Origin of the sequence: Aeromonas sp. D3, assembly GCF_027705025.1 — a bacterium.
Taxonomy (GTDB): Bacteria; Pseudomonadota; Gammaproteobacteria; order Enterobacterales; family Aeromonadaceae; genus Aeromonas; species Aeromonas salmonicida.
The window spans coordinates 1-46,355 of sequence record NZ_JAPDBE010000038.1; the positions used below are offsets into that span (position 1 = coordinate 1).

General features: G+C 60.4%; 49 protein-coding genes. 22 read left to right on the forward strand and 27 right to left on the reverse strand.

The annotated features are described in order from the left end of the window. Positions 1-196 (forward strand): hypothetical protein (locus OKC28_RS18110; RefSeq protein WP_270690732.1); only part of this gene is annotated, 196 nt, incomplete at its 5' end. Between the two features lie 65 nt (positions 197-261). After that, a complete protein-coding gene (locus tag OKC28_RS18115; RefSeq protein ID WP_243702930.1) occupies positions 262-825 on the forward strand; it encodes a gamma carbonic anhydrase family protein in 564 nt (187 codons plus the stop codon). Positions 826-909: 84 nt separating this feature from the next. Here OKC28_RS18115 and polA read toward each other — a convergent pair whose 3' ends face one another. After that, entirely contained in the window at positions 910-3,669 is a 2,760-nt protein-coding gene (polA, locus tag OKC28_RS18120) for a DNA polymerase I (RefSeq protein WP_021141008.1), read from the reverse strand. A 400-nt stretch (positions 3,670-4,069) separates the two neighbouring features. Here polA and elbB point away from each other — a divergent pair, with 400 nt between their 5' ends. After that, entirely contained in the window at positions 4,070-4,720 is a 651-nt protein-coding gene (gene elbB, locus OKC28_RS18125) for an isoprenoid biosynthesis glyoxalase ElbB (RefSeq protein WP_256686227.1), read from the forward strand. Positions 4,721-4,791: 71 nt separating this feature from the next. Here elbB and OKC28_RS18130 read toward each other — a convergent pair whose 3' ends face one another. The 4 genes from OKC28_RS18130 to fieF all read right to left on the reverse strand — a co-directional run bounded on the left by OKC28_RS18130 (position 4,792) and on the right by fieF (position 8,262). Continuing rightward, positions 4,792-5,001 carry a cell division protein ZapB gene (locus OKC28_RS18130; protein ID WP_011899225.1) on the reverse strand — a complete coding sequence of 70 codons (210 nt, stop codon included), beginning with the start codon at positions 4,999-5,001 and terminating at the stop codon, positions 4,792-4,794. Positions 5,002-5,260: 259 nt separating this feature from the next. Then, complete coding sequence (locus OKC28_RS18135; RefSeq protein ID WP_256686229.1) at positions 5,261-6,541, reverse strand: hypothetical protein; 1,281 nt, start codon at positions 6,539-6,541, stop codon at positions 5,261-5,263. 21 nt (positions 6,542-6,562) lie between these two features. Continuing rightward, entirely contained in the window at positions 6,563-7,342 is a 780-nt protein-coding gene (gene cysE, locus OKC28_RS18140; RefSeq protein WP_011899226.1) for a serine O-acetyltransferase, read from the reverse strand. An 8-nt stretch (positions 7,343-7,350) separates the two neighbouring features. Further along, complete coding sequence (gene fieF, locus OKC28_RS18145; protein ID WP_005321213.1) at positions 7,351-8,262, reverse strand: cation efflux pump FieF; 912 nt, start codon at positions 8,260-8,262, stop codon at positions 7,351-7,353. Between the two features lie 86 nt (positions 8,263-8,348). On the opposite strand from fieF, the gene OKC28_RS18150 reads away from it, so the two are divergent. The 3 genes from OKC28_RS18150 (at position 8,349) to trmL (ending at position 10,942) form a co-directional block, all read left to right on the forward strand. Further along, positions 8,349-9,044, forward strand: a complete 696-nt coding sequence (locus tag OKC28_RS18150) for a response regulator (RefSeq protein ID WP_159165095.1) — start codon at positions 8,349-8,351, stop codon at positions 9,042-9,044. Then, positions 9,041-10,396 carry an ATP-binding protein gene (locus tag OKC28_RS18155; RefSeq protein WP_212539699.1) on the forward strand — a complete coding sequence of 452 codons (1,356 nt, stop codon included), beginning with the start codon at positions 9,041-9,043 and terminating at the stop codon, positions 10,394-10,396. The genes OKC28_RS18150 and OKC28_RS18155 overlap by 4 nt, the downstream gene beginning before the upstream one ends. An 81-nt stretch (positions 10,397-10,477) precedes the next feature. Further along, positions 10,478-10,942: a tRNA (uridine(34)/cytosine(34)/5-carboxymethylaminomethyluridine(34)-2'-O)-methyltransferase TrmL gene (gene trmL / locus OKC28_RS18160; protein ID WP_005321220.1), complete on the forward strand. Its 465-nt coding sequence runs from the start codon at positions 10,478-10,480 to the stop codon at positions 10,940-10,942. Here trmL and OKC28_RS18165 read toward each other — a convergent pair. The 4 genes from OKC28_RS18165 to lexA all read right to left on the reverse strand — a co-directional run bounded on the left by OKC28_RS18165 (position 10,924) and on the right by lexA (position 14,532). Then, positions 10,924-12,309, reverse strand: a complete 1,386-nt coding sequence (locus OKC28_RS18165; protein ID WP_059113571.1) for an MATE family efflux transporter — start codon at positions 12,307-12,309, stop codon at positions 10,924-10,926. The two genes, trmL and OKC28_RS18165, sit on opposite strands and share 19 nt — an antisense overlap. 22 nt (positions 12,310-12,331) lie before the next feature. Next, positions 12,332-12,958: an SCO family protein gene (locus OKC28_RS18170; RefSeq protein ID WP_005321230.1), complete on the reverse strand. Its 627-nt coding sequence runs from the start codon at positions 12,956-12,958 to the stop codon at positions 12,332-12,334. Positions 12,959-13,167: 209 nt separating this feature from the next. Continuing rightward, positions 13,168-13,455 (reverse strand): hypothetical protein, encoded by a 288-nt coding sequence (locus OKC28_RS18175; protein ID WP_087756758.1) that lies wholly within the window; start codon positions 13,453-13,455, stop codon positions 13,168-13,170. A gap of 453 nt (positions 13,456-13,908) precedes the next feature. Further along, the gene (lexA, locus tag OKC28_RS18180) at positions 13,909-14,532 is read right to left on the reverse strand and encodes a transcriptional repressor LexA (protein ID WP_005321237.1); all 624 of its coding nucleotides are present in this window, start codon (positions 14,530-14,532) and stop codon (positions 13,909-13,911) included. A gap of 204 nt (positions 14,533-14,736) precedes the next feature. On the opposite strand from lexA, the gene plsB reads away from it, so the two are divergent. Beyond that, positions 14,737-17,160, forward strand: a complete 2,424-nt coding sequence (gene plsB, locus OKC28_RS18185; RefSeq protein ID WP_021140709.1) for a glycerol-3-phosphate 1-O-acyltransferase PlsB — start codon at positions 14,737-14,739, stop codon at positions 17,158-17,160. 58 nt (positions 17,161-17,218) lie between these two features. On the opposite strand, the gene ubiA is transcribed toward plsB, so the two are convergent. Both ubiA and OKC28_RS18195 read right to left on the reverse strand, forming a co-directional pair. Beyond that, on the reverse strand, positions 17,219-18,088 hold the full coding sequence (gene ubiA, locus OKC28_RS18190) for a 4-hydroxybenzoate octaprenyltransferase (protein ID WP_256686239.1): 870 nt from the start codon (positions 18,086-18,088) through the stop codon (positions 17,219-17,221). Then, a complete protein-coding gene (locus OKC28_RS18195; protein ID WP_034524310.1) occupies positions 18,085-18,621 on the reverse strand; it encodes a chorismate--pyruvate lyase family protein in 537 nt (178 codons plus the stop codon). Before OKC28_RS18195 ends, ubiA begins: the two co-directional genes overlap by 4 nt. Before the next feature lie 145 nt (positions 18,622-18,766). On the opposite strand from OKC28_RS18195, the gene OKC28_RS18200 reads away from it, so the two are divergent. Next, a complete protein-coding gene (locus OKC28_RS18200) occupies positions 18,767-19,201 on the forward strand; it encodes a flagellar basal body-associated protein FliL (RefSeq protein ID WP_021140707.1) in 435 nt (144 codons plus the stop codon). A 105-nt stretch (positions 19,202-19,306) separates the two neighbouring features. Beyond that, on the forward strand, positions 19,307-19,471 hold the full coding sequence (locus tag OKC28_RS18205) for a hypothetical protein (RefSeq protein WP_021140706.1): 165 nt from the start codon (positions 19,307-19,309) through the stop codon (positions 19,469-19,471). Positions 19,472-19,498: 27 nt separating this feature from the next. Here OKC28_RS18205 and OKC28_RS18210 read toward each other — a convergent pair whose 3' ends face one another. From OKC28_RS18210 to OKC28_RS18225, 4 genes are all read right to left on the reverse strand, one after another. Further along, entirely contained in the window at positions 19,499-19,831 is a 333-nt protein-coding gene (locus tag OKC28_RS18210) for a DUF2799 domain-containing protein (RefSeq protein ID WP_021140705.1), read from the reverse strand. Between the two features lie 136 nt (positions 19,832-19,967). Continuing rightward, positions 19,968-20,090 (reverse strand): hypothetical protein, encoded by a 123-nt coding sequence (locus OKC28_RS18215; RefSeq protein WP_005321250.1) that lies wholly within the window; start codon positions 20,088-20,090, stop codon positions 19,968-19,970. 74 nt (positions 20,091-20,164) lie between these two features. Continuing rightward, complete coding sequence (acuI, locus tag OKC28_RS18220; RefSeq protein ID WP_021140704.1) at positions 20,165-21,145, reverse strand: acrylyl-CoA reductase (NADPH); 981 nt, start codon at positions 21,143-21,145, stop codon at positions 20,165-20,167. A gap of 32 nt (positions 21,146-21,177) precedes the next feature. Further along, positions 21,178-22,200, reverse strand: coding sequence for a LacI family DNA-binding transcriptional regulator (locus OKC28_RS18225; protein WP_021140703.1), 1,023 nt, complete (start codon positions 22,198-22,200; stop codon positions 21,178-21,180). 252 nt (positions 22,201-22,452) lie between these two features. On the opposite strand from OKC28_RS18225, the gene OKC28_RS18230 reads away from it, so the two are divergent. Genes OKC28_RS18230 through OKC28_RS18240 form a run of 3 tightly spaced genes read left to right on the forward strand, consistent with a single transcriptional unit; the run spans position 22,453 to position 24,526 of the window. Continuing rightward, positions 22,453-22,896, forward strand: a complete 444-nt coding sequence (locus OKC28_RS18230) for a PTS sugar transporter subunit IIA (RefSeq protein WP_005321254.1) — start codon at positions 22,453-22,455, stop codon at positions 22,894-22,896. A 32-nt stretch (positions 22,897-22,928) separates the two neighbouring features. After that, positions 22,929-23,216: a PTS sugar transporter subunit IIB gene (locus OKC28_RS18235; RefSeq protein WP_021140702.1), complete on the forward strand. Its 288-nt coding sequence runs from the start codon at positions 22,929-22,931 to the stop codon at positions 23,214-23,216. Positions 23,217-23,269: 53 nt separating this feature from the next. After that, a complete protein-coding gene (locus OKC28_RS18240) occupies positions 23,270-24,526 on the forward strand; it encodes a PTS ascorbate transporter subunit IIC (RefSeq protein WP_005321259.1) in 1,257 nt (418 codons plus the stop codon). A 65-nt stretch (positions 24,527-24,591) separates the two neighbouring features. On the opposite strand, the gene waaA is transcribed toward OKC28_RS18240, so the two are convergent. Then, positions 24,592-25,857, reverse strand: coding sequence for a lipid IV(A) 3-deoxy-D-manno-octulosonic acid transferase (waaA, locus tag OKC28_RS18245; RefSeq protein ID WP_021140701.1), 1,266 nt, complete (start codon positions 25,855-25,857; stop codon positions 24,592-24,594). A gap of 1 nt (position 25,858) precedes the next feature. Beyond that, on the reverse strand, positions 25,859-26,974 hold the full coding sequence (gene waaF, locus OKC28_RS18250; protein ID WP_021140700.1) for a lipopolysaccharide heptosyltransferase II: 1,116 nt from the start codon (positions 26,972-26,974) through the stop codon (positions 25,859-25,861). A 241-nt stretch (positions 26,975-27,215) separates the two neighbouring features. On the opposite strand from waaF, the gene OKC28_RS18255 reads away from it, so the two are divergent. After that, positions 27,216-28,004 carry a glycosyltransferase family 2 protein gene (locus OKC28_RS18255; RefSeq protein ID WP_034524312.1) on the forward strand — a complete coding sequence of 263 codons (789 nt, stop codon included), beginning with the start codon at positions 27,216-27,218 and terminating at the stop codon, positions 28,002-28,004. A gap of 61 nt (positions 28,005-28,065) precedes the next feature. On the opposite strand, the gene OKC28_RS18260 is transcribed toward OKC28_RS18255, so the two are convergent. Continuing rightward, positions 28,066-29,109 (reverse strand): glycosyltransferase family 9 protein, encoded by a 1,044-nt coding sequence (locus tag OKC28_RS18260; RefSeq protein WP_021140698.1) that lies wholly within the window; start codon positions 29,107-29,109, stop codon positions 28,066-28,068. Between the two features lie 233 nt (positions 29,110-29,342). On the opposite strand from OKC28_RS18260, the gene coaD reads away from it, so the two are divergent. Further along, complete coding sequence (coaD, locus tag OKC28_RS18265; RefSeq protein ID WP_005321264.1) at positions 29,343-29,825, forward strand: pantetheine-phosphate adenylyltransferase; 483 nt, start codon at positions 29,343-29,345, stop codon at positions 29,823-29,825. A gap of 78 nt (positions 29,826-29,903) precedes the next feature. Here the strand turns inward: coaD and OKC28_RS18270 are convergent, their stop codons facing one another. The 6 genes from OKC28_RS18270 to radC all read right to left on the reverse strand — a co-directional run bounded on the left by OKC28_RS18270 (position 29,904) and on the right by radC (position 33,574). Next, positions 29,904-30,782, reverse strand: coding sequence for a VirK/YbjX family protein (locus OKC28_RS18270; RefSeq protein ID WP_021140697.1), 879 nt, complete (start codon positions 30,780-30,782; stop codon positions 29,904-29,906). Positions 30,783-30,960: 178 nt separating this feature from the next. Continuing rightward, positions 30,961-31,773, reverse strand: coding sequence for a bifunctional DNA-formamidopyrimidine glycosylase/DNA-(apurinic or apyrimidinic site) lyase (gene mutM, locus OKC28_RS18275; protein WP_021140696.1), 813 nt, complete (start codon positions 31,771-31,773; stop codon positions 30,961-30,963). A gap of 25 nt (positions 31,774-31,798) precedes the next feature. Continuing rightward, on the reverse strand, positions 31,799-32,254 hold the full coding sequence (locus OKC28_RS18280) for a hypothetical protein (RefSeq protein ID WP_021140695.1): 456 nt from the start codon (positions 32,252-32,254) through the stop codon (positions 31,799-31,801). Positions 32,255-32,347: 93 nt separating this feature from the next. Beyond that, the gene (rpmG, locus tag OKC28_RS18285) at positions 32,348-32,515 is read right to left on the reverse strand and encodes a 50S ribosomal protein L33 (protein ID WP_005307500.1); all 168 of its coding nucleotides are present in this window, start codon (positions 32,513-32,515) and stop codon (positions 32,348-32,350) included. Between the two features lie 11 nt (positions 32,516-32,526). Then, a complete protein-coding gene (gene rpmB / locus OKC28_RS18290; protein WP_005321271.1) occupies positions 32,527-32,763 on the reverse strand; it encodes a 50S ribosomal protein L28 in 237 nt (78 codons plus the stop codon). Positions 32,764-32,899: 136 nt separating this feature from the next. Beyond that, on the reverse strand, positions 32,900-33,574 hold the full coding sequence (gene radC, locus OKC28_RS18295) for a RadC family protein (protein ID WP_017411691.1): 675 nt from the start codon (positions 33,572-33,574) through the stop codon (positions 32,900-32,902). A 147-nt stretch (positions 33,575-33,721) separates the two neighbouring features. On the opposite strand from radC, the gene coaBC reads away from it, so the two are divergent. The 4 genes from coaBC to OKC28_RS18315 all read left to right on the forward strand — a co-directional run bounded on the left by coaBC (position 33,722) and on the right by OKC28_RS18315 (position 37,181). Further along, positions 33,722-34,924, forward strand: a complete 1,203-nt coding sequence (coaBC, locus tag OKC28_RS18300) for a bifunctional phosphopantothenoylcysteine decarboxylase/phosphopantothenate--cysteine ligase CoaBC (RefSeq protein ID WP_021140967.1) — start codon at positions 33,722-33,724, stop codon at positions 34,922-34,924. Positions 34,925-35,069: 145 nt separating this feature from the next. Further along, the gene (gene dut / locus OKC28_RS18305) at positions 35,070-35,528 is read left to right on the forward strand and encodes a dUTP diphosphatase (RefSeq protein WP_005321291.1); all 459 of its coding nucleotides are present in this window, start codon (positions 35,070-35,072) and stop codon (positions 35,526-35,528) included. Positions 35,529-35,597: 69 nt separating this feature from the next. Beyond that, positions 35,598-36,194 carry a nucleoid occlusion factor SlmA gene (slmA, locus tag OKC28_RS18310; RefSeq protein WP_005321293.1) on the forward strand — a complete coding sequence of 199 codons (597 nt, stop codon included), beginning with the start codon at positions 35,598-35,600 and terminating at the stop codon, positions 36,192-36,194. Between the two features lie 150 nt (positions 36,195-36,344). Next, a complete protein-coding gene (locus OKC28_RS18315) occupies positions 36,345-37,181 on the forward strand; it encodes a mechanosensitive ion channel domain-containing protein (RefSeq protein WP_021140968.1) in 837 nt (278 codons plus the stop codon). A 160-nt stretch (positions 37,182-37,341) separates the two neighbouring features. Here OKC28_RS18315 and OKC28_RS18320 read toward each other — a convergent pair whose 3' ends face one another. Then, positions 37,342-37,530 (reverse strand): hypothetical protein, encoded by a 189-nt coding sequence (locus OKC28_RS18320; RefSeq protein WP_034524411.1) that lies wholly within the window; start codon positions 37,528-37,530, stop codon positions 37,342-37,344. A 432-nt stretch (positions 37,531-37,962) separates the two neighbouring features. Between OKC28_RS18320 and pgi the strand changes: the two genes are divergently transcribed. Further along, entirely contained in the window at positions 37,963-39,612 is a 1,650-nt protein-coding gene (gene pgi / locus OKC28_RS18325; RefSeq protein WP_021140970.1) for a glucose-6-phosphate isomerase, read from the forward strand. Between the two features lie 151 nt (positions 39,613-39,763). Here the strand turns inward: pgi and ilvC are convergent, their stop codons facing one another. Beyond that, positions 39,764-41,245, reverse strand: a complete 1,482-nt coding sequence (gene ilvC, locus OKC28_RS18330; protein WP_021140971.1) for a ketol-acid reductoisomerase — start codon at positions 41,243-41,245, stop codon at positions 39,764-39,766. Between the two features lie 188 nt (positions 41,246-41,433). Here ilvC and ilvY point away from each other — a divergent pair, with 188 nt between their 5' ends. Next, complete coding sequence (ilvY, locus tag OKC28_RS18335; protein ID WP_270690758.1) at positions 41,434-42,327, forward strand: HTH-type transcriptional activator IlvY; 894 nt, start codon at positions 41,434-41,436, stop codon at positions 42,325-42,327. Here ilvY and OKC28_RS18340 read toward each other — a convergent pair. Next, positions 42,316-43,188, reverse strand: coding sequence for a substrate-binding periplasmic protein (locus tag OKC28_RS18340; RefSeq protein WP_270690761.1), 873 nt, complete (start codon positions 43,186-43,188; stop codon positions 42,316-42,318). The genes ilvY and OKC28_RS18340 overlap by 12 nt on opposite strands. Before the next feature lie 172 nt (positions 43,189-43,360). On the opposite strand from OKC28_RS18340, the gene OKC28_RS18345 reads away from it, so the two are divergent. Together OKC28_RS18345 and OKC28_RS18350 are read left to right on the forward strand one after the other, a co-directional pair. After that, complete coding sequence (locus OKC28_RS18345; RefSeq protein ID WP_021140974.1) at positions 43,361-43,552, forward strand: hypothetical protein; 192 nt, start codon at positions 43,361-43,363, stop codon at positions 43,550-43,552. A gap of 91 nt (positions 43,553-43,643) precedes the next feature. Then, a complete protein-coding gene (locus tag OKC28_RS18350) occupies positions 43,644-46,223 on the forward strand; it encodes a bifunctional acetate--CoA ligase family protein/GNAT family N-acetyltransferase (RefSeq protein WP_270690763.1) in 2,580 nt (859 codons plus the stop codon). Positions 46,224-46,355: the final 132 nt, after the last annotated feature.

The following is a 46,355-nucleotide window of genomic DNA, read 5'->3' on the forward strand; positions in this document are numbered from 1 at the left end:
CAGTGTGTTGCTGCGGGAGTGGAATTCTACTCAACCGCCTTCTCGAGTCAAGCCTTATTTTCAAAGGCTTTTCGAGGCACCGACTGACTTGTTTGCGTTGCCGCTTGCCCTGTCGATGGAGGCGCATTATAGGGAGTTGAATCTTTCTGGCAACCCCTTATCGGCAATAAAATTGCAAAAATCGGCACTTTTTTAGTTATTCATAACCAACCACAGCTTTTGTACAAACTTATCCACAGAAACGGGTTCCGGATTGCTAGAATGGCCAAAAACAAGGAGGCCAAGATGGACTTGCGACTGAGACCTTACAAAGGAAAAAGCCCACAACTGGGTAAACGAGTATATGTGGATCCCTGCGCGACTCTGGTGGGGGATATAGATCTGGCGGAAGATGCCAGCATCTGGCCCATGGTGGCGGCGCGGGGGGATGTGAACCATATCCGCATCGGTGCCCGCAGCAATATTCAAGATGGCACTGTGTTGCACCTTACCCGCAAGAGCGCCAGCAACCCTGACGGCTATCCGCTGTTGATCGGAGAAGATGTCACCGTCGGCCACAAGGCCATGCTGCACGGCTGCACCATAGGCAACCGTGTGCTGGTCGGCATGGGAGCCATCATCCTGGATGGGGTTGTGGTGGAAGATGACGTGATGATCGGGGCCGGCAGTCTGGTGCCACCAGGCAAGCGACTCGAATCCGGATTCCTCTATATGGGCAACCCCGTCAAGCAGGTCCGCCCGCTCAAACCCGCCGAAGTCGCATTTCTCAAGACCTCGGCCGACAACTATGTCCTGCTCAAGGACGAGTATCTGCAAGAGGCTTGAGCAGCCCCCACAAACAGGAAGCCCGGCATGATGCCGGGCTTCTCTTCTTATATAGCTATCTATATAGCAACAGAGTGCCGAAAGTTAATGGGCCTGATCCCAGTTGTCGCCGGTGCCCGCTTCGACCAGCAGGGGTACATGCAGTTCGGCAGCGGCCGACATCTTCTCCTTGATGATGGCAGTGTATTCCTCCAGCTTCTCTTCGCGGATCTCGAACACCAGTTCATCGTGTACCTGCATCAGCATGCGGATCGACTCATCCTCGATGCCGCGGATCCAGCCATCTACGTTGATCATGGCGCGCTTGATGATGTCGGCGGCCGTCCCCTGCATGGGGGCGTTGATCGCCGCCCGCTCGGCGCCCTTGCGCAGACCGGCGTTGCGGGACTTGATATCCGGCAGATAGAGACGACGGCCGAACAGGGTCTCGACATAGCCCTGCGCTTCCGCCTGCTGGCGGGTACGCTCCATATACTCCAGCACACCCGGGTAGCGTTCGAAGTAGAGGTCCATGTACTTCTGCGCCTCGGCGCGACCGATCCCCAGCTGTTTGGCCAGGCCAAAGGCGCTCATTCCATAAATGAGGCCGAAGTTGATCGCCTTGGCGCTGCGACGCATGTCGGTGGTAACCGCATCGAGCGCGACCCCGAACACCTCGGCGGCCGTTGCCTTGTGGATGTCCTTGCCCTCGGCAAACGCGGTCAGCAGCCCCTTGTCACCGGAGAGGTGTGCCATGATGCGCAGCTCGATCTGGGAGTAGTCCGCCGCCACCAGCTTGTAGCCGGCGCTCGGGATGAAGGCCTGCCGGATCCGGCGACCCTGTTCGTTGCGCACCGGAATGTTCTGCAGGTTGGGGTCAGAGGAGGACAAACGGCCGGTGGCAGCCACCGCCTGATGATAGGAGGTGTGCACCCGCCCGGTCTGGGGCTTGATCATCAGCGGCAGCTTGTCGGTATAGGTGGACTTGAGCTTGGCCAGAGTGCGGTGCTCCATCAAGAGACGCGGTAACTCGTAGGCCTCGGCCAGCTCGGCCAGCACCTCTTCCGCGGTGGATGGTGCACCTTTTGGGGTCTTCTTGATGATCGGCAGCCCCAGCTTGGTGAAGAGGATCTCCCCCAGCTGCTTGGGCGAGGAGAGGTTGAACTCCTGCCCGGCCAACTCGTGAGCCTGCTTCTCCAGCTCCGCCAACCGCAGCTCGATCTCCTGACTCTGCTGGTGCAGCAGCTTGGGATCGATGGTGGTGCCGAGCAACTCCATCCGCGCCAGTACCGGCAGCAGCGGCAGCTCGATCTCACTGAATACCTTGGCAAGGCCCGGCACGGCCTCCAACTGACCCCACAGGGTCTGGTGCAGACGCAGGGTGATATCCGCATCTTCTGCCGCATAGGGGGCCGCCTGCTCCAGCTCGATCTGGTTGAAGGTGAGCTGCTTGACCCCTTTGCCCGCTATATCTTCAAATGAGGTGGTCTCGACCCCGAGGTAACGCTTGGCCAGCGAATCCATATCGTGACGGCTGGCGGTGGAGTTGAGCACATAGGACTCGAGCATGGTGTCGTAGGCGATACCTTGCAGGTCGATGTCGTGGTTGAGCAGCACGTTGCGATCGTACTTGAGGTTCTGACCCACCTTGAGACGGGTCGGATCTTCCAGCAGCGGCTTGAGCTTACCCAGCACAACGGCTTCAGTCAGCTGCACCGGCGCCCCGAGATAGTCGTGGCCAAACGGTACATAGGCGGCTTTGCCCGGTTCAACCGCGAAGGAGACGCCGACGATACGCGCCTCCATATAGTCGAGACTGGTGGTTTCGGTATCGAAGGCAAACAGCGGTGCCACTTTCAGCTGCTCCAGCCAACCGCCAAACTCGGCCTCATCCAGAATGCAGCGATAGTCGGTTTCGATGGCGGCAACGGGAGCGACGGCGCCATCACCTGCCTCTTCTTCCTGCCCGGCACCCTCTTCGCCACCGGACTCCAGCTCCTTGATCAGGTTGCGCAGCTCATATTCGCGATAAACAGCCAGCAGGGACTCCTTGTCGACCGGTCCAAGCTGCAGCTCTTCCAGACTCTGTTCCAGCTCGACATCGGTCTTGATGGTCGCCAGTACATAGGAAAGGCGAACCTGCTCCTCCTGCTCACGGAACTTGTCGGCGAATGCCTTGGAGCCACGAAAGCCGAGGGCGGCCACCTTGTCGAGGTTGGCGGCGATCTGGTCTATGCTGCCAATCCCCTGCAGCAGGGCCAGCGCTGTCTTCTCGCCGACACCCGTCATGCCGGGGATGTTGTCGACCTTGTCACCCATCAGGGCCAGATAGTCGATGATGAGTTCGGGCGGCACGCCAAACTTCTCAATCACCCCTTCCCTGTCTGTCTTCACATCTTTCATGGTGTCGATCAGGGTGACATGGTCGGAGACCAGCTGCGCCATGTCCTTGTCGCCGGTACTGATCAGCACAGGCAGCTGCTTCTCGGTAGCCTGGCGAGCCAGGGTACCGATCACATCGTCAGCCTCGACGCCTTCGACCATCAAAAAGGGGAAGCCCATCGCCTTGATCATCTGATGGATGGGGGCGACCTGGCTGCGCAGATCGTCCGGCATGCTGGCACGGGTCGCCTTGTACTCGGGATAGATGTCGTCACGGAAAGTCTTGCCCTTGGCGTCGAACACCACGGCCACATGGCAGTCAGGGTATTGCTTGCGCAGGCTGCGCATCATGTTGGCCATGACACGGACGGCACCGCTCGGCAAACCGGTCGATGTGCGCAGATCGGCCTGCTGGGAGGCGAAGAAGGCGCGGTAAAGATAAGAAGAGCCGTCGACCAGAATAAGGGGATTGCTAGGGGCCATGAAATCGTCCTGCCAGAGATAAACAGCCGCTAGGATGCCACAGGGCCCCCTTCACACCAAGGGGGCTAGCGCCACCATCAACAGGCAATTGAAAAGGGGCGCCCTGTGGATAACTCTGTGTTCAAAAATGGGGCTCAGTACGGACCATAGTGACAAAGCTGTGCATAACAATATAAAAATACATATAAAACAATACGATGAGATCGTAAAAACTGATCTTGAGACGGTTGAGATGATCTCGATCAATGTGGAAAAAGATTTAAGGGAGTAGATACGGCAGGATCGAAAACGAAACAATCCTAGCACAGCGGGATGACTTGACCAGCGGATGGCGAACGATAACCATACAAAAGTACAACAATCTATCCTGGCTCACATTTTCAACAACGAGGGGTTTGCCATGAAAAAAGTGGCCGTGATTTTGAGTGGCTGTGGCGTCTTTGATGGTGCCGAAATCCATGAGGCCGTCATCAGTTTGCTGGCGCTGGCCCGCCAGGGTGCGACTACCCAGTGCTTCGCCCCGAACATGGCGCAGCTCCATGTCATCAACCACCTGACCGGTGAAGTGAGCGAGGGAGAGAGCCGCAACGTGCTGGTCGAAGCGGCCCGCATCTGCCGTGGCCAGATCAAGGATGTGGCCGAGCTGGATGCGGCCGATTACGACGCGCTGCTGGTGCCCGGCGGCTTTGGCGCTGCCAAAAATCTGTGCGACTTCGCCATCAAGGGGGCCGAATGCCAGATCCAGCCCGATGTGCTGAAAGCATGCCAGAGCTTTGCCAAAGCCAACAAACCGGCCGCCTATATCTGCATCGCGCCCGCCATGATTCCGCTGATCTACTGTGCCGGGACGCTGGCGACCATCGGCCATGACGAGGGTACCGCCAACGCCATCGAGGCGATGGGTGGCAGCCATCTCAACTGCCCGGTCAACGAGTTCGTGGTGGATCAGGAGCGCAAGGTGATCTCCACCCCCGCCTACATGCTGGCCAACAATATTGTCGAGGCGGCGGACGGCATCGAGAAGACGGTCAAACAGCTGCTGGCGCTGTAATTCCCTGACCGCCAGAAACAGACGGGCCGCTCATGGAGCGGCCCGTTTTCAATCTTGCAGCTGGCTGCCGATTAGATGGATTCGCCCATCTGCTCCATCTTGCCCAGCAGGGCACGCAGACGCTCCTGCCATGCCACGTGCTCGTTGCGCAGCAGATGGTTCTCGTCTTGCAGCTTGCTGTTTTGCTCTTTTAGTTCGTCCAGCTCCATCTTCAGCAGGGAGATGTTGTCGACGGCGGATTGTACTTTGGATTCGAGTTGCTCAAGGACTTCTAGTGACATATGCATACCTGTATGTTCAATTGCGATGCCCCACAGAGGGCGATTCAAGCGCGTAAAGCCAGCATACCCCGAGCACATCGGCACAAACAAGCCAGCGCGCTGTAAAATGCGCCTTCCATAGATGTATTGTCTAAATATGCGTCTATTTTTCTCGCATTCTGCGCCCAGGCCGATACAAGAGCCTCATAACCAGCAGGCAACGCCCTGCCAATCCAGTCACCACGGGCATGTTGCCGGGCACTTCCCCCCAGTTCTGCCTTCATCCGTGCAGCGCCACATAAGCCCCCAACAGCAAGCAGGCGACCCCGTACATCAGCAGGCCATAGAGCAGGTTCCAGCGCAGGATCATCCCCGCACTCAGGTTGTAGCGCGATGCCAATGCCAGGTTGGAGCCGGAGAGCGGGCTGGTACCAGTCGCAAGCCCCCACCCCAGCAAAAAACACATGCCGAGCAGGCTGGGATCCGGTGACAAGGGCCACAGCAGCGGCGCCAGCCCGGAGATGCTGATGAGCGGATGCACACCGACGATGGCCACCAGCAGGATCAGCAGCAACGTCAGGGATGACTCGAGCCAGCCGAAGTGGTTGAAGAATGGCAGCCCGTGCTCACCGCCAAGCTCGAGCACAGACAGAGCGCTGTTGATGCCGGCTGCCAGCAAACCGGCCCCCAGAAACAGCACCAGCTGGCCACCGATGGCAGGGAAACGCTCCACCACCTGCCGCTTGAGGGCGGTGCCTCGCCCGGCTCTGGGCATGAACAGCAGTGCCAGCAGTGGTGCCACCAGGGCGATCACAGCCAGAATGCCAAGCGCTGGCCAGATCTGCTTGATCAGCAGCACCAGCAGCGCCAAGGCCACCGGCAGCCCCAGGGTCTGCAGTCGCAGCGGATAGCCGGCAAAATCCTGTACGCCGAGTCGCTCCACCTGCCAGGCGGTCAGTCCCATGGCCAGCAGAGCCGCAATCACGCCAAACGGCATTATGCTGGAGAGCTGCAGACCCGGCGCGTACGTGAGCGCCACCGCCATGGCGACGAAGAAGGGGGACCAGAAAGCCGCCGCACAGAAGATCCGGCTCAGCACCATTACCTGGCGCCGCTCCAGGGTGCCGTTACGCTCCAGCCGATCGCCGATGATGAACAACACAGAGAGGTTGATGACGGATCCCAGCAGATTGAGGCTGGCCATGGTGCTCCACAGCCCCTTGCGACCAGACCAGGAGGCAGTTCCGGTCAGCAGGCCGGACGTTGCAAGATTGAGGGTGCTCACGGCGGCAAACATGGTGAGCATATTGATGTTGGGCAACAGCCAGTCGCCCGGATTGAGACTGGCCCCCCGCCACCAGGAGAAGATCAGCAGCAAGAGAGCTGCGCCATACAGGGCAAGAGCCTGTCGTTTGGCAGCCCCCACCAGCCAGGGCCAGGTGAGGAGCGATGCCCCCCAGGCGGCGATGGCCGCCGGCCAGGGGGAGAATCCCAGATAGAGGTGCAGCAGGTTGAGCAGCCACATCCCCAGGATCAGGTAACCTGACCAGCGCTTGGCCATCGAATCGTCTCGGTCAGGGGATCAGAGACACTGATCCATATCCAGCGAAGGCTTGTCGCACTCCGGGCGGCCCACTATCTTGGCCGGTACGCCGGCGACAGTGGTGTGCGGGGGCACAGGGTTGATCACCACGCTGCCGGCTCCTATCTTGGCACCCATCCCCACTTCGATATTGCCGAGCACCTTGGCGCCCGCCCCTATCATGACCCCTTCGCGGATCTTGGGATGGCGATCGCCACTCTCCTTGCCGGTCCCTCCCAGGGTCACGCTCTGCAGGATGGAGACATCGTCTTCAATCACAGCGGTTTCACCGACCACTATGCCGGTGGCATGGTCAAACATGATGCCCTTGCCGATCCGTGCAGCCGGGTGCACGTCGACCCCGAATACCACCGAAATCTGGTTTTGCAGGTAGAGCGCCAGCGAGCGACGACCCTGGCGCCACAGCCAGTTGGCAACCCTATACCCCTGCAGGGCATGGAAACCCTTGAGGTAGAGCAGCGGGGTGGAGAAGAGATCGACCGCCGGGTCGCGCTCCTGCACGGCGCAGATATCTGCCGCCACCATTGCCAGCAACTCGGGCTCGCTGCGCAGGGCCAGCTCGATCACCTCACGCAGGGCGATGGCGGGCATGGTGGCGCTGTCGAGCTTGTTGGCCAGCTGGAAGCTGAGAGCCGAACGCAGGTTCTTGTGATTGAGAATCGTGGAGTGAAAGAAGCTGGCCAGCATGGGCTCTTCGGTCGCCATGCATGCCGCTTCTCGCTCAATTTTTTGCCAGGTTCTGGCAACCAGATCATCCATGTTGCAGCCTACTGTTGTTCTGATGGAGTGCCTTGCTGTTCCTTGTGCACCACAGAGATGGGGTCCATATGAATGATGACATCCATGCGTTCAAATTCCTGACGCACCGCCAGTTCGGCTTCATCGGCAATCTGATGGGCCTTGACCAGAGGGAGCTGATCGTCCAGTTCCAGATGCAACTGAACGAAACGGGTCGGACCGGATTGGCGGGTACGCAGATCATGCACCCCGTGGACACCTTCGACTTCACAGCAGAGGGCCATTATTCTCGCTTGTTCTTCGGCTGGCAACTGACGATCGAGCAGCGCCTGCACAGACTCATAGCCGATATGGATGGCGCCCCACAGCAGGAACAGACCGATCAGGATGGCAAACAGGCCATCGGCCCAGAACCAGCCCCGCCCCGCCAGCACCAGCGCCAGCAAGACGCCGGCATTGAGCAGCAGGTCGGAGCGGTAGTGCATCATGTCAGCCTTGATGGCCACGCTGTTGGTCTTGCGGATGACAAAACCCTGGAAGCTGACCAGCAGCAAGGTCAGCACTATGGAGCCGCCGCTGACCCAGATACCCGCTTCGAGTCGAAGAATGGGGGCCTGATTGAGCAGGGAGGAGATGCCGTGCATCACCAGTAGCAGGGCCGACCCCGAGATGAAAGCGGACTGAATGAGACCCGCCAGCGATTCCGCCTTGCCGTGGCCGAAGCGGTGCTCATCATCGGCCGGTGCCAGCGCATAGCGAATGGCCAGCAGGTTGATGATGGAGGCACTGACATCCATGAAGGAGTCGGTGAGCGACGCCAGCAGACTTGAGGAATCGGTCATGAGCCAGGCGATCAGCTTGCCGGTGATCAGCAGGGTGGCGGTGGTGACGGCGGCCATGCTGGCCAGCGTCACCCAGCGGGAATATTGTTGATGGCTCAAAACCGGCTTTCCTCTTGCGGTTAAAAAACTATTATACCCTGACCCCTGCGTCACTTTGGCGCGAAAAATCAGCGGAATGACCCTAGATGCACAAAATACTCCTGGTCGACGACGATCTCGAGCTGACTCAGCTGCTCACCGAAATTCTGACCCTGGAAGGCTTCCAGGTGACTGTCGCCGAGGATGGCGAAGAGGGGTTGCTGCGGCTGGCCGAGCAGGACTTCAACCTGGTGCTGCTTGACGTGATGATGCCCAGGCTCAACGGCTTCGCCATGCTGGCAAAGCTGCGTGAGACCCACGACACCCCGGTGCTGATGCTGACTGCGCGGGGCGACAGCCAGGACAGGGTCAACGGGCTGGAGGCGGGCGCTGATGATTACCTTGCCAAACCCTTTGATGACAGAGAATTGCTGGCCCGGATCCGCGCCATACTGCGCCGGACCCAGAGTGCGCAACCCCAGCGTGGCGGCACTTCCGAAGAGATCCGCTTCATGGATCTGGTGCTGCAACCGGGCTTGCAGCAAGCCAGCAGCGGCGAACAGCTGCTGGAGCTCACCGCCACCGAATTCGGGCTGCTGGAGTGTCTGCTGCGCAATCCCGGCCAGATCGTCAGCAAGAGCCAGCTCTCGGAGCTGGTGCTCGGCAAGAAGCTGGAACCCTTCGATCGCGCCATCGACATGCACCTGAGCAACCTGCGCAAGAAGCTGCCGGAACGCGCCGATGGTCAGCCGCGGTTCAAAACCGTGCGGGGACGCGGCTACCTCTGGCTGGAACAGGCATGAAAACGGCTCGCTCCCTCAATGGCCTCTCCACCCAGATTTTCCTCTGGTTCTGGTTCATGCTACTGGTCGTGGTCGCCGCTGTCGTGATACTGCCGACCCTGGATCCCCGCAACATAATCCCGTTACCCGCCCACGAGATGGTGCGGATGAACAACAACCTGAAGGCCCTGCAGCGTGGTGCCGACCCCAATCAGGATTTTGATCTGGCCAAGGCCATAGAGGCTGCTGGTCTGTTGCCTGTGGACAATATCTACCTGCGCGACGAGAAGGGCCAGATGCAATCCAGCACGCGGCTCAGCAAGTTCGTCGTCCGCTTCATGGTCGACTCGGACAACCCGGCCAAACCCATGCTGGGCAGCGAGCACCAGAGGGCCATCGCAGGTCCCTTCGAGATGGAGCACCACGGTCAGACCTATCACGTCTACTTCGGCCTCAATGTCGAAAACTCCTACCTGTTCCTGTTTATCCAGATCCTGGATCACCCGATCCAGATCCTGGGGATCGCCATGCTGGTCAGCACTCCGCTCTGCCTGTTGCTGGCCTGGCGACTGACTCGTCCCATACTGCAGTTGCAGCGATCAGTCTCCCAGTTGGCGGAGGGCAACCTGGAAGTACAGATCCCCAATCTGGGGCGGCGTGACGAAATCGGCCAGCTGGCGGATCACGTCAGCCACATGGTCGACACGCTCAAGAGCATGATCCAGAAGCAGAAGCAGCTGCTGTCCGACATATCCCACGAGCTGCGCAGCCCCCTCACCCGCATCCAGCTGGCGCAGGCGCTGATCCGCCGCAAGCAGGGCGACAGCAACGAGCTGGCGCGGATAGAGTCGGAGATTGGGCGGCTGGACAAGTTGATCGGCGACCTGCTCGACCTGTCACGGGTACAGCAGCATGTGGAGGCACCGGTGGTGATGCCGTTGGCCGAACTGCTGGAGCCCATGCTGGACGACGCCATGTTCGAAGCCAACCAGAGCGGCAAGCAACTCCGGTTGCCGCCACTGCCGACCGAGTCGATCAGGATGTGGCCCGAGCTGCTGGCACGGGCGCTGGAAAATCCCCTGCGCAACGCACTCAAGTACGCTCACAAGTTCATCAAACTGGATTGGTATCGGGAAGGAAGGGAGTGGGTCATCACCATCCGTGATGACGGCCCGGGTGTGCCGGTGGCGCAACAGGAGCAGCTGTTCCTGCCCTTCTTTCGGGTGGATGATGCCCGCAACGCCAAGACCGGCGGCACCGGGTTGGGGCTGGCCATCGCCTCGGAGGCAATCCAGCGCCATGGTGGCACCATTCGCGCCAGTTGCAATCAGCCAACCGGGCTGACTATCACCATACGTCTGCCTATTGGCTGAGCCATCTCTTTTCATCCAGGCGGGCGCTGGGTATGCTGGCGCCCTTTTCAGCCCCATCTCGGCCCGCATCAGGATCCCGCCATGCTCGATATCGTGCTCTACCAACCGGAAATCCCGCCCAACACAGGCAATATCATCCGCCTCTGCGCCAACACAGGCTACCGGCTGCATCTGATAGAACCGCTGGGGTTCGAGTGGGATGACAAGCGGGTGAAGCGGGCCGGGCTCGATTATCACGAGTTTGCCGAGGTGAAACGCTGGCCGAGCTATGAGGCATTTCTGGCTGCCGTTGCTCCCGAGCGGGTGTTTGCCTGCACCACCAAGGGCAGTACCGCCCATTCTGCAGCGCAGTTCGCGCCCGGTGATGCCCTGCTGTTCGGCCCGGAGAGCCGAGGTCTGCCACTGGAGATCATAGAGAGCCTGCCGTTCGAACAGCGGCTGCGCATCCCCATGTTGCCCCAGAGCCGCAGCATGAATCTCTCCAATGCGGTGGCGGTATTCGTGTACGAGAGCTGGCGCCAGCTGGGTTATGAGGGCTCGCTCTGAGCCTGACTCACCCCATGGGGTGAATGCAACAGGCGGCCATCACGTTCCAGTTGCCAGCACAGATACCCCAGCGTCAGACCTCGGCCCGCCATCAGGGCGCCCATGGCGGCCCACAAGGCGGCAACGCCCCAGCCCTGACAGAGCCACCAGACCGGGAAGAAGCCGCAAAACGCCGCTACCAGCATGCTGTTACGCATCTCCCGGGCACGGGTAGCGCCAATGAAGACCCCATCCAGCAGGAAGCACCAGACCGCCAGTAACGGCATCAGGATCAGCCAGGGCAACTGGCGGTTTGCCTCGGCGATCACCGCCGGTATGTCGGTAATATGGGCGATGAGCTGGCTGCCGCCCGCCGCAAACAGCAGGCTGAAACCAATCGCTATGATCAGCGCCCAGCCAAGGTTCAAGACGATGGCTTCGCGCAGCGCCTGCCGATCCCGCCGGCCAATGGCGCGGCCTACCATGGCCTCCACCGCATAGGCAAAGCCATCCATCCCGTAGGAGATGAGCATCAGAAAGTTGAGCAGCACCGCATTGGCGGCCACTGCCACATCCCCCAAACGCGCCCCCTGCAAGGTCATGAAGGCAAAGCAGAGCTGCAGGCAGAGGGAGCGGATGAAGATATCCCGATTCAGGCTGAGCAATCTCAACAGCGCGGGCCACTGACGCCAACGTTGCCAGGCCCCCTGCCACACCTCGGGCGAGAGGCGGCGCAGATGGCGGCTCACCAGCCAGAGCCCGACCCCCAGGGCGCTGTAATCTGCCAGCAGAGAGGCGGCGGCCACGCCCTTCACCTGCCAGCCCAGCCCCAGAACGAACCAGGTATCCAGCGCCATGTTGATCAGGTTGGTGAAGATCAGCAACAGCATGGGGCTGCGGGCATCCTGCATGCCCAGCAACCAGCCCATGATCACCAGATTGCAGAGCGCCGCAGGCGCACTCCAGATACGTACCGACACATACTCGCTGGCATAAACCTGTACCTCGGCAGACCCGCCACTGAGTGCAATCAGCCCGGGCAGCAGGGGTAGCAGCAAGAGCAAGAGCAGCACGCCCAGCCCGACGGCGAGACCGAGCGCCCGCGCCAGGGTGTCGAGCTGGCCACCTGGACTACCGGCGCCATGAGCCTGGGCGGTCAGCCCTGTGGTGGACATGCGCAGGAAGCCGAGCAGCCAGAAGATGAGATTGATGAGGGTAGCCCCGACCGAGACGCCTCCCAAAAACCAGGCCTGACCGAGCTGGCCTATCACCCAGGTATCCACCAGCCCCAGCAATGGGGTAGTGATATTGGAGAGCACCATGGGCAATGCCAGGGCAAACACGGCCCCATGGCGCCGCCTGTCTGTCAACCAGGGCGGGATCAGCATGAAAGCAGCCACTCATCCGACATCATTCGCCCTCCAGTCGCACAATTTTGGCGAAATCGGAGACCAAGGTTTCCATGACAACATGGGGTACTCGCCCCTCGCTCATCTGGGGGCGGAACACGGCTTCCAGCTTGCCTTCCGGATTGATCAGCACTATGGAGGCGGAGTGGTCGATCAGGTAATCCTTCTCTCCCTGTTCGGCAATGGAGTAGATGAGGCCCAGGTTGCGCACAAACGGGAACAACTTCTCGTGGGGGCCGGTTGCCGCCTTGAACTCGGGATGGAAGAAAGCGGTATAGGTCTTGAGGCGAGTGATGTCATCGCGCTGCGGATCCGCCGAAATGAACACCACCTGGCTGTCCGGTGCAATCTTCTTCAGCGCCGGATAGACGGAGCGCAGATCCGCCAGCGTGGTCGGGCAGATATCCGGGCAGAAGGTATAGCCGACAAACAGAAAGGTCCAGTGCCCCACCAGACTGGCTGGAACGAAGGGCTGCCCCTCCTCGTCGGTGAAGGCAAACGGATTGATGTCCCGCCCCGCCGGGTAATAGTCGGCCTGCTCGGGCAGGGAGGGCCGGCTCCAGTGGAATGCAGCCATCATGCCCCCGACCAGCAGCAGGAACAGCAAGGGATAACGCGGTTTAACCATAACAACAGACCTTTTCACTGCGACATGCCCGCAGAGTGGGCACGAATGGATGGCCCATTGTAACCCAGCCCATCGCGCTCCGGGTTATCCCTTGCACCGGATGCCGCTTGGGTCAAAAGAGGCTCCCATCACCACTGGTCAGCCGGCCTGGGTCATAAAACAACAGCCCCACCATCAAGGTGGGGCTGTGAGACAAGGGCCAGGAAACATCAGGGTTGTTGTCTGCGGCGCTCATGGGCGCGCTTTGTCAGGGCACGCAGCGGTATGACGGGAGCCGTCCAGGGAAGATCCGTTTGTCCCGTGTCGCTATGACGGTGAAACAGACGCACCAGGCGGACTATCTTGTCTTTGGGGCAGCCAAGCCAGACAGTCCAGCAGGTGCCCTTGTGATGTACCCAGAGCGCATAGAAGCGGGTCATCCGGTTACCCTTGATGAAACGGGTGATGGAAGAAGCGGGCGATGCCAGACCCGGATCCCATGGCGAGCTTGAAGCCATACCTGTCCTCCTTGACCAACAGGTCACGCAGGTCAGCATCGACAGCCCCCTTGGGTGGCCAGATCGATGACTGCCGCGTGTCGACTGCGCAGGTGTGCCTTTATCCTCCAGACGGCAGATGCCGCCGGTGCAATGCTGGCCACCCTCCCTTCTATCCCGCGAACGCCTCCATCAACTGGGCTGGTAGCGCCCTTGCTATCCGGCGCGCCGCCTGAGGCTGTTGTTATGCATCCCTGCTGACCTTGGTTCCTGCCACCTGCCAAGTGGGAGAGGATCGTCTTGTCGAGCATTCGGGGGCAGATCAAACAAGTGACTGCCTTAGCCAAGGATATATCTGAAATGAGCCGGATGCGGACGGGTGCGACAGACAAACATCACGGGTATCAGGATCTGATTGAAATCATGGGGAAAGGGGTACAGAAGCGAGACGGCCTCCCGAGGGAGGCCGTGCTGTTACATCCAGTCGGCGTTGCGGATCACGCCGACGGCCAGTCCCTCTATGGTGAGCTGCTGGCAGGAGAGATCAACCGCGATGGGTTCAAGCTCTTCATTTTCAGGCAGCAGCCACACCTGGCTGCCCTTGCGCTGGAAGCGCTTGACGGTGACATCTTCGTCGAGACGTGCCACCACCACCTGGCCGTTGCGCACTTCCTGGGTTTTGTGGACGGCCAGCAGGTCGCCATCCAGGATGCCGATGTTCTTCATGCTCATGCCTTGCACCCGCAGCAGGAAGTCTGCCCGCGGATGGAACAGGGCGGGATCCACCTGATAGTGGCTCTCGATATGCTCCTGAGCCAGTATGGGTTCACCGGCAGCGACCTTGCCGATCAGAGGCAGGCCGGTCTCTTCCAGCACAGCCTCCTCTTCAATCAGCAGGCGGATGCCACGAGAGGTCCCCGGCATGATCTCGATGACCCCTTTTTTGGCCAGGGCCTTCAGATGTTCTTCGGCCGCATTGGCCGACTTGAAACCAAGCTTCTGGGCAATCTCGGCACGAGTCGGCGGCATGCCGGTCTCGCTCATATTCACCTTGATCAGTTCCAGCACTTCGGCCTGGCGTGGGGTAAGGGGTTTCATAACATTGGCACCTGTTTTTTTATACAGCACACTGGCAGTATATACAGTGCAGTGGCCAAGGCAAGGCGCGGCTGACATTTGTCGCGGCCAACCCCTTATTTGCCATGGTTTTACGGCTGCGCAGCCGACTCATCGTACCTCTCGGCGACAAGCCGCCGGTGATTTGTTATGCTCACGCCGCATTTTTTTGGAGAGCAGACGCACATGTCCCTTGGACAGAAGATTTCCAGAGCCATCTTGCAATGGCCGGTCAGTGGCTTGGTCAATCACAAGAGCCTGCCGGAAAATCCCATCACAGAGCTCAAGCTGGATCCGGCCAGACCCATAGTCTATGCCCTGAAAACCAGCTCGATCACCGACCTGATGACACTGCAACAGTGCTGCGAGGATCTCGGCCTGCCCGGTCCCTTCACCCCGCTGGAGCTGAACGGCCAGTTGCTGCCGCGCTATGTCTGTCTGGACCGCCCGCCTCCCCTGTTCGGCAAGCGCAGCAAACCGCTGCCTTTCTTGCAGGAGTTCCACCAGCTGCTGGATCTGCACAAGCAGGATCCAGCACTGGATATCCAGGTGGTGCCCGTCACCCTGTTCTGGGGTCGCGCCCCCGGCCGGGAAGGGGAAGAGGCCTCCGGCTGGAACATCATCAGCAGCCTGGCACCGAACCGCCTCAAGAAGGCGCTGATCGTGATCCTCAAGGGCCGCGAGAACCTGGTGCGCTTCTCTCCGCCGCTCTCCCTGCGTCAAATGGCGGACAAGCACGGCACCGACGAGGCTATCGCCCACAAGCTGGCGCGGGTGGCCCGCACCCACTTCAGCCGCCAGCAGCTGGCAGCCACCGGCCCCAAGCTGCCGAACCGCAACCTGCTGTTCAGGCAGTTGCTGGACTCCAGCGTGATCCAGCAGGCCATAGAAGAGGAGGCGCAGCGCGAGGGCATCAGCCTGGAGAAAGCGCAAAAGCGCGCCCACGGTTACATGGACGAGATCGCCTCCGATTTCTCCTACCGGCTGATCCGCCTCAGTGAAAGCTTCCTCGGCTGGCTGTGGAACAAGCTCTATCGCGGCCTCTCGGTCAACGGCGCCGAGAAGGTACGCCAGCTGGCGCAAGAAGGGCACGAGATCGTCTATATGCCCTGCCATCGCAGCCACATGGACTACCTGCTGCTCTCCTACGTCATCTACCACCAGGGGATGGTGCCACCCCACATAGCGGCGGGCATCAACCTCAACTTCTGGCCGGCGGGCCCCATCTTCCGTCATGGCGGCGCATTCTTCATCCGCCGCACCTTCAAGGGCAACCCGCTCTACAGCACTGTATTTCGCGAATACCTCAACCTGCTGTTTGCCAAGGGCTATTCGGTGGAGTTCTTTACCGAGGGTGGGCGCTCCCGCACCGGTCGTCTGCTGCCACCCAAAACCGGCATGCTGGCAATGACACTGCAGGCCATGATGCGAGGGCTGGACAGACCCGTGACCCTGGTGCCCGTCTATCTGGGCTACGAGCATGTGATGGAGGTGAACACCTATCACAACGAGCTCAAGGGCAGCCGCAAGGAGAAAGAGAGCTTCCTGCAGGTGCTCGGCATACTGCGCAAGCTGCGCAACTATGGCCGCGGCTTCGTCAACTTCGGCGAACCCCTGACCCTCAACAGCTACCTCAATGAACATGTGCCCGAGTGGAAGGACCACATAGGTCAGGAGGAGCGCCCCGAGTGGATGGCACCCACAGTCACCCGGCTGGCCGAGCTGCTGATGACCCGCATCAACGCTGCCGCCGCCGTCAATGGCCTGACCCTGAGCGCGCTGGCACTGCTGGCCGCCGAACGCCACGCCCTGACTCGCGATGAACTGCAGGCACAGCTCAACACCTATCTGGACCTGCTCAAGCAGGTGCCCTACAGCCCCCAGAGCACAATCCCGGCTGAGGATGCCAAAACACTGCTGGATCAGGCGATGGAGCTCAACAAGTTCGAGGTGAGCGAGGACAAGCTGGGCCAGATCATCAGCCTGGACCGCTATCAGGCGATCCTGCTGACCTACTACCGCAACAACATACTGCATCTGTTTGCCTTGCCATCCCTGGTGGCCGCGCTGATCGAACGTTGTGAGGGGATATCCCGCGGCGAGATCGTCGCCCGCTGCATCGACATCTATCCACTGCTCAAGACGGAGCTGTTCCTCCACTACGAAGAGGATGAGCTGCCGGAGCTGGTCGATGCCCTGCTGGCCGAACTGCAACGCCAGCAACTGGTCGAGGCACGGGATGGTGGCTTCTGGGTCAATCCTGGCAACCAGATGCGCCTGCTGCTGCTGGCCGAGAGCATCCAGGAGACGCTGCAACGCTACGCCATAGTGTTGACCCGGGTGCTGGCCCAGCCCTATGTCGAGGCGGAGCAGCTGGAGGCGGACGGCCTGATGATGGCGGAGCGCCTCGGCACCCTGCACGGCATCAATGCCCCCGAGTTTTTCGACCAGAAGCTGTTCAGCACCCTGATCCACACCCTGCGCAAGGAGGGCTACCTCTCTTCCGAGTGCAAACCGGACCTGGGCCGCTTCCAGGCGCTGGCCGACAACATAGTGCCGCTGCTGAGCAACAAGATCCGCCGCACCATACAGGCGGGCAACCGGCTCTGACAGAGACCGGAAACAAAGAAGGCCGCATGATGCGGCCTTCTTTTTATCCTGACATTCGTCACGGCAACAGGTAGTTGAGCACCAGGCCGATGAATACCAGCGCCCCCGCATAGTTGTTGTTGAGAAACGCCTGGAAGCAGGCCTCCCGCTGCCTCTCCCGGATCAGCCGCTGCTGGTAGACAAACAGGGCCGCAGCCCCCAACAGCCCCCAGTAATACCAAGCCCCCAGCCCCATCAACTGGCCTACCGCCAGCAGGATCAGCAGGGTGGCCAGCTGCAACACGCCGATGATCCGCTTGTCGTGGCGACCAAACAGAATCGCGCTCGATTTCAAGCCGAGTTTGAGGTCATCATCCCTGTCCACCATGGCGTACTGGGTGTCGTAGGCGATGGTCCACAGCAGATTGGCGAGGAATACCAGCCAGGCCACCAGCGGCAAGGTGTTGGCCTGAGCCGCATAGGCCATGGGGATAGACCAGGAGAAGGCCATGCCGAGCACCAGTTGCGGGATCGGAATATAGCGCTTCATGAAGGGGTAGCAGACCGCCAGCAGCAAGGCCGCGAACGACAGTGCTATGGTGAGGGAGTTCATGGTCAGCACCAGCGCGAACGAGATGAGCGCCAGCACGGCGAACAGCGCCAGCACCTCCCGCGGCTTGACCTTGCCCATGGGCAGCGGCCGACCGGCGGTACGTTTCACATGGCCATCGAAGTTGCGGTCCGCATAGTCGTTGATGACACAACCGGCCGAGCGCATCAGAAACACGCCCACCACAAACACCAGCAGGGTCCAGAGATCCGGCAGGCCGCCGGCCGCCAGCCAGAGCGCCCACAGGGTCGGCCACAGCAGCAGCAGGGTCCCGATAGGCTTGTCGATGCGGGCCAGCTGCACATAGGCCAGTCCCCGCTCCTTGGTTAACAGATTCACTCCAGCTCCTTGTTGCGTGACAGAGAGGGCAAGAAGAGTTCATGGACCAACAGTGGCCATTGCCCCAGAAACAGACGGGAACGACGTCCCCAGACGGTGGCGGCCGGGCACCAGGGATTGCTCGCAATCTCGAAACAGGCCAGTTGCAGGTGATCGCGGCGGGCAGGCTCGTCACCGAAAATACGCTCGCCCAGAGGCTGCTCACCCAGCTCGCCCAGCCCGCTCTCTTGCAGAGCGGCTTCGGCAAACAGGGTCCAGCCCAGCACAGCCGGCCCCCGATCACCGTGCAGTATCACCTCGCGGCACAAACCCATGGGTTGCTCGGCGGCCACCAGCTGCTGTTCATCGGCGCAGAGGGTGACACTGTGATTGCCCAGCAGCTGCACCGAGAAGTGGCGATTGTGGTGACGCAGACGCCGGGTCATGGAATCGGCCTCCAGCAACCAGGGCCGCAATGCCTCGGGCAGCTCGCACTCTGCGGGAGCCCGCCACGGCACTAGCTGGATAAGGGGAACAGTCAACTCGGACTTCACGGCTTCACCATCCGGAGATTTACGTTATCAGGTTAAAATCCGGTTTATTATCCGTAAATCATTCGAGAATTGTAAGAACATCCGTGCTTGACGGCCCCGATGGCAACATCAAAAATGGGGTACCTGCCGCCGATGAGCCATCTATATGAAGATCTTCAAAATTCTGCTGCTGTTGTTACTGAGCTGTGGCTCCCTGCATGTGCAGGCCTCGTCCGAAGAGGAGCCGTCCGCAGAGGGCGCCGACGCCGCTGCCAAGCCCGGCTTTTCCTACCATGCTCTCGATCCCGACATCATCACCAATTACCTGAGCGACGGCAAAACCCTCGGCTATATCCGGATCACGGTCGAGCTGATGGCCGAGAATGAGAGCGACCTCAAACTGCTGGAACAGCACGACCCCCTGATCCGCGACGCCATCATACGTCTGATGGGCAGCAAGACCGCCGAGCAGGTCAAATCGCTGGTGAACCGCGAGGAGCTGCGCAAGGAGTGCCAGACCCAGGTCAACGAGCTGCTGGTAAAAGAAACCGGCAAGAAGGCGGTGCGCGAGCTCATCTTCACCAAGTTCCTCTACCAGTAACAGATACAAGCCTTAAGCGAGGGCCACGCCAAGGTGGCCCTGTCGCTGTTTTCGAAATGAAAATTGATTACACTAGGCCCCCACCGAGTTGTCGAGGTAGTCGTTATGGGCAACAAAACCCTGTGTGAATGGCGCCGCAGCGAGATCCCCGCCGATCTCAAGACACTGCGCAAAATCGTGCGCAAACCCAAATTTGTCTGTGGCAAGTGTGCTCGCAGCGCCAATGACAAAAGCTATCTGTGTCAGCCGCTGCGGTTGAAAGAGGAGTAAGACTGCACATCCCCACCACGTGACCGGCTATTGATCGGTCCAGCCCTGGCGCCCCTGCTCGAACAATCTGCGCGCCTGCCCGTCATTGGGGCAAACCCCACGGTATTCACTGCCGGAACGCCCGGCCAGATAGAGGTGTTCAGGCCGGCAATACCAGGCCAGTCCCTTCTGGCGCCCCTGCTTCCACAGCTCGACATCCACCTTCTTGCCACACAGGTCCTGATGAAACGCGACCCGTTCCGTGGTGAAGCCCAGCTTGCCATCTGCCTCCCCCACCTCGCTCCATACCTTCTCGCACGGATCATCGTTGGAGGCACAGCCTCCCAGCAGGGCAGCAAACAGTATGATGGTGAGTCTCATAGTCATCCTTGAGTGTCGTTTGGGCAGTTCATTCTAGTCAGCCTGATGGCGGCGACCAAGGGATCATCCCCATTCCTGTGAGCCACACAAAAAATCAGGCGGGCCCCAAGGCCCGCCTGTTCTCTCAATGCGTGGATTACTGATCATCGAGAGGGTCATCATCCAGCCAGCTCTCGTCTTCCCATTCATCCAGCTCTTCTTCCCAGGATTCCGGTTCCCATTCATCATCGAGATCGTAATCCGGCTTGTGTCCACCCATGCTCATTCTCCTTGGATAGTGCACCCGCCCTCAAAGTCTATCCAGAAAAATGAGGCTCGCCAGTCAAGGCAGGATCAAAGTTTGACCAGGGTGCGACCCGCGATCCGGCCTTGCGTGATGGCTTCGGCAGCCGCCACCACCTGCTCCAGTGCTATCTCGGTCACCGCCTGTTCGAAGAAGCGGGCGGGCAGATCCCGCGCCAGTCGCTGCCACGCCAACTGGCGGCGCGCCAACGGACACATCACAGAGTCGATCCCTTGCAACCGCACGTTGCGCAGGATGAAAGGCATGACAGTGGCCTTCAGATCGAAGCCGCCCGCCAGCCCGCAGGCGGCCACGGCGCCGCCATAGTTCATCTGGGCCAGCAGCTTGGCCAGCACCTGACTGCCGACGGTATCGACCGCCCCGGCCCACAGCTGCTTCTCCAGCGGCTTGGCAGGCTCCAGCAGCTCGCCACGCGGCACTATGCGGCTGGCGCCCAGCGCAGTCAGCATGGCCCCCTGCTCTTCGGGGCGACCGGTCAGCGCCGCCACCTGATAGCCGAGCGCGGCCAGCAGAGCAACCGAGGTGGAACCCACACCGCCCGCCGCGCCGGTGACCAGCACCTCGCCGCTGTCGGGGGTGATGCCTGCCTCCTCCAGCGCCAGTACGCAGAGCATGGCGGTGAGACCGGCGGTGCCGATGCACATGGCCTGGCGCTCATCCAACCCGGCGGGCAGCGGCACCAGCCAGTCGGCCTTGACCCTTGCCTGCTCGGCCATGCCGCCCCAGTGTCCTTCCCCCACGCCCCAACCGGTCAGCACGACTTTGTCGCCGACCTGATAGCGGCTATCGGCCGATTCCAGCACTGTACCGGCAAAATCGATGCCGGGCACCAGCGGCCACTGACGCACTATCTTGCCCTTGCCTGTGATGGCCAGCCCATCCTTGTAGTTGAGAGAGCTGTAGCTCACCGCCACCCGCACCTCGCCTGCCGGCAACTGGCTCTCGGCCAGCCGGGTCAGGGTCGCAGCAGTCTTGCCGTCTTGATTTTCCAGTAACAGAGCCTTGAACATGGTTGCCTCTTTGATGAAGTGTGAAATGGGGATCAACTGCTTTGACGCTTCTGCAGTTGAAAATCCAGGGTCAGGGCCGTGCCCATGACAGGTTCGCCAGCCAGCTGGCGCAAGATAAGCTCGGCCGCCTCCTGCCCCATTTTGCGATAGGGGATCCGGACCGACGTGAGCGCCGGATAGCAGGCGCGCGCCACATCCAGATCGTCGAATCCGGCGATGGCGAGCTTGCCAGGCACGCTCAGGTGACGACGCTGGCACTCGAACAGCACCCCCGCCGCCAGCTCGTCATTGACGCACACCAGTGCATCCAGCTCGGGCCAGCGCAACAAAAACTCCCCCAGCATGGCGGCCCCTGTGCTGAAACTCGGCAGCTCAGAGGTGTTGATAATGGCATCGGGGGAGAGGTAGTTGTCCAGCAGTGCCTTCTGCCAGCCCTGCATGCGCTGTTGCAGCATCCACTGTTCCTGGCGGGCACAAAGAAAGCCGATGTTGCGATAGCCGCGCTCGATGAGATGACGGGTCAGCTGATAACCGGCATCGAAGTTGGAGACCCCCACGTTCATGTCGACAGGGTTGCGCGCCATGGCGCCCACCTCCACTACCGGCAGGCGGGATGCTTTCAGGCGGGCACGGATGGTCTCGCCGGGATCGCCACCAAACAGCACAACAGCGGCCGGGTTGTGCTGCAAAAAGCTGGTCAGCAGGCTCTCTTCCTGCTGCTTCAGGTGCTGGGCATCCCCCAGCATTATCTGGTAGCCCTCATCGAGCAGGGTCTGCTGCAGCCCGGCGATCACGTCGCCGCAACCGCGCTCGGTCAGGCTGGGCACTATCACCACTATGGTCTGGGACGTAGCGGAGGCGAGCGCACCCGCCGCCCGGTTTGGAATGTAGCCGAGTTCATCCACGGCGGCATCGATGCGCTCGCGCATCTTGTCTGACACCAGCTCGGGGGTGCGCAGGGCACGGGACACCGTCATGGCACCCACTCCGGCCAGCTGGGCCACATCGTTGAGGGTCACCCGACCCGTGCTACGGCGCTTCTTCGCTTCTGACATCCCTTCCCTTCCTCGACATACGGGTGCTCACTTTAAGGCAAAAGTGCGGCACTGACTATTTGCTCAAACCGGATTTTACCCCCTTTGAGCGAGTGACGGGGCAAGATGAATCCCACTCATGGCATAAATGATAGCGCTATCACAATTTCATGTTAGCGCTATCTGGTAGCGCTAACTTTCGAGATCAGGCTCACAGTTATCGCGGGGCAAGATCGCTAGATTGGCGCCATCTCATCCAGCCGGATCATTGCCATGCTGACTCAACTGCTGACCGAAGAGGTCATTTCCATCGAAACGGGAGCCCGCGACTGGCGTCATGCCATCGAGCTCGCCACCGCTCCCCTGCTGGCCAACGGCACCATAGAGCCCTCCTATGTGGCGGCGCTGTTTCGCTCCCACGAAGAGCTCGGCCCTTACTACGTGCTGGGCCCGGGCCTGGCCATGCCCCACGCCCGCCCGGAAGATGGCGTCAACCGTCTCGGCCTGGGACTGACAGTGCTGAAAACCGGAGTCAATTTCGGCTCCGAGGGCAATGACCCGATCCGGCTGCTCGTCACCCTGGCCGCCAGCGACAGCAATTCCCACGTGGAGACCATCGCCCAGCTGGCCGAGCTGTTCATGAACGAAGAGGACGTGGCGGCCATCATGGCGGCCGACACCAAAGACGACATATTGCGCATTCTGGCGCGTTACTGAGCGGCGCCCTGCGCCCGACAAAGGAAGAGACGATGAAAATTCTGGTTGTATGCGGACACGGCCTGGGCACCAGCCTGATGATGGAGATGAGCATCAAGAGCATCCTCAAGGAGCTGGCAGTCACTGCCGAGGTGGATCACAGGGATCTCGCCTCCGCCGGCAGTGAAACCGCCGAGATGTTCGTGGCTACCCGCGACATCGCCGAGCAGCTCATCAGCATGGGGGGCAACGGTCGGCTGGTGTCCCTGGACAACATGGTCGACAAGGCCGCCATGAAAGAGAAACTCTCCATCGCCCTGCGCGAACTGGGCGCTCTCTGACCACCTGACTTCGCGGCCTGCGGGCCGCCTCTTCCATCTGATTGGAGCTGACCATGGAATTTTTCAATTTTCTGATGTTTGACGTGCTGTCCGAACCGGCCGTGCTGGTCGGCCTGATCGCGCTCATCGGCCTGATTGCCCAGAAGAAACCCGTGACCGAGTGCATCAAGGGCACGGTCAAGACCATCATGGGCTTCGTCATCCTGGGGGCCGGTGCCACCCTGGTGGTGAACTCGCTGGGCGATTTTGCCACCATCTTCCAGCACGCCTTCGGCATCAAGGGCGTGGTTCCCAACAATGAAGCCATCGTCTCCATCGCCCAGCAGTCGTTTGGCAAGGAGATGGCGATGATCATGTTTTTCGCCATGCTGGTGAATATACTGATCGCCCGCCTCACCCCGTGGAAATTTATCTTCCTGACCGGTCACCACACCCTCTTCATGTCCATGATGGTGGCGGCGATCCTCTCCGCTGGCGGCATGAGCGGCATTCCGCTGATCGCGGTCGGCAGCCTGGTGGTTGGCGTGACCATGGTGCTGTTCCCGGCCCTCGCTCACCCCTACATGAAGCAGATCACCGGCTCCGACGAGGTGGCACTCGGCCACTTCTCCACCATCTCCTATGTGCTGGCCGGCTGGATCGGCGCCAAGTTCGGCAACAAGGCCCACAGCAGTGAAGAGGTGCAGGTGCCCAAGAGCCTGCTGTTTCTGCGCGATACCCCTGTGGCCATCTCCTTCACCATGGGCATCATCTTCCTTATCACCTCCGCCTTTGCCGGGCCCGAGTTCGTCACCAGCGTTGCCAAGGGCAAGCACTGGTTCATGTTCTCCCTGATGCAGTCCATCACCTTCGCCGCCGGTGTCTACGTCATCCTGCAGGGTGTGCGCATGGTCATCGCCGAAATCGTGCCGGCCTTCAAGGGGATCTCCGACAAGCTGGTGCCCAACGCCAAGCCGGCGCTCGACTGTCCCATCGTCTTCCCCTACGCCCCCAATGCGGTGCTGATCGGCTTCCTGTCGAGCTTTGCCGCCGGTCTGGTGGGCATGGTGCTGCTCTACCTGCTGGGGCTCACCGTCATCATACCGGGCGTGGTACCGCACTTCTTCGTCGGCGCGGCGGCCGGGGTATTCGGCAACGCCACCGGTGGTCGCCGCGGGGCCCTGCTCGGCGCCTTCGCCAACGGCCTGCTGATCACCTTCCTGCCGGTGTTTCTGCTGCCTGTGCTGGGGGATCTTGGCTTTGCCAACACCACCTTCAGCGATGCCGACTTCGGCGTGGTGGGCATACTGCTCGGCCTGATAATGCGTTGACCGACGCCTGTACGGAAAACAAAAACGGAGCGCCTGGCGCTCCGTTTTTTATGGCCACTCTGGGCTCAGTCGCTTTCCAGACTGGCAAGACAGTGAGAGAGGGTGCGCGCCAGCGCGCCCTGATTGCGCAACACAACGGCACGGGCCTGTTCGCCCATCTGGCGACGCTCGCCCTCGTCGGCCAGCAGCTCGCTCACCTTCTCCCCCAGCGCGGCGGCATCGACCACCAGCGCCGCGCCACCCTGAGCCACCAGCTGGCGGGTGATGTCGCTGAAGTTGAAGTAGGCAGGGCCGGTCAGGCAAGGCTTGCCCAGCGCCGCCGGTTCCAGCAGGTTGTGACCGCCGACCTTCACCAGACTGCCGCCAACGAAGGCCACATCGGCCGCCGCCAGCATCAGCGGCAACTCGCCCATGGTATCGCCGAGATAGACCTTGTCCGTCTCGCGGATCGGGGCCCCGCCGGTGCGCCGCACACAGCCGTAAGGGGCGCACAGCTCGGCCACCCGAACGAAGCGCTCCGGATGGCGCGGCACCAGGATCAGCAAGGCCTGGGGGTGGCGTTGCAGCACCAGGTCAAACGCCGCCAATACCTGTTCATCCTCACCCTGATGGGTACTGGCGGCAATCCAGACCGGCCTGCTCTGCCCCAGCTGCTGACGCAGGGCCTGCCCCCAGGCCTGCACTTCGTCACCCAGCTGGATATCGAACTTGATGGAACCGGTCACCGCCAGCCGCTCACGACCGATGCCGAGCCGTACAAAGCGCTCGGCATCGTCCTGATGCTGGCAAAGCAGATGGGTCAGCGGCCGACTGAGGGTATCGAACGCCCCCTGAAAACGGGCATAGCGCTGGCAGGAGCGTTCGGATAGACGGGCATTGATGATGGTCACCGGCAGATGGCGCGCCTCGCAGGCCGCCAGCCAGTTCGGCCACAGCTCTGTCTCCATCACCCAGAGGGCGCGAGGCTTGATGCGCTTGAGGAAGGCGGCCACCGCCCAGGGGTAGTCGAGCGGCGCGTAGCGATGCACCACCAGATCGCCGAGTCTGGCCGCCTGCTCGGCGCCGGTGCGGGTGGTGGTGGTGAGCAGGATCGGCAAATCCGGCCGCTCGGCCTTGAGTGCACGGATGAAGGGACTGATGGCCAGGGTTTCACCCACGCTGACCGCATGGATCCAGAGCGGCGCCTCCTGCCCGCTGGCCGGCGTCCGTCCCAGATGCTCGGCCCAGCGCGCACCAAAGCCAGGCTTGCCCTTCTTCGGCTTGTAGAGTGCCAACAGCGCCAGCGGCAAGCCCAGATGGATCAGCAGGTTGTAGAGCAGCCGATAGCCCATGTTATGTCGGCTCCGATCGCTTGCTCGCATCGGAGACAAACCGTGGCGGCTCGCCCACTTGCAACGCGATCGGTTGATCTGGTGACTCGGCGCACTCCAGCCGTCGGCCTGCCTCTATGACCTGTTCCGGCATCAGCTCGATCAGGCACTTGAGGTGGCCGAACTTGCAAGTGCGCTTGAAACAGGGGCGGCACTCTATGTCGGTGTGCACTATCTCGACCCTGTCCGCCAGCGGCGGCGTGTAGAGCGGCGAGGTAGAGCCATAGACGCCGATCAACGGCCGGTTGAGGGCGGCGGCTATGTGCATCAGGCCGGAGTCATTGGAGATGACCCGCCCGGCCAGCGCCATCAGATCGATCGCCTCATACAGGTTGGTCTTGCCCGCCAGCACGTGGCAGTTGGGGCGCGACAGCGGATTGATCCGCTCGCGAATGGTGTTGGCCACAGGCACATCCTTGCCGGAGCCGAAGATCCACACCTGCCAGCCCTCATCCAGATACTTCTGCGCCACCACGGCGTAGTGCCCTTCCGGCCAGCGCTTGGACGGGCCGAACTCGGCACCCGGACAGAGCACCAGCACGGGACGAACGCGATCCAGACCGAGTCGCTCCAGCGCCTTGCCCTGATTGATGAGATCCACATTGAGCGAGGGGTGGGGAATGGCGGGAATATCGACCCGGCTCTTCATCTGCGCCTTGGGATAGGCCAGCGCCAGATAGGCTTCCACCATCAGCGGGAAGGCGGACTTGTTGCTGCGCATGTCGTTGAGCAGGCCGAAGCGGTGCTCCCCCTTCCAGCCGGTGCGCACCGGGATCCTGGCGAACCAAGGGATCAGCGCCGACTTCATGGAATTGGGCTGGATGATCGCCTGATCGTACTTCTCGGCCGCCAGCTGTTTGCCAAGCCGACGGCGGGCCCCCAGCTTGAAGTCACCGTGGCCGAGCGGCATGGGGACAGCCTTGTCCACTTCGGGCATCCGCTCCAGCAGGGCACCGCACCAGGCTGGCGCCATCACATGCAACTCGCTGTCAGGGTGATTGGTCTTGATCGCCTTGTAGAGGCTCTGGGACATCACCATGTCGCCGACCCAGGAGGGGCCGATCACCAATATTTTCATCTCACGCGTCTCTTGGGGCCAAGCCCTGCGGTTAATCATTGCTGGGCGAGATTATGCCCCAAGAATGGCCCGAGAAATAACAGAAGATCCCTGTATCACCCGCGCTCATGCCAAAAAAGAACCCTTTTGAAACTGACTTGCTACGGGCGCCGGAACCATGCTCCGCCAGCCGTTTTAGGCTAGAATGGGCGCCAATTCGAGCATGCCCCGCCAGCCGGGCGCCAACAAGAGCCTTCAACCCGTGAAAAAACCGACTCTGGCGGCCGTCCTGATCGTCAAGAACGAAGCCGACAACCTGAAAGCCTGCCTCGCCTCCCTTGACGGTCTGGTGGACGAGATCGTCATTCTGGACTCCGGCAGCCAGGACGAGACCCCCGCCATCGCCGCCGAATTCGGCGCCCGTTTCTTCGTCAATACGGTGTGGCCCGGTTTCGGCCGCCAGCGCCGCCTCGCCCAGTCCCATGTCCAGTCAGAGTGGGTACTGTGGCTAGATGCGGACGAGCGGCTCACCCCTGAGCTGAAAGAGGCCATCGCGACCGTCATGGCTAATCCGGCCAGCGACACCATCTACTCCATCCCCCGCCTCTCCTGGGTGTTTGGTCGTTTCATCCGCCACAGCGGCTGGTATCCGGATCGGGTGCTGCGCCTCTATCCCAAGGCGCTCACCCGTTACAACGAGGTGCTGGTACACGAGAAGGTGGAAGTGCGGGCCAATATGCAGATAGTCAACCTGCATGGCGACCTGCTCCACTTCACCTACCGGGATCTGGAGCACTATCTGGTGAAGTCCGCCGGCTATGCCAGGGCCTGGGCCGATCAGCGCACCGCCCGTGGCAAGAAGGGCTCCCTCGGCCAGGGACTGGTCCATGCCATGGGCTGTTTCCTCAAGATGTACCTGCTCAAAGCCGGCTTCCTCGATGGCAAGCAGGGACTCTTGCTCGCGATCCTCTCGGCCCACTCCACTTTCGCGAAGTACGCAGACCTCTGGATCCGCCAGCAGCCGCAAGCACCGGACCAGACCGGCAGCTAATTGCTCAGCCGCTCAAGCCAGCATGACGAAACAGGGCCCGAAAGGGCCCTGTTTGCATCTGTCAGCTCTCTGTTCGCCAGAAGGACGGTGCCCAGCGAGCTATCGCCGCCGCCATTGCCTTGGGATCGAGCTGGCTCATGTCTTCCGGATGATCGCTGTCTTCCGGCGGGCTGAACGCCAGGTGACGCCCCTCGCTATTGAGCGGACGCCAGCGCAGCGGGGTGGCCGAGCGGTGCGCCGGGAAGAAACCTATGGTAGGCACGTCCAGCGCCGCCGCTATGTGCAGCGGCCCGGTACTGCCCGCCACAAACAGGGCCGCGTTGGCCATCACCTGACAGAACTTGGGCAGCCCCTCGTCGGAGCGATAGATCCAGCCATTGCCGCCGTGGGCCAGCAATTCTGCCGCCAGCTGCTCGGCGATCTTCTCCTCCCCCGGCCCCGCCGTCAGGATGCACTGCAATTCCGGGCATGCCTGATTGAGCTTGATGATGAGGCGCGAGTACTGCTCGATGGAGAGGTTGTTGGCCGAACCACCGCTGCCGGCGTGTACCATCAGCCAGGGGCGACTGGCATCCAGCTTCAGTCTGGTTGCAACTTGTTCGCGCACCAGCTGCAGGCTCTGGGGGTCAAAGCTGAGGTAGGGGCCCTGTGGCTCGACCACGCTTACCTGCTGGTCGGCGAGAAAGCGACGCACCAGATCCAGGTTGTACTCGTACTCCGGCTTCTGGGAGCGGGAGCGGCGCTGCACCAGCCGCTGGTTGTAGAGCACCTGTGCCAGCTTGGTGGCCGGGGCCAGCCGGTAGGGGATGTGCGCCTTCCACACCAGCTTGGCGTTACGGGTGTTGGAGAACAGGCAAATGGAGGCATCGAAGGCTGCCGCCTTGATGCGGGCCAGCAAGGCGCGTTGCTGTTCCTTGTCGGCTCCTGACCCCGGATCCAGGATAATCTCGTCGATCCAGGGACAGAGACGGGCCAACGGCGCCGTGTAGGCAGGAACCAGGGCAGTCACATGACAATCCATGGAGCGCTTGAGCATGGCAAAACTCGGCCATGCCAGCATGAAGTCACCAATCTTGTCGTTGCGTACTACCAGAATACGTTTCATAAAAAATCCCTTTGCTCCCTGTCACCAATGCAAGGAGGCTTGATGCGCGGTGCGGGTATTCTTGCCTGATGCACAGCTATTCTCAAGCGAAGACACCAGACGATACTGATTTGGACGACCAAACCGGGCTGCTCGCGCCAGGTCCCGCACAAAACGGACATCGTCCCGGTCGCGACAAAACATCAACAGACCCTATAATGCGACCAAATTTCCAGGTTGCAGGAATCAACAGCATGACCAACAAGGTAATTTATCCCGGCACCTTCGACCCCATCACCAACGGCCATACCGACCTGATAGGTCGTGCCGCCAGGCTGTTTGATGAAGTGGTCGTCGGGGTAGCCAACAGCCCGAGCAAGCGCCCCTTGTTCGATCTTGCAGAACGTGTCCTGCTTGCCCGGCAAGTGACAGCCCACCTGCCCAACGTCAAGGTGGTGGGCTTCTCCGGCCTGTTGGTGGACTTTGCCAAAGAGCAGCAAGCCAACGTGCTGATCCGCGGCTTGCGGGCCGTCTCCGACTTCGAATACGAATTTCAGCTGGCCAACATGAACCGCCGCCTGATGCCGGAGCTGGAGAGCGTGTTTCTCACCCCTGCCGAAGAAAACTCCTTCATCTCCTCGACCCTGGTGAAGGAGGTCGCCCTGCATGGCGGTGATATCCGCCAGTTTGTCGACCCGATCGTCGCCAAGGCGATTGCCGCCAAGCAAGGCAAGTAACAAGCAAACAGGCTACCCGAGGGTAGCCTGTTTAGTACGGCGCACATGGGCCGCGCTCGCCATTGTCCGCACTGGTAGTCAGCCCGCCGCGCGACCCAGCACCTGCTGGCAGGAGAGCGCCAGCTCGTCGAGCCATTCATAGCGGCGCCGGTACATGGCCCGCTTCTTGGAGGCAATCTCCTCCAGCGGCTTGCGCACCGCAGGCAACAGCTGCACGAAGTTGTCATCCTGATCGATGGCGCCAAATTCCTCCCACAGCTCGTCATAATCCGCCTGCAGACAGGCTTTCTTCTTCTTGCTGTAACGCTTGGCCTGGTAGATGTGCGCCTTCATCCGCACCGCCGAGATATGCTCGGCACCCATCGCCTCGGCAAGCTGCATCACCAGCATTACCACCAGCGACTTGGGCCGCAAACCATGGCCCTCCTTGGTCAGGGCTCGAACCTTGTCCTGTGCCTGTTCGACGCAGGGTTCCGGCCCCTGTACCGAGCCGATCACCAGCGACAGCTTGCCGGGGGTACCCGCCAGCGAGAAGGCACAACTATAGAGGCGCTTGCCCTGTTGATCGACGATGGAGAGCGCCAGCTCGGCCTCACGACGGAAGGTACCATCGTGGCGCAGCACTATGCGACATCCACTCTGGGGATACTGGCCAAGCTCTATGCCCTCGTCCAGATAGAGCGGATCTATCAGCTCGGGATAACGGGCCAGCAGCAGTCGATAGTGGTTTTCCAGCATCTCGGCCCGCTGGGTCGCGGTGGAGCCGGCAAACCGATAGGGTCGCATCGGCTTGTCGAGCAGCTCGGGATAGTGGGCAGGCAGGGCCTTGAGCGGTTCGGCCTGAAACAGCTCGAACACCCGGCTCATCTGCTGCCGATAGAGCAGGCTGCGCAGCACGAACTTGGCGCGATTGAAGGTCTTGCGGGCGCTGTCATCGGGATAGAGGAAGCGGGCCATTTTTTGGGCGCAATAGTGCCCCTGCCGGGATAAATGATCCCAGTCCATTGATTTAGCTGTCATTTTATTTTCTCAAACCGCCTGAACGGTCGAGATACTAGTGACAGGCGCCCAAATATTCAACAGACCGGAAATACTCTCTTACAACTTGGCCATGTTTGGCCAAAATAACTGCGATTCAGCGCTGGCAGTGGGTGCAAAACACGGTTGTACGCTGCCCCAGCCGTATTTCACTGAGCAGGGTATGGCAATGGAAACAGGCTTGACCACCGCGACCATAAACCTGCAACTGCTGCACGAAATAGCCCGGCTTGCCATCGGCGCTGGTGAAATCCTTGAGGGTGGTTCCCCCCTGCTGGATGGCAGAAGCCAGCACCCGCTTGATCTCGGCCACCAGGGTTCCCAGTCGCTCGGCACTGATGTTGCCCGCCGCCCGTTTGGGGTGAATACCGGCAGCGTACAGCGCCTCATTGGCGTAGATGTTACCCACACCGACCACCACATGGTTGTCCATCAGGAAGGTCTTGATGGCAGTGCTGCGCCCCTTGGCACGTCCTTGCAGATACGCGGCGTTGAAGGCATCGGTCAGCGGCTCCGGGCCCAGTTTGACCAGCAGGGCGTGTGCCTCCGCCGGTTCACGGGTCCACAGCAAGGCACCGAAGCGGCGCGGGTCATTGAGTCGCAGCAGCTTGCCGTTGGCCAGCTCTATATCCACGTGATCGTGTTTCTCGGCCGGCGTACCGATATTCAGCACCCGCAGACTGCCGGACATGCCCAGATGCAGGATGGCGGTGCCAAAGTCGGTCTCCAGCAGCAAATACTTGGCACGACGGCCGACCCTGTGGATGGTGAGATCCACCAGCTCCTGGATTTCGCCAGGTACCGGCCAGCGCAGCCGGCCATCCCGTACCACGACGCGGGTCACCTTGATGCCGGTGAGCCAGGGAGATATGCCCTGGCGGCTGACTTCAACTTCCGGTAATTCAGGCATGGGGCCTCCAACAAATTAGGGTGGATTACGGAGAGGGGCGCAACAGGCTGCGATACTGCTCCTGACTCAGGGTGAGCCAGGTCGAGGGCGGCAACAGGGCGGCAAATTTGCCGTTGTCCTGATAGAGCCCCACTTCAATCGGGTCGCTCTGACCGGCGATCCACACCTTGAGGGTAACCGGCGTGCCGCGCACTGCATCGCCAGGGGGCAGCAACCAAGCCTGCCACGCCTCGATATGGGCCGCCAGCTGGGCACTGCTGAGCCCCAGATCCGGTCCGCTGCGCCAGCCCTGGCCGATGCGCTCTATCTGCCAGCTCGGCCCCTGCCAGGTGAGGACGACTGCGCTGTCCGGCAACAGGGTACGAGGCCGCTGGGCGCTGTTCTCCTGCTGGGCCATCTCCAGCCGGTGCAGCAGAGTGATCACCGCCAGCACGGCCACTATGATCACGTTATTCCAGCCTTTACGGCTCAATTTCAACATGGCAAGCCTCCGTTTGAACCGGCAGTGTACTGAATTCCAGCCATAAAAAAACCCGGCACTGGGCCGGGCTTTTGGGAATGCAGCATCAAGTAATTACTTGATTTTGCCTTCCTTGTAGATCACATGCTGACGAACAACGGGATCAAACTTTTTGATCTCCATTTTTTCGGGCATGGTGCGCTTGTTCTTGGTAGTGGTATAGAAGTGACCAGTACCGGCGCTGGAGTTCAGGCGAATTTTCTCGCGAATACCTTTAGCCATGATCTAATTCCTTATACCTTAACACCGCTGGCGCGCAGTTCAGCCAGAACCACTTCAACGCCACGCTTGTCGATAATACGCATGCCTTTTGCGGATACGCGCAGGCTTACGAAGCGTTTTTCACCCTCAACCCAAAAACGGTGAGTGTGCAGGTTCGGCAGGAAACGACGCTTGGTAGCGTTGTTAGCGTGCGAACGGTTGTTACCAACTGCCGGGCGCTTGCCGGTTACTTGGCATACTCTAGACATGTCAGTCTCTCCAAATCTTACTTCATTGCTCGAGCAAATATCTGCCCCGCTGGCCTTCGATTGCGGGGCAAACAGAAGGCGGCATTTTATACAGCATCCGTGATCAAAGATCAACTAATACAGTGCCAGAGCCCAGTTACAACCAACCACGCTCTGCAAAAGAAACCGTGATGCCGTCACCGATCACCAAGTGATCCAGCACTCTGATATCGATCAGGGCCAAAGCGGCCAAGATCCGATCCGTGATCTGGCGGTCGGCCCGACTGGGCTCGGCCACGCCGGACGGGTGATTATGCGCCAGAATCACTGCGGCTGCATTATGTTTGAGCGCGATCTGCACGATTTCTCTGGGCCAGACGCTTGCAGAATCGAGGGTGCCGTAAAAAAGTTCAACGAATTGAATGACTCTGTGCTGGTTATCCAGCAACAGCAGGGCGAACACCTCCCGCGGCCGATCCCGCAGCTGGGCTTGCAGGTAATCCCGGGTCAGCTGGGGCGAGGTCAGGGCATCGCCCCGTTGCAACTGCTCGGCCAGATGGCGCTTGCCCATCTCCAGCACCGCCTGCAATTGAGCATACTTGGCAGGCCCCAGTCCATGGGCATGACAGAAGGCGCCTTGATCGGCCCCGAGCAGTGCCCGCAGCGAACCAAACTGCTGCAATAGCTGACGGGAGAGATCCACCGCACTCAGACCGTTGACGCCGGTTCGCAGGAAGATGGCCAGCAATTCGGCATCGGATAACGTTGCTGGCCCCTGCCGCAGCAGTTTCTCTCTGGGTCTCTCATCCTCAGGCCACTCCTTGATGCTCATTTGTCTCTCCCTCATGCCTATTGAGAGAAAACATAGCAAAAAATCGCGGGAGGCCGGCCACAAGTCCCCCATGTCAGCCTCTGTCGTCGTCCGTTGCCTGTGGTATCTTAGCCGACCAGTCAGAGTGAGCCGGAAGAGAAGCAGCAGATGAGATTGGCCGATAAACGCATCCTGTTGGGTGTCAGTGGCGGGATCGCCGCCTACAAGAGTGCCGAACTGGTACGCCGCCTGAAAGATCAGGGGGCCGAGGTACGGGTAGTGATGACGCGCTCCGCCAAGGAGTTCATCACCCCGCTGACCCTGCAGGCGGTTTCCGGTCATCCGGTGGCCGACAGCTTGCTGGATCCGGCTGCCGAGGCGGGCATGGGCCATATCGAGCTGGCCAAGTGGGCGGATCTGGTGCTGATCGCCCCGGCGAGCGCCAATCTGATGGCCCGCATGGCCGCCGGCATGGCCGACGAACTGCTCACCACCCTCTGTCTGGCGACACCGGCTCCCGTGGCACTGGCTCCCGCCATGAATCAGCAGATGTATCTCAACGCCGCCACCCAGGCCAATCTCACGACCCTGGCCAGCCGTGGCATCCTGCTGTGGGGGCCGGATTCCGGCAGCCAGGCCTGTGGCGACGTGGGCCCGGGCCGGATGCTGGATCCCTTGGAACTGGTTGAGCGCTGCTGCCAGCAACTGGCCGCCGAGCCGCTGCTGGCGGGCGTCAGACTGCTGCTCACCGCCGGACCGACCCGCGAGGCACTGGATCCGGTGCGCTACATCAGCAACCACAGCTCGGGCAAAATGGGTTACGCCATCGCCCGCGCCGCCCGTGAGGCAGGGGCCGAAGTGACGCTGGTGAGCGGGCCGGTCGCCCTGCCTGCACCGAGCGGAGTGGAGCGTGTCGATGTGGAGAGCGCCGAGCAGATGCATCAGGCGGTGATGAGCCGGGTCGGCGAGTGCGACCTCTTTATCGGTTGCGCGGCGGTGGCCGACTATAGGCCCGAGCAAGTCGCCAGCCAGAAGATCAAGAAGACCGGCGACAACGATCAGATGGTGCTGACCCTGGTCAAGAATCCCGACATCATAGCCGCCGTGGGGGCGTTATCAGACAAGCCCTTCACCGTCGGATTTGCCGCCGAAACCGTGGATGTGGAACAATACGCCCTCGACAAACTGCAGCGAAAACGGCTGGACATGATCGCCGCCAATGATGTGTCTCGTGCGGGCCAGGGCTTCAATGCCGATGACAACGCTCTGACCGTGTTCTGGCAAGGGGGTCAAGCCCCGCTGCCACTGGCCGATAAGCTGACGCTGGCTCGCCACCTCATCGCCCTGATTGCGCGTCACTACCGGCGCTGAGTGCAGACACATGGCACCTCGCTGGCATTGCCCATGCAGGACGCCCACATCAACACTCACTGAGCAACGATCAATTCATGACTGCCCGGACTGTACCGAGTATTCCGGGTGTCCACACAAGAACCCATTGAAAAACGAACGATTCATGACAACACAAATTGAGCTGAAAATTCTGGATGCCCGCATCGGCACCGAGTACCCGCTGCCCGCCTACGCCACACCGGGCTCTGCCGGTATGGACCTGCGTGCGCTGCTGGATGCGCCCATCACGCTGGCACCAGGCGACACCATTCTGGTACCTACCGGTCTGGCCATTCACATTCAGGATCCCGGCTTGTGCGCCACCATTTTGCCCCGCTCCGGCCTCGGCCATAAGCACGGCATAGTGCTGGGCAACCTGGTGGGCCTCATCGATTCCGATTACCAGGGCCAGCTGATGGTTTCGGTCTGGAATCGTGGCAACGACAGTTTCACCATGCAACCCGGTGAACGCATCGCCCAACTGGTGATCATGCCGGTGGTGCAGGCCAGCTTCCAACTGGTCGATGAGTTCAATCAGAGTGAACGGGGTGAAGGCGGTTTTGGTTCTTCTGGTCGCCAATAACAGACCACACAAGCCCCCGGGCCTGTGTCTAATAACAGAATCAAGCCATTGTTTTTTTTAGGGGAATCCATGGCAAGCAGTAATCAGAAACAGAGTCGGCGCGATCAGATCCTGCAAGCACTCGCCCATATGCTGGAGACCAGCCCTGGCCAGCGTATCACCACGGCACGTCTGGCGGCCGAGGTGGGTGTCTCTGAGGCCGCCCTCTATCGACATTTTCCCAGCAAGGCGCGGATGTTCGAGGGACTGATCGACTTTATCGAGGATTCCCTGCTGTCACGGGTCAACCTGATCATGGCCGAAGAGAAGGACACCATGGCCCGCTGCCATCATATCCTTCAGCTGCTGCTGGTGTTCGCCGAGCGCAATCCCGGCATCACCCGCATCCTCAACGGCGATGCCCTGCTGGGTGAGCACGATCGACTGCGGGATCGCATCAGCATCCTGTTCGACAAGCTGGAAACCCAGATCAAGCAGGTGTTGCGGGAAAAACGGCTGCGGGAAGGTCAGGGCTTCCAGCTCGACGAGACCATGCTCGCCAATCTGCTGCTGGCCTATACCGAGGGACGGATCAGTCAATTTGTCCGCTCCGAGTTCAAACTCAAGCCCACCGCCGGCTTCGAAGATCAGTGGCTCTTCATCCGCAGCCAACTGCTGCAAAGCTGACGCCATTCGGGTGGATACACAGAGGGAGGCCTTGGCCTCCCTTGTTTTTTATGGCAAAAAATGGAGGGGAGCACCAGATGCGACCCAAACTGTCGCATGCCAGTGTTAGATTCATGCGTCATAAACCTTTACTGCCTGACAGGACATCCTATGGAACCCGAAATCATCACAGAAGCGCAGACCTGGCTGGTCAATAATCAGGGCCTGTTGATCGAGTATGCCGTCAATATTGCGGCCGCCCTGATCACCCTGCTGGTCGGTTACATCGCCGCCAACCTGCTCAGCAATGGCGTGACCAAGGTGATGCATGCTCGCAAGCTGGATGCCACCGTGGTTCATTTCGTTGGCAGCATCCTCAAGTACACCATTCTGGTGTTCGTGGTGATAGCAGCCATGGGGCGAGTCGGGGTGCAAACCGCCTCCTTCGTCGCCATTATCGGTGCCGCCGGTCTGGCCATAGGTCTGGCACTGCAAGGCTCGCTCTCCAACTTCGCCGCCGGTTTCCTGCTGATCATCTTCCGCCCCATCAAAGCCGGTGAGTTTATCGAAGTAGCGGGCACCAATGGTGTCGTGCAGTCGGTGCAGCTATTCACTACCACCCTCACCTCGGGTGACAACAAGATGGTGGTGGTACCCAACTCCGCCATCCTCAACGGCACCATAGTCAACTACTCGCGCATGGACACCCGCCGCGTCGACATGACCTTCGGTATCGGCTACGGTTCTGACCTGCGCAAGGCCAAACAGCTCCTCGAGCGCCTGGTAAGTGAAGAGCCGCGCATTCTGAAAGAACAGGCAGCCACCATAGCCGTTGCCGCCCTGGCCGACTCCTCGGTCAATATCGTAGTGCGTCCCTGGGTCAAGACTGCCGATTACTGGGGCGTCTGGTTCGACTTCCACGAAAAGGTGAAGCTGACCTTCGATGCCGAAGGCATCGAGATCCCCTTCCCGCAGATGGTCATGCACATGCAAAAGCCTCAGGCCTGATACCTGCGCGACGATCACGACAATGCCAGCCCCGGGGCTGGCATTGTCGTTTCTGAAACCCCGGTCGTGCCGCAAGACATAAAGACTCGACCCGCAGCTCACCTTGCATCATGGGGTCGAAAATCTGTCAATCCGGGCAGCCAGGTTGGCTTGCCCATCGTCATACCAGTCGACGAGCGACCCGGTTGAGCAGTGGCTGCACCAGCGCATAGCCCCCCAGCACGGCCCCGATCACGGCCAACACCCGAATCTCGAGAGTCGGTGCGGCGGCTGTCAGCGCCAGGGTCAGCAGGCCGATGAGGCCGGTGGCGATCAGGCTCAGGGCAAACAGGGATAAAACATGTTTCATATCGATCTCCTCATTCCAGACAGTGGCCATCCCTGGGAGATCTCGTCCATTCGGTGCACATACTAGCCAACGCCCAACCCCGACAAGTTGCGTTTGCTCATAAAACGAGCCGAAAAACTGCTGTCAGATACTCCTTTAGCTGTAACACGAACTTGCCAGGCAGCAAGCTGCAGTCAGCCATAGATGAAAGCCCTTTCAACCCAGGCAAGCCGGGTGAAGTATGAGCAAACTCAAGATCCCCTGGCCATGAGTGACTCATAATCGCAGCGTTTTGGTTGTAAACTCCTTCGATGGCAGACAATTGGTAAAGCTCTGTTACACGGGCTGCACCATGGGCTCGGTATAATGGGCCCGGTATAGTGCTCGAATAATAAGGTTTGGCGGGAGCCTTGCCTGCAAGGTTCAAACACAACTTGGAAGATCGGTAATCCTATGAAAAATATCAATCCAACCCAGACCCAGGCCTGGCAGGCGCTGGAAGCCCATTTTGCAGCTAACAAAGAGACTCGACTCAAGGATCTGTTCGCGCAGGACCCGCAGCGCTTCGACAAGTTCTCCCTCACCTTTGGCGGCGACATTCTGGTCGACTACTCCAAGAACCTGATCACCGAGAAAACCCTCAAATTGCTGGTTGATCTGGCCAAAGAGACCGATCTTCGCAGCGCGATCGATGCCATGTTCAATGGCGACAAGATCAACATGACCGAAGGGCGCTCCGTACTGCACGTAGCCCTGCGCAACCGCTCCGACCGCCCCATCGAGTGCGACGGCAAGGATGTGATGCCGGAAGTGAACGCCGTGCTGGCCAAGATGAAGGGCTTCTGCGAGAAGATCATCTCAGGCGAGTGGAAAGGCTACACCGGCAAGGCGATCCAGCACGTGGTCAACATCGGTATCGGTGGCTCTGATCTGGGCCCTGTGATGATCACAGAGGCACTGCGCCCCTACAAAAACCACCTGCAGATGCACTTCGTCTCCAACGTCGATGGCACCCACATCGCCGAGACGCTCAAAGAGATTGATGCGGAAACCACCCTGTTCCTGGTGGCCTCCAAGACCTTCACCACTCAGGAGACCATGACCAACGCCCTGACCGCCCGTGACTGGTTCATCAAGATCGCCGGTGACAAGGCCCACGTTGCCAAGCACTTCGCTGCGCTCTCAACCAACGGCAAGGCCGTGGCCGAGTTCGGTATCGACACCGACAACATGTTCGAGTTCTGGGACTGGGTTGGCGGCCGCTACTCCTCCTGGTCTGCCATCGGCATGCCTATCGCCCTGTCTGTCGGTTTCGAGCACTTCGAAGCCCTGCTGCAAGGCGCCTTCGAGATGGATATGCACTTCGCCACTGCCTCCTATGAGCAGAACGTGCCTGTGCTGCTGGCGCTGATTGGCCTGTGGTACAACAACTTCCATGGTGCCGAGTCCGAAGCCATTCTGCCGTACGATCAGTACATGCACCGCTTCCCTGCCTACTTCCAGCAGGGCAACATGGAATCCAACGGCAAGTACGTGGATCGCAACGGCAATCCGGTTGATTACCAGACTGGCCCCATCATCTGGGGTGAGCCGGGCACCAACGGCCAGCACGCCTTCTACCAGCTGATCCACCAGGGCACCAAGCTGATCCCCTGTGACTTCCTGGCGCCAGCCATCAGCCACAACCCGATCGGTGACCACCACCCGAAACTGCTGGCCAACTTCTTCGCCCAGACCGAAGCGCTGGCTTTCGGCAAGAGCAAAGAACAGGTCGAAGCCGAGTTCCTGGCTGCTGGCAAAACCCTGGAGCAGGTCAAGGATCTGGTGCCGTTCAAGGTGTTCGAAGGCAACCGCCCGACCAACAGCATACTGTTCAAGAGCCTGACCCCGAAAACTCTGGGTGCCCTGATCGCCATGTACGAGCACAAGATCTTCGTACAGGGCGCAATCTGGAACATCTTCTCCTTCGACCAGTGGGGTGTGGAGCTGGGTAAACAGCTGGCCAACAAGATCCTGCCGGAGCTCAACACCGATGCGGCTGTCACCAGCCACGACTGCTCCACTAACGGTCTGATCAACACTTGGAAAGCGTGGAAAGCCTGATTTATCCGGCCTTTCTGAATGCAAAAGCCCCGCTCGATGAGCAGGGCTTTTTTATGGCTGTCGGGCCGGATTTTCTGGCCGGTCGGTGTCCAGTCCGACCGGCGACGGGGATCGTCATCCCCGCCCCTTCATCATCCTGCCAGATGCAGGCTTAACCACCGACGGCGATGCGCTTCATGTCCTTCATGTAACCGCGCAGTACCTGGCCGATCTTCTCGATCGGGTGGTTGCGGGTCGCCTCGTTGGCAGCCAGCAGCGCCAGGTTGTCGACGTTCTGCCCTTCCGCCTTGCTGGCACCCAGATCGCCAGCCTTCAGAGTCGGCATGAAGTGCTCACGCAGCAAGGGCACAGCCGCGTTGGCAAACAGGTAGTTACCGTACTCGGCGGTATCGGAGATGACCACGTTCATCTCGTACAGACGCTTGCGAGCAACTGTGTTGGCGATCAGCGGCAACTCGTGCAGGGATTCGTAGTAGGCAGACTCCTCGTAAATACCGGAAGCTACCATGGTCTCGAACGCCAGCTCGACACCCGCCTTGACCATGGCCACCATCACAACGCCATTGTCGAAATACTCCTGCTCGGCAATTTTGCCAGTGAACGCAGGCGCGTTCTCGAAGGCAGATTTGCCGGTCTCTTCACGCCAGGTGAACAGTTTGACGTCATCCTCAGCCCAGTCGGCCATCATGCCACGGGAGAACTCACCGGCGATGATGTCGTCCATGTGCTTCTCGAACAGCGGGCGCATCAGGGTGCGCAGTTGCTCGGACAGCTCGAAGGCACGCAGCTTGGCCGGATTGGAGAGGCGGTCCATCATCAGGCTGATGCCGCCCTGCTTCAGGGCTTCGGTGATGGTCTCCCAACCGAACTGGATCAGCTTGCCGGCGTAGGCCGGGTCTGTCCCTTCGGCAACCAGCTTGTCATAACAGAGCAGAGAACCGGCCTGCAGCATGCCGCAGAGGATGGTCTGCTCGCCCATCAGGTCAGATTTCACTTCCGCCACGAAGGAGGATTCCAGTACGCCGGCACGGTCGCCGCCGGTGGCAGAGGCCCACGCCTTGGCGATGGCCATGCCTTCACCCTTGGGATCGTTCTCCGGGTGGACGGCGAGCAGGGTCGGCACACCGAAACCGCGCTTGTACTCTTCACGCACCTCGGTTCCCGGGCACTTGGGTGCAACCATGACGACAGTGATGTCGGCGCGGATCTGCTGACCCTCTTCCACCACGTTGAAGCCGTGGGAATAGCCCAGGGCGGCGCCCTGTTTCATCAGCGGCATCACGGTTTTCACTACGTCGGAATGCTGCTTGTCCGGGGTCAGGTTCAGCACCAGATCGGCGGTCGGGATCAGCTCTTCATAGGTGCCAACCGCGAAGCCGTTGTCGGTGGCCTTCTGCCAGGAGGCGCGCTTCTCGGTGATAGCGGCCTTGCGCAGGGCATAGGAGATATCCAGCCCGGAGTCGCGCATGTTCAGACCCTGGTTCAGACCCTGGGCACCACAGCCCACAATCACCACCTTCTTGCCCTTCAGCACGTCGCAACCGTCGGCAAATTCCGCCCGCTGCATGAAACGACACTTGCCCAGCTGGGCCAACTGCTGACGCAGGTTCAAGGTGTTGAAATAGTTAGCCATGGTGATTGCTCCGTTCGATTGATTCCATGCCGGATAACGGCGTTGTCTGAACCACTATAGCGCGGGACACTCATTGCCTGAACTGATATATTCGAAACAGTACGTTGCAGGAATTGAAATATGATTCTTCGCAATCTCAAGCTGTTTCTCCCCCACGTCAGCAAACGCGCCGCCGCCGGAATAGAAAGATGGATCTTCGCAATCTCGAGCTGTTTCTCCACCTCGCCGACTCCCTTCACTTTGGCAAGAGTGCCGATGCCATGGCGGTCAGCCCCTCCACCCTGAGCCGCGCTATTCAGCGCCTGGAGCAGGAGACCGGCTGCGTGCTGTTCGAGCGGGACAACCGCAGCGTGCGACTCACCTCGGCGGGTGAGAAACTGCGGGAGTTTGGCGGCAAACTGTTGCAGGAGTGGCGCCAGCTCAAGCAGGATCTCAAACGCAGCGATGAACCGCTGCAGGGGCGGCTGCGGGTGTTCTGCTCGGTCACCGCCAGCTACTTTCTGCTGCCAGAGGTGCTGGAGCGCTTCCGCCGCCGCTACCCCCAGCTGGAGATCAAGCTGGAGACCGGCGACCCGGCGCTGGCGGTGGACAAGATCCTGGCCGACGAGGCCGATCTCGCCATCGCCGCGCGGCCGGATGCGCTCTCCGCCAAGCTGGAATTTGCCAGCCTGCAGCAGGTGCCGCTGGTATTCATTGCCCCCCGTACCGCACCGCAACAGAGCCAGTGGTTCTTGCAGGGTGAGCCGGACTGGGAGCGGCTGCCGCTGATCCTCTCCGAACAGGGTCTGGCACGAAAGCGCTGTGACCAGTGGTTTCGCAACAAGGGAATTGCCCCCAACATCTATGCCGAGGTGGCGGGCAACGAGGGCATAGTCGCCATGGTGGCGCTCGGTTTTGGCGTCGGGCTGGTGCCTGCCGCCGTGATCGATCACAGCCCCATGGGGGAGAAAGTGCGCATCGTCGAGCCCAGACCGGCGCTCAAGCCATTCGACGTCGGTATCGCCGTACTCAAGAAGCGGCTGGAAGAGCCTCTTATCCGCGCCTTCTGGGATACGGCGCGCGGCCAGGGTTCACTGCGCTGACGGGGTGGCCGTGACCGGCGCATAGATTAGCGAGGGGTCAGCCATCATGATGCGGCTCCTGGAGGGCAGATCCGGATTATGCAGCTCAAGCATGATCCGCTCGTCCAGCTTCAACCGACGAATCGTGCTGCCAAACTCCTTTTCAAAGATCTGATCAAAGGCACCGGACTGGCGCGCCCGCTGCAGCCCGAGCTCGATGCGCTGTGCCAGTTCGGGATATTGGGGGGAAACAAAGAACAGCAGCGCCAGCGGATAACGGAACACCAGATGGGGTTCGATTGCGAGCTCCGGATGCTGCTTTAGTTCATCTTCTATCTCGATGACGGAACGCAGAAAGCAGTCAAAACGCCGCTTGCTCAGCATGTTGAACAGCGCCTCGTAGAGATTGCCCACCGTTACCTTGAGGCCGTTGGCCTTGAGCAGCCGGGTATCGGGCCAGGATCTGTGCTGACCGATGGTGAGTCCGGCGCTATGCCAGTCCGCCAACGACCCTATGCCGCTAAAGCGCCCCTCATCCCCCTGCCGGATGAGGCAGACCCGCCAGCCCAGCAACCCCTTCGCCAACGGAATATGGACCGCCAGCAGGGAACGCTCCCGCTCTTCATCAGGGGCAAAGACTCCTATCTGTACCAGGGCACCCTCCTGTAACGCCTTGACCGCCCGCCCCTGCTCCATTGGCGGACTCGCAATCAGCTGATAGGGACCATATTCAGGCACTGTGAGATCGAGCGACAACCGCAGCAAGCCCGCCACAGCCGGATTGGGGTGATCCAACAGCAGGTTCCAGGCCCGAATGTGCGACTCGGCAGCCAGGGCACTCCCCGCAAACAGTGTGATGCACCACAGCAAAATCCTGATCATTGCGCCTCGTACCTCTGATCTTGATGCACTCACTATAATGCGTGAGCACCCAGTTCTGATGCATGGACTCGCAGATGTGTGAGCGACTTGGTGTCAAATCTGACAATGGTCAGAGCAAGATCCAGATCACAGACTAGGCTCGGTGTTCAACCTGAATGGAAAAAGCCTCGCCATGATGCGTCACCTGATCGAAATCAACAGCTCACAGCTGTTTGAAGAGTACCTGCAGAGTCTGGGAGTGCCACAAACCTTGCTGGATCACGAACAGGATATCTATCTGCAAGAGCGCCCGCTGGCGGCAGTGCGCCAAATTCAGGGCAAGATGAAGTTTTATCTGCGAGCCAGCGCCCTGACCAAACAGTGATCCGCAACCGGTCACAGAACAGGCAATCAAAGCGTATTACACTGGCACCATCCGTCACCCTCGCCTCCGGGGGTCGCCATGAGGAGTGCCCATGAAACCAAGCGGCCTGGATCGGCTCTTCAAACCCCAGTCAATCGCCGTCATCGGTGCCTCAACCGACCCGCAGAAAGCGGGTCACGTGGTGATCAGGCACCTGCTTGCAGGCCAGTTCAAAGGCCCCATACTGCCGGTCAGCCCCCATAACAAAGCCATCGCCGGAGTGCTGGCTTATCCCGACATTACCAGCCTGCCACTCTCCCCCGATCTCGCCATCATCTGCACCAAACGCGAACGGGTACTGTCGCTCATCGAAGCGCTCGGCAAAAAAGGGGCCGGGGCCGCCATCATACTGGCCGCCGATTTTTCCCAGGAAGAGAGGGAACAGTTGCAGCGCCTGAGCAGCCAATATGGCATTCGCCTGCTTGGCCCCAACAGCATGGGCATGTTGCTGCCAGCGCAGGGCATCAACGCCAGCTTCTCCCCCATCGCCGCCAAACCTGGGCAGGTAGCCTTTGTCTCCCAGTCGGCGGCCGTCAGCACGACCATACTGGATTGGGCCAAACAGCATGAGCTGGGCTTTTCCGCCTTTATCTCCCTCGGCGATCACTGTGACATCGACTTCGGCCAGCTGCTCGATCAGCTCTCTCGCGACGGCACCACTCGCGCCATCCTGCTCTATATGGACAAGTTGCACGACGCCCGCCACTTCCTCTCGGCAGCGCGGGCGGCTTCGCGCAACAAGCCAATCCTGGTGCTCAAGAGCGGTCGCCACGATCCGGCCAAGGGGCTGGACAACGTCTACGATGCCGCCATCCGGCGAGCAGGCATGCTGCGGGTACGAGATACCCACGAGCTGTTTGCCGCGGTCGAAACCCTGAGCCATTCGCTGACCCTCAAGGGGGAACGGCTGGCCATCATCTCCAACGGCCGCGGACTGGCCAACATGGCGGTCGATGTGCTGCTTGAGCGGGGCGGAAAACTGGCTATACCGCCAAAAGACATAGGTAGTGATGCAGATATCACCGCCTATCAGCAGGCACTCGATGCCTTGCTACAAGGGAATGAAGCAGATGCCATCCTGCTCATTCATGCACCTTCCCTCACAGCACGCGGGGCCGAATTGGCGCGCAGTCTGATCGATTACCTCAGGCAACATCCCAGAGCCAGGCGCTTCAATATCCTGACCAACTGGGCCGGGGAATACTCGGCACAGGAAGGACGCAAGCTCTTCACCGAGGCGGGCATTCCGACCTATCGCACTCCCGAAAGTGCAGTGGCCGCCTTCATGCATATGGTGGAATACCGTCGCAACCAGAAGCAGCTGATGGAAACACCCGCGTCCCTGCAGGGGGACAAGCTCGACATCGAACTCTGCCAACAACTGATCCGGCAGGCTCTGGAACGCAAGCAACTCACCCTCGATACCCATCTGGTGCAACCCATACTGCAAGCTGCCGGGCTCGCGACCCTGCCGACCTGGATTGTCTCCGACGCCATCGAAGCCACCCTGACGGCTGAACAGATCGGCTATCCGGTAGCGGTCAAATTGCGCTCGCCGGATATTGCCCACAAGTCTGCGGTGCACGGCGTCATGCTGAACCTGCGTACTTCTGCCGAGGTCGCTCAGGCGGCAGATGCCATTCTGGATCGGGTCAGACAGCACGATGCCGGGGCCCGCATCGAAGGCTTGCTGGTACAGCGCATGGCACGCCGCAGCGGAGGGCTGGAACTGAGGATCCGCCTGCAACAGGATCCCGTCTTCGGTCCTGTCATCCTGCTCGGCGAGTCGGGAGCAGAACCCCAGGAGATGGTCGCCGCACTCCCGCCACTGAACCAGGCTCTCGCACGCTACCAAGTCATCGGCGCCCTCAAGAGCCGCAAGATCCGCGAGCAGGCCACCCCCGAAAGACTCGATATCGATGCGCTTGGTCAGGTGTTGTGCCAGCTGTCGGAACTGCTGCTGGCGTTTCCCGAGATCCAGGAGCTGGACCTGCATCCATTGCAAGCATGCGGGGCCGAGATGGTGATTCTGGATGCCAGCCTGACACTGATGCCAATAACGCAGCAGCGTTGCCCCCTGGCGATACGCCCCTATCCCACCGAGCTGGAAGAGGGGGCCTGGCTCAAGGACCAGAGCCATGTGCTACTCCGCCCGATCCGGCCGGAGGATGAACCCGCTCACAAACAGTTTGTACTCAAGGTCTCCGATGAAGACAGGTACAAGCGCTTCTTTGCTGACGTGGGAGAACTGGGCCACGAAGAGCTCGCTCGCATGACCCAGATTGACTACGACCGAGAGATGGCCTTCGTCGCGGTAGGGCAGGATGGCGCCTTCAACCAGCAAATCCTGGGGGTGGTGCGAGCCATTTTAAACCCGGATCAGTCCGATGCGGAGTTTGCCATTCTGGTGCGATCCGACCTAAAGGGGCTGGGGCTCGGCAAGTTGATGATGGAGAAAATCGTGCGTTACGCCAGAGAGCGGGGGATTGGCCAGCTATCCGGCATGACCATGCCCAGCAATCGCGGCATGATCAATCTGGCCAAGCGGCTTGGCTTCAAGATCGATATTCAACTGGAAGATGGGGTGGTCAATATGGAGTTGCCCTGTGCGGAGAGAGCCCAAAGGGCATAGCACAGAGAATACCGCAGGAATGATAAATTTCAGGCAATAAAAAACCCCGCTCATAGAGCGGGGTTTTTCGTGTTGGGTGCCTGGCAGTGTCCTACTCTCGCATGGCGAATGCCACACTACCATCGGCGCTAC

Coding starts and splice junctions, on each gene's coding strand:
- OKC28_RS18210 (WP_021140705.1), bottom strand. CDS start 19,831: ATGAGACTCACCATCATACTGTTTGCTGCCCTGCTGGGAGGCTGTGCC.
- radC (WP_017411691.1), bottom strand. CDS start 33,574: ATGAGCATCAAGGAGTGGCCTGAGGATGAGAGACCCAGAGAGAAACTG.
- OKC28_RS18345 (WP_021140974.1), top strand. CDS start 43,361: ATGATGCGTCACCTGATCGAAATCAACAGCTCACAGCTGTTTGAAGAG.
- coaD (WP_005321264.1), top strand. CDS start 29,343: ATGACCAACAAGGTAATTTATCCCGGCACCTTCGACCCCATCACCAAC.
- dut (WP_005321291.1), top strand. CDS start 35,070: ATGACAACACAAATTGAGCTGAAAATTCTGGATGCCCGCATCGGCACC.
- rpmB (WP_005321271.1), bottom strand. CDS start 32,763: ATGTCTAGAGTATGCCAAGTAACCGGCAAGCGCCCGGCAGTTGGTAAC.
- OKC28_RS18135 (WP_256686229.1), bottom strand. CDS start 6,541: ATGGCCAAGCGCTGGTCAGGTTACCTGATCCTGGGGATGTGGCTGCTC.
- OKC28_RS18350 (WP_270690763.1), top strand. CDS start 43,644: ATGAAACCAAGCGGCCTGGATCGGCTCTTCAAACCCCAGTCAATCGCC.
- waaA (WP_021140701.1), bottom strand. CDS start 25,857: ATGGGCTATCGGCTGCTCTACAACCTGCTGATCCATCTGGGCTTGCCG.
- OKC28_RS18230 (WP_005321254.1), top strand. CDS start 22,453: ATGCTGACTCAACTGCTGACCGAAGAGGTCATTTCCATCGAAACGGGA.
- acuI (WP_021140704.1), bottom strand. CDS start 21,145: ATGTTCAAGGCTCTGTTACTGGAAAATCAAGACGGCAAGACTGCTGCG.
- waaF (WP_021140700.1), bottom strand. CDS start 26,974: ATGAAAATATTGGTGATCGGCCCCTCCTGGGTCGGCGACATGGTGATG.
- lexA (WP_005321237.1), bottom strand. CDS start 14,532: ATGAAACCCCTTACCCCACGCCAGGCCGAAGTGCTGGAACTGATCAAG.
- OKC28_RS18315 (WP_021140968.1), top strand. CDS start 36,345: ATGGAACCCGAAATCATCACAGAAGCGCAGACCTGGCTGGTCAATAAT.
- elbB (WP_256686227.1), top strand. CDS start 4,070: ATGAAAAAAGTGGCCGTGATTTTGAGTGGCTGTGGCGTCTTTGATGGT.
- OKC28_RS18130 (WP_011899225.1), bottom strand. CDS start 5,001: ATGTCACTAGAAGTCCTTGAGCAACTCGAATCCAAAGTACAATCCGCC.
- mutM (WP_021140696.1), bottom strand. CDS start 31,773: ATGCCTGAATTACCGGAAGTTGAAGTCAGCCGCCAGGGCATATCTCCC.
- rpmG (WP_005307500.1), bottom strand. CDS start 32,515: ATGGCTAAAGGTATTCGCGAGAAAATTCGCCTGAACTCCAGCGCCGGT.
- OKC28_RS18235 (WP_021140702.1), top strand. CDS start 22,929: ATGAAAATTCTGGTTGTATGCGGACACGGCCTGGGCACCAGCCTGATG.
- OKC28_RS18270 (WP_021140697.1), bottom strand. CDS start 30,782: ATGGCCCGCTTCCTCTATCCCGATGACAGCGCCCGCAAGACCTTCAAT.
- slmA (WP_005321293.1), top strand. CDS start 35,598: ATGGCAAGCAGTAATCAGAAACAGAGTCGGCGCGATCAGATCCTGCAA.
- OKC28_RS18150 (WP_159165095.1), top strand. CDS start 8,349: ATGCACAAAATACTCCTGGTCGACGACGATCTCGAGCTGACTCAGCTG.
- OKC28_RS18205 (WP_021140706.1), top strand. CDS start 19,307: ATGGGCAACAAAACCCTGTGTGAATGGCGCCGCAGCGAGATCCCCGCC.
- OKC28_RS18320 (WP_034524411.1), bottom strand. CDS start 37,530: ATGAAACATGTTTTATCCCTGTTTGCCCTGAGCCTGATCGCCACCGGC.
- ilvY (WP_270690758.1), top strand. CDS start 41,434: ATGGATCTTCGCAATCTCGAGCTGTTTCTCCACCTCGCCGACTCCCTT.
- OKC28_RS18115 (WP_243702930.1), top strand. CDS start 262: ATGGCCAAAAACAAGGAGGCCAAGATGGACTTGCGACTGAGACCTTAC.
- OKC28_RS18260 (WP_021140698.1), bottom strand. CDS start 29,109: ATGAAACGTATTCTGGTAGTACGCAACGACAAGATTGGTGACTTCATG.
- OKC28_RS18165 (WP_059113571.1), bottom strand. CDS start 12,309: ATGCTGATCCCGCCCTGGTTGACAGACAGGCGGCGCCATGGGGCCGTG.
- OKC28_RS18280 (WP_021140695.1), bottom strand. CDS start 32,254: ATGTTGAAATTGAGCCGTAAAGGCTGGAATAACGTGATCATAGTGGCC.
- plsB (WP_021140709.1), top strand. CDS start 14,737: ATGTCCCTTGGACAGAAGATTTCCAGAGCCATCTTGCAATGGCCGGTC.
- OKC28_RS18170 (WP_005321230.1), bottom strand. CDS start 12,958: ATGGTTAAACCGCGTTATCCCTTGCTGTTCCTGCTGCTGGTCGGGGGC.
- coaBC (WP_021140967.1), top strand. CDS start 33,722: ATGAGATTGGCCGATAAACGCATCCTGTTGGGTGTCAGTGGCGGGATC.
- OKC28_RS18200 (WP_021140707.1), top strand. CDS start 18,767: ATGAAGATCTTCAAAATTCTGCTGCTGTTGTTACTGAGCTGTGGCTCC.
- polA (WP_021141008.1), bottom strand. CDS start 3,669: ATGGCCCCTAGCAATCCCCTTATTCTGGTCGACGGCTCTTCTTATCTT.
- cysE (WP_011899226.1), bottom strand. CDS start 7,342: ATGGATGATCTGGTTGCCAGAACCTGGCAAAAAATTGAGCGAGAAGCG.
- OKC28_RS18155 (WP_212539699.1), top strand. CDS start 9,041: ATGAAAACGGCTCGCTCCCTCAATGGCCTCTCCACCCAGATTTTCCTC.
- OKC28_RS18175 (WP_087756758.1), bottom strand. CDS start 13,455: ATGGCTTCAAGCTCGCCATGGGATCCGGGTCTGGCATCGCCCGCTTCT.
- OKC28_RS18225 (WP_021140703.1), bottom strand. CDS start 22,200: ATGTCAGAAGCGAAGAAGCGCCGTAGCACGGGTCGGGTGACCCTCAAC.
- OKC28_RS18240 (WP_005321259.1), top strand. CDS start 23,270: ATGGAATTTTTCAATTTTCTGATGTTTGACGTGCTGTCCGAACCGGCC.
- trmL (WP_005321220.1), top strand. CDS start 10,478: ATGCTCGATATCGTGCTCTACCAACCGGAAATCCCGCCCAACACAGGC.
- ilvC (WP_021140971.1), bottom strand. CDS start 41,245: ATGGCTAACTATTTCAACACCTTGAACCTGCGTCAGCAGTTGGCCCAG.
- OKC28_RS18215 (WP_005321250.1), bottom strand. CDS start 20,090: ATGGGTGGACACAAGCCGGATTACGATCTCGATGATGAATGGGAACCG.
- pgi (WP_021140970.1), top strand. CDS start 37,963: ATGAAAAATATCAATCCAACCCAGACCCAGGCCTGGCAGGCGCTGGAA.
- OKC28_RS18340 (WP_270690761.1), bottom strand. CDS start 43,188: ATGATCAGGATTTTGCTGTGGTGCATCACACTGTTTGCGGGGAGTGCC.